At 71.0% G+C, this 53,468-nt stretch carries 61 protein-coding genes and 3 pseudogenes (1 of these 64 running past the window's edge); 30 read left to right on the forward strand and 34 right to left on the reverse strand.

Going from position 1 to position 53,468, the window contains the following annotated elements:
* Positions 1-299 (reverse strand): annotated as a pseudogene (locus ACZ4Z1_RS36245) (type IV secretory system conjugative DNA transfer family protein); the annotation flags it as partial.
* Complete coding sequence (locus ACZ4Z1_RS36250; RefSeq protein ID WP_468490929.1) at positions 296-754, reverse strand: hypothetical protein; 459 nt, start codon at positions 752-754, stop codon at positions 296-298. The pseudogene ACZ4Z1_RS36245 and the gene ACZ4Z1_RS36250, both read right to left, overlap by 4 nt.
* 788 nt (positions 755-1,542) lie before the next feature.
* On the opposite strand from ACZ4Z1_RS36250, the gene ACZ4Z1_RS36255 reads away from it, so the two are divergent.
* The 21 genes from ACZ4Z1_RS36255 (at position 1,543) to ACZ4Z1_RS36355 (ending at position 23,141) form a co-directional block, all read left to right on the forward strand.
* Positions 1,543-2,427 carry a hypothetical protein gene (locus ACZ4Z1_RS36255; protein WP_468490930.1) on the forward strand — a complete coding sequence of 295 codons (885 nt, stop codon included), beginning with the start codon at positions 1,543-1,545 and terminating at the stop codon, positions 2,425-2,427.
* Positions 2,428-2,450: 23 nt separating this feature from the next.
* Positions 2,451-2,744: a hypothetical protein gene (locus ACZ4Z1_RS36260; protein WP_468490931.1), complete on the forward strand. Its 294-nt coding sequence runs from the start codon at positions 2,451-2,453 to the stop codon at positions 2,742-2,744.
* Positions 2,744-3,817: a conjugal transfer protein gene (locus ACZ4Z1_RS36265; RefSeq protein WP_468490932.1), complete on the forward strand. Its 1,074-nt coding sequence runs from the start codon at positions 2,744-2,746 to the stop codon at positions 3,815-3,817. Before ACZ4Z1_RS36260 ends, ACZ4Z1_RS36265 begins: the two co-directional genes overlap by 1 nt.
* Positions 3,814-4,131 carry a hypothetical protein gene (locus tag ACZ4Z1_RS36270; protein ID WP_468490933.1) on the forward strand — a complete coding sequence of 106 codons (318 nt, stop codon included), beginning with the start codon at positions 3,814-3,816 and terminating at the stop codon, positions 4,129-4,131. The genes ACZ4Z1_RS36265 and ACZ4Z1_RS36270 overlap by 4 nt, the downstream gene beginning before the upstream one ends.
* Positions 4,128-4,751 (forward strand): hypothetical protein, encoded by a 624-nt coding sequence (locus ACZ4Z1_RS36275; protein WP_468490934.1) that lies wholly within the window; start codon positions 4,128-4,130, stop codon positions 4,749-4,751. Before ACZ4Z1_RS36270 ends, ACZ4Z1_RS36275 begins: the two co-directional genes overlap by 4 nt.
* Positions 4,751-7,285 (forward strand): ATP-binding protein, encoded by a 2,535-nt coding sequence (locus ACZ4Z1_RS36280; RefSeq protein WP_468490935.1) that lies wholly within the window; start codon positions 4,751-4,753, stop codon positions 7,283-7,285. Before ACZ4Z1_RS36275 ends, ACZ4Z1_RS36280 begins: the two co-directional genes overlap by 1 nt.
* Positions 7,282-9,741 carry a hypothetical protein gene (locus ACZ4Z1_RS36285; RefSeq protein ID WP_468490936.1) on the forward strand — a complete coding sequence of 820 codons (2,460 nt, stop codon included), beginning with the start codon at positions 7,282-7,284 and terminating at the stop codon, positions 9,739-9,741. Before ACZ4Z1_RS36280 ends, ACZ4Z1_RS36285 begins: the two co-directional genes overlap by 4 nt.
* The gene (locus ACZ4Z1_RS36290) at positions 9,738-10,715 is read left to right on the forward strand and encodes a C40 family peptidase (RefSeq protein ID WP_468490937.1); all 978 of its coding nucleotides are present in this window, start codon (positions 9,738-9,740) and stop codon (positions 10,713-10,715) included. Before ACZ4Z1_RS36285 ends, ACZ4Z1_RS36290 begins: the two co-directional genes overlap by 4 nt.
* 454 nt (positions 10,716-11,169) lie before the next feature.
* A complete protein-coding gene (locus ACZ4Z1_RS36295) occupies positions 11,170-11,763 on the forward strand; it encodes a hypothetical protein (protein ID WP_468490938.1) in 594 nt (197 codons plus the stop codon).
* The gene (locus ACZ4Z1_RS36300) at positions 11,757-12,740 is read left to right on the forward strand and encodes an ATP/GTP-binding protein (protein ID WP_468490939.1); all 984 of its coding nucleotides are present in this window, start codon (positions 11,757-11,759) and stop codon (positions 12,738-12,740) included. Before ACZ4Z1_RS36295 ends, ACZ4Z1_RS36300 begins: the two co-directional genes overlap by 7 nt.
* Positions 12,741-12,782: 42 nt before the next feature.
* Complete coding sequence (locus ACZ4Z1_RS36305) at positions 12,783-13,478, forward strand: SAF domain-containing protein (RefSeq protein WP_468490940.1); 696 nt, start codon at positions 12,783-12,785, stop codon at positions 13,476-13,478.
* A 1-nt stretch (position 13,479) separates the two neighbouring features.
* Positions 13,480-14,349 (forward strand): MinD/ParA family ATP-binding protein, encoded by an 870-nt coding sequence (locus ACZ4Z1_RS36310; protein WP_468490941.1) that lies wholly within the window; start codon positions 13,480-13,482, stop codon positions 14,347-14,349.
* A 1-nt stretch (position 14,350) separates the two neighbouring features.
* Positions 14,351-15,931: a CpaF family protein gene (locus tag ACZ4Z1_RS36315; protein WP_468490942.1), complete on the forward strand. Its 1,581-nt coding sequence runs from the start codon at positions 14,351-14,353 to the stop codon at positions 15,929-15,931.
* Positions 15,928-16,845 (forward strand): type II secretion system F family protein, encoded by a 918-nt coding sequence (locus tag ACZ4Z1_RS36320; RefSeq protein WP_468490943.1) that lies wholly within the window; start codon positions 15,928-15,930, stop codon positions 16,843-16,845. Before ACZ4Z1_RS36315 ends, ACZ4Z1_RS36320 begins: the two co-directional genes overlap by 4 nt.
* A complete protein-coding gene (locus ACZ4Z1_RS36325; protein ID WP_468490944.1) occupies positions 16,842-17,738 on the forward strand; it encodes a type II secretion system F family protein in 897 nt (298 codons plus the stop codon). Before ACZ4Z1_RS36320 ends, ACZ4Z1_RS36325 begins: the two co-directional genes overlap by 4 nt.
* Before the next feature lie 41 nt (positions 17,739-17,779).
* The gene (locus ACZ4Z1_RS36330; protein WP_468490945.1) at positions 17,780-17,974 is read left to right on the forward strand and encodes a hypothetical protein; all 195 of its coding nucleotides are present in this window, start codon (positions 17,780-17,782) and stop codon (positions 17,972-17,974) included.
* A 56-nt stretch (positions 17,975-18,030) separates the two neighbouring features.
* A complete protein-coding gene (locus tag ACZ4Z1_RS36335; protein WP_468490946.1) occupies positions 18,031-18,444 on the forward strand; it encodes a TadE/TadG family type IV pilus assembly protein in 414 nt (137 codons plus the stop codon).
* A complete protein-coding gene (locus tag ACZ4Z1_RS36340; RefSeq protein WP_468490947.1) occupies positions 18,441-18,914 on the forward strand; it encodes a TadE family protein in 474 nt (157 codons plus the stop codon). Before ACZ4Z1_RS36335 ends, ACZ4Z1_RS36340 begins: the two co-directional genes overlap by 4 nt.
* On the forward strand, positions 18,911-19,387 hold the full coding sequence (locus ACZ4Z1_RS36345) for a TadE/TadG family type IV pilus assembly protein (protein WP_468490948.1): 477 nt from the start codon (positions 18,911-18,913) through the stop codon (positions 19,385-19,387). The genes ACZ4Z1_RS36340 and ACZ4Z1_RS36345 overlap by 4 nt, the downstream gene beginning before the upstream one ends.
* Positions 19,388-19,390: 3 nt before the next feature.
* Positions 19,391-22,777: a LysM peptidoglycan-binding domain-containing protein gene (locus ACZ4Z1_RS36350; protein WP_468490949.1), complete on the forward strand. Its 3,387-nt coding sequence runs from the start codon at positions 19,391-19,393 to the stop codon at positions 22,775-22,777.
* 13 nt (positions 22,778-22,790) lie between these two features.
* Positions 22,791-23,141, forward strand: a complete 351-nt coding sequence (locus ACZ4Z1_RS36355) for a DUF192 domain-containing protein (protein WP_468490950.1) — start codon at positions 22,791-22,793, stop codon at positions 23,139-23,141.
* 6 nt (positions 23,142-23,147) lie between these two features.
* Here ACZ4Z1_RS36355 and ACZ4Z1_RS36360 read toward each other — a convergent pair whose 3' ends face one another.
* Entirely contained in the window at positions 23,148-23,285 is a 138-nt protein-coding gene (locus ACZ4Z1_RS36360; RefSeq protein WP_468490951.1) for a hypothetical protein, read from the reverse strand.
* A 135-nt stretch (positions 23,286-23,420) separates the two neighbouring features.
* Between ACZ4Z1_RS36360 and ACZ4Z1_RS36365 the strand changes: the two genes are divergently transcribed.
* A complete protein-coding gene (locus ACZ4Z1_RS36365; protein WP_468490952.1) occupies positions 23,421-23,921 on the forward strand; it encodes a prepilin peptidase in 501 nt (166 codons plus the stop codon).
* Between the two features lie 225 nt (positions 23,922-24,146).
* On the opposite strand, the gene ACZ4Z1_RS36370 is transcribed toward ACZ4Z1_RS36365, so the two are convergent.
* A complete protein-coding gene (locus ACZ4Z1_RS36370) occupies positions 24,147-25,610 on the reverse strand; it encodes a hypothetical protein (RefSeq protein ID WP_468490953.1) in 1,464 nt (487 codons plus the stop codon).
* Positions 25,611-25,928: 318 nt separating this feature from the next.
* Between ACZ4Z1_RS36370 and ACZ4Z1_RS36375 the strand changes: the two genes are divergently transcribed.
* The 4 genes from ACZ4Z1_RS36375 (at position 25,929) to ACZ4Z1_RS36390 (ending at position 29,213) form a co-directional block, all read left to right on the forward strand.
* The gene (locus ACZ4Z1_RS36375; protein ID WP_468490954.1) at positions 25,929-26,126 is read left to right on the forward strand and encodes a hypothetical protein; all 198 of its coding nucleotides are present in this window, start codon (positions 25,929-25,931) and stop codon (positions 26,124-26,126) included.
* A 220-nt stretch (positions 26,127-26,346) separates the two neighbouring features.
* Positions 26,347-26,649 carry a hypothetical protein gene (locus ACZ4Z1_RS36380; RefSeq protein ID WP_468490955.1) on the forward strand — a complete coding sequence of 101 codons (303 nt, stop codon included), beginning with the start codon at positions 26,347-26,349 and terminating at the stop codon, positions 26,647-26,649.
* 423 nt (positions 26,650-27,072) lie between these two features.
* Positions 27,073-28,221, forward strand: a complete 1,149-nt coding sequence (locus ACZ4Z1_RS36385; RefSeq protein WP_468490956.1) for a ParA family protein — start codon at positions 27,073-27,075, stop codon at positions 28,219-28,221.
* Positions 28,218-29,213 carry a ParB/RepB/Spo0J family partition protein gene (locus ACZ4Z1_RS36390; RefSeq protein WP_468490957.1) on the forward strand — a complete coding sequence of 332 codons (996 nt, stop codon included), beginning with the start codon at positions 28,218-28,220 and terminating at the stop codon, positions 29,211-29,213. Before ACZ4Z1_RS36385 ends, ACZ4Z1_RS36390 begins: the two co-directional genes overlap by 4 nt.
* Before the next feature lie 214 nt (positions 29,214-29,427).
* On the opposite strand, the gene ACZ4Z1_RS36395 is transcribed toward ACZ4Z1_RS36390, so the two are convergent.
* Both ACZ4Z1_RS36395 and ACZ4Z1_RS36400 read right to left on the reverse strand, forming a co-directional pair.
* Entirely contained in the window at positions 29,428-29,889 is a 462-nt protein-coding gene (locus ACZ4Z1_RS36395; protein ID WP_468490958.1) for a GIY-YIG nuclease family protein, read from the reverse strand.
* 348 nt (positions 29,890-30,237) lie between these two features.
* Positions 30,238-30,420, reverse strand: a complete 183-nt coding sequence (locus ACZ4Z1_RS36400; protein ID WP_468490959.1) for a hypothetical protein — start codon at positions 30,418-30,420, stop codon at positions 30,238-30,240.
* Between the two features lie 238 nt (positions 30,421-30,658).
* Between ACZ4Z1_RS36400 and ACZ4Z1_RS36405 the strand changes: the two genes are divergently transcribed.
* Entirely contained in the window at positions 30,659-31,849 is a 1,191-nt protein-coding gene (locus ACZ4Z1_RS36405; protein ID WP_468490960.1) for an IS110 family RNA-guided transposase, read from the forward strand.
* Between the two features lie 58 nt (positions 31,850-31,907).
* Here the strand turns inward: ACZ4Z1_RS36405 and ACZ4Z1_RS36410 are convergent, their stop codons facing one another.
* The 3 genes and pseudogenes from ACZ4Z1_RS36410 to ACZ4Z1_RS36420 all read right to left on the reverse strand — a co-directional run bounded on the left by ACZ4Z1_RS36410 (position 31,908) and on the right by ACZ4Z1_RS36420 (position 33,360).
* The gene (locus tag ACZ4Z1_RS36410; protein ID WP_468490961.1) at positions 31,908-32,201 is read right to left on the reverse strand and encodes a hypothetical protein; all 294 of its coding nucleotides are present in this window, start codon (positions 32,199-32,201) and stop codon (positions 31,908-31,910) included.
* A 441-nt stretch (positions 32,202-32,642) separates the two neighbouring features.
* Positions 32,643-33,083 (reverse strand): annotated as a pseudogene (locus ACZ4Z1_RS36415) (ASCH domain-containing protein).
* 10 nt (positions 33,084-33,093) lie between these two features.
* Positions 33,094-33,360 carry a diguanylate cyclase domain-containing protein gene (locus ACZ4Z1_RS36420; RefSeq protein ID WP_468491023.1) on the reverse strand — a complete coding sequence of 89 codons (267 nt, stop codon included), beginning with the start codon at positions 33,358-33,360 and terminating at the stop codon, positions 33,094-33,096.
* A 189-nt stretch (positions 33,361-33,549) separates the two neighbouring features.
* On the opposite strand from ACZ4Z1_RS36420, the gene ACZ4Z1_RS36425 reads away from it, so the two are divergent.
* Positions 33,550-34,101, forward strand: coding sequence for a S1 RNA-binding domain-containing protein (locus ACZ4Z1_RS36425; protein WP_468490962.1), 552 nt, complete (start codon positions 33,550-33,552; stop codon positions 34,099-34,101).
* 834 nt (positions 34,102-34,935) lie between these two features.
* Positions 34,936-35,505: a YrhB domain-containing protein gene (locus tag ACZ4Z1_RS36430; RefSeq protein ID WP_468490963.1), complete on the forward strand. Its 570-nt coding sequence runs from the start codon at positions 34,936-34,938 to the stop codon at positions 35,503-35,505.
* A 91-nt stretch (positions 35,506-35,596) separates the two neighbouring features.
* Here the strand turns inward: ACZ4Z1_RS36430 and ACZ4Z1_RS36435 are convergent.
* The 15 genes and pseudogenes from ACZ4Z1_RS36435 to ACZ4Z1_RS36505 all read right to left on the reverse strand — a co-directional run bounded on the left by ACZ4Z1_RS36435 (position 35,597) and on the right by ACZ4Z1_RS36505 (position 47,078).
* Positions 35,597-36,466: pseudogene (locus tag ACZ4Z1_RS36435) on the reverse strand (IS5 family transposase).
* Positions 36,467-37,186: 720 nt separating this feature from the next.
* Positions 37,187-37,687, reverse strand: coding sequence for a flavin reductase (locus tag ACZ4Z1_RS36440; protein ID WP_468490964.1), 501 nt, complete (start codon positions 37,685-37,687; stop codon positions 37,187-37,189).
* A 133-nt stretch (positions 37,688-37,820) separates the two neighbouring features.
* Positions 37,821-38,765, reverse strand: coding sequence for an acyl-CoA dehydrogenase family protein (locus ACZ4Z1_RS36445; protein WP_468490965.1), 945 nt, complete (start codon positions 38,763-38,765; stop codon positions 37,821-37,823).
* Positions 38,766-39,158: 393 nt separating this feature from the next.
* Entirely contained in the window at positions 39,159-40,511 is a 1,353-nt protein-coding gene (locus tag ACZ4Z1_RS36450; RefSeq protein WP_468490966.1) for a PucR family transcriptional regulator, read from the reverse strand.
* A 266-nt stretch (positions 40,512-40,777) separates the two neighbouring features.
* Complete coding sequence (locus tag ACZ4Z1_RS36455) at positions 40,778-40,951, reverse strand: hypothetical protein (RefSeq protein WP_468490967.1); 174 nt, start codon at positions 40,949-40,951, stop codon at positions 40,778-40,780.
* Positions 40,952-41,456: 505 nt separating this feature from the next.
* Positions 41,457-42,143, reverse strand: a complete 687-nt coding sequence (locus ACZ4Z1_RS36460) for a hypothetical protein (RefSeq protein WP_468490968.1) — start codon at positions 42,141-42,143, stop codon at positions 41,457-41,459.
* Entirely contained in the window at positions 42,140-42,943 is an 804-nt protein-coding gene (locus tag ACZ4Z1_RS36465) for an HIT family protein (RefSeq protein WP_468490969.1), read from the reverse strand. The genes ACZ4Z1_RS36460 and ACZ4Z1_RS36465 overlap by 4 nt, the downstream gene beginning before the upstream one ends.
* A gap of 143 nt (positions 42,944-43,086) precedes the next feature.
* Positions 43,087-43,326, reverse strand: coding sequence for a hypothetical protein (locus ACZ4Z1_RS36470; protein WP_468490970.1), 240 nt, complete (start codon positions 43,324-43,326; stop codon positions 43,087-43,089).
* 65 nt (positions 43,327-43,391) lie between these two features.
* Complete coding sequence (locus ACZ4Z1_RS36475) at positions 43,392-43,580, reverse strand: hypothetical protein (protein ID WP_468490971.1); 189 nt, start codon at positions 43,578-43,580, stop codon at positions 43,392-43,394.
* A complete protein-coding gene (locus ACZ4Z1_RS36480) occupies positions 43,580-44,041 on the reverse strand; it encodes a hypothetical protein (protein ID WP_468490972.1) in 462 nt (153 codons plus the stop codon). The genes ACZ4Z1_RS36475 and ACZ4Z1_RS36480 overlap by 1 nt, the downstream gene beginning before the upstream one ends.
* 11 nt (positions 44,042-44,052) lie before the next feature.
* Complete coding sequence (locus tag ACZ4Z1_RS36485; protein ID WP_468490973.1) at positions 44,053-44,538, reverse strand: hypothetical protein; 486 nt, start codon at positions 44,536-44,538, stop codon at positions 44,053-44,055.
* Entirely contained in the window at positions 44,535-45,404 is an 870-nt protein-coding gene (locus ACZ4Z1_RS36490; protein ID WP_468490974.1) for an Lsr2 family DNA-binding protein, read from the reverse strand. Before ACZ4Z1_RS36490 ends, ACZ4Z1_RS36485 begins: the two co-directional genes overlap by 4 nt.
* A complete protein-coding gene (locus ACZ4Z1_RS36495; protein ID WP_468490975.1) occupies positions 45,404-45,952 on the reverse strand; it encodes a WhiB family transcriptional regulator in 549 nt (182 codons plus the stop codon). The genes ACZ4Z1_RS36490 and ACZ4Z1_RS36495 overlap by 1 nt, the downstream gene beginning before the upstream one ends.
* Positions 45,949-46,404: an ASCH domain-containing protein gene (locus ACZ4Z1_RS36500; protein ID WP_468490976.1), complete on the reverse strand. Its 456-nt coding sequence runs from the start codon at positions 46,402-46,404 to the stop codon at positions 45,949-45,951. Before ACZ4Z1_RS36500 ends, ACZ4Z1_RS36495 begins: the two co-directional genes overlap by 4 nt.
* Entirely contained in the window at positions 46,401-47,078 is a 678-nt protein-coding gene (locus ACZ4Z1_RS36505; protein ID WP_468490977.1) for a GGDEF domain-containing protein, read from the reverse strand. Before ACZ4Z1_RS36505 ends, ACZ4Z1_RS36500 begins: the two co-directional genes overlap by 4 nt.
* 170 nt (positions 47,079-47,248) lie before the next feature.
* Between ACZ4Z1_RS36505 and ACZ4Z1_RS36510 the strand changes: the two genes are divergently transcribed.
* On the forward strand, positions 47,249-47,644 hold the full coding sequence (locus tag ACZ4Z1_RS36510; protein ID WP_468490978.1) for a DUF6193 family natural product biosynthesis protein: 396 nt from the start codon (positions 47,249-47,251) through the stop codon (positions 47,642-47,644).
* 217 nt (positions 47,645-47,861) lie between these two features.
* Here the strand turns inward: ACZ4Z1_RS36510 and ACZ4Z1_RS36515 are convergent, their stop codons facing one another.
* The 10 genes from ACZ4Z1_RS36515 to ACZ4Z1_RS36560 all read right to left on the reverse strand — a co-directional run.
* Complete coding sequence (locus tag ACZ4Z1_RS36515; protein WP_468490979.1) at positions 47,862-48,593, reverse strand: NUDIX domain-containing protein; 732 nt, start codon at positions 48,591-48,593, stop codon at positions 47,862-47,864.
* Positions 48,594-48,736: 143 nt separating this feature from the next.
* Positions 48,737-49,765, reverse strand: coding sequence for a hypothetical protein (locus ACZ4Z1_RS36520; RefSeq protein WP_468490980.1), 1,029 nt, complete (start codon positions 49,763-49,765; stop codon positions 48,737-48,739).
* Positions 49,766-49,835: 70 nt separating this feature from the next.
* A complete protein-coding gene (locus ACZ4Z1_RS36525; protein ID WP_468490981.1) occupies positions 49,836-50,222 on the reverse strand; it encodes a hypothetical protein in 387 nt (128 codons plus the stop codon).
* 109 nt (positions 50,223-50,331) lie between these two features.
* Positions 50,332-50,472, reverse strand: coding sequence for a hypothetical protein (locus ACZ4Z1_RS36530; RefSeq protein WP_468490982.1), 141 nt, complete (start codon positions 50,470-50,472; stop codon positions 50,332-50,334).
* Entirely contained in the window at positions 50,469-50,744 is a 276-nt protein-coding gene (locus tag ACZ4Z1_RS36535) for a hypothetical protein (protein WP_468490983.1), read from the reverse strand. Before ACZ4Z1_RS36535 ends, ACZ4Z1_RS36530 begins: the two co-directional genes overlap by 4 nt.
* The gene (locus tag ACZ4Z1_RS36540; protein ID WP_468490984.1) at positions 50,741-51,691 is read right to left on the reverse strand and encodes an AAA family ATPase; all 951 of its coding nucleotides are present in this window, start codon (positions 51,689-51,691) and stop codon (positions 50,741-50,743) included. Before ACZ4Z1_RS36540 ends, ACZ4Z1_RS36535 begins: the two co-directional genes overlap by 4 nt.
* Complete coding sequence (locus tag ACZ4Z1_RS36545) at positions 51,688-52,026, reverse strand: hypothetical protein (protein ID WP_468490985.1); 339 nt, start codon at positions 52,024-52,026, stop codon at positions 51,688-51,690. The genes ACZ4Z1_RS36540 and ACZ4Z1_RS36545 overlap by 4 nt, the downstream gene beginning before the upstream one ends.
* The gene (locus ACZ4Z1_RS36550; protein ID WP_468490986.1) at positions 52,023-52,538 is read right to left on the reverse strand and encodes a hypothetical protein; all 516 of its coding nucleotides are present in this window, start codon (positions 52,536-52,538) and stop codon (positions 52,023-52,025) included. Before ACZ4Z1_RS36550 ends, ACZ4Z1_RS36545 begins: the two co-directional genes overlap by 4 nt.
* A gap of 96 nt (positions 52,539-52,634) precedes the next feature.
* Positions 52,635-53,240 carry a DUF6919 domain-containing protein gene (locus tag ACZ4Z1_RS36555; protein ID WP_468490987.1) on the reverse strand — a complete coding sequence of 202 codons (606 nt, stop codon included), beginning with the start codon at positions 53,238-53,240 and terminating at the stop codon, positions 52,635-52,637.
* A gap of 112 nt (positions 53,241-53,352) precedes the next feature.
* A protein-coding gene (locus tag ACZ4Z1_RS36560) for a DUF4097 family beta strand repeat-containing protein (RefSeq protein WP_468490988.1) crosses the window boundary here: on the reverse strand, positions 53,353-53,468 show its final stretch. It continues 823 nt past the right edge of the window; only the last 116 of its 939 coding nucleotides appear in the window; its start codon lies beyond the right edge, outside the window — the gene reads right to left on this strand; it ends in the stop codon at positions 53,353-53,355.

Consider the following 53,468-nt stretch of genomic DNA (forward strand, 5'->3'; position numbering starts at 1 on the left):
TAGGCGGAGGGACCGCGGCGGCGGGCGGCGGCGAGCAGGATGCGGCGGCGGCGGGCGAGGCGGCGTTCGCTGACCGGGACCAGGTCCAGGCACAGTTCGGCCTGTTCGCCGTCCGCACTGCGCACGCCGGCCAGGGCGGCGGCCAGATGCTGCAGCGGGTCCGGGGACAGCCCCAACGAGGCCAGGGGCTTGGCATCGGGGAGCGCCAGGACCAGCTCGGCGCGCTCGAAGTACTGCGGCGCCGCCGGGGCGGGGGCGGGCGCGGTCTGGCGGGGCTTGGTCAGATCGATAGAGGTCATCGCCGGGCCTCCTTGGCCACCGCGAAGTGCACGGGGTGGATGTCGGGGCGGGCCTGGGGAGTGCGGACTTCGACCTCGGCGTAGGCGGGCATGCGCATCACCGCGGCCGCATCCGCTGGGCCTTCGAGGTAGCAGCGCACCTGGCCGTCGGTGACGGTGTAGCGCAGGCGGGCGGCGGAACCGCGGGCCGGTGCGCCGGCCGCGTGATGGATCCGGGCGAACTGGTGGGCTGCCCGGCCGACCTCTTCCATGCCGGGGTTGAACGTGGTGGTCGGCACCAGCTCGACACAGGTCCGGTGGGCCAGGGCGGCCTCTGCCTTCCGGCGGCGGCGCAGGCCGAGGATCCCGGCGGCGACGGCTGCGACGAGGACGAGGGCTGCGAGATAGGGGGAACTCGCGGCGATGACATGCGCGGCATCGAGGACGGCTGCCGCACCGGGCAGCTCGGCGCTCATGCCCGGCTCCGGCCGGGGCGGGTGTACTGCATGGGTCCTCCAGCGGTTGCGGTCCTTTCACCAGGACCAAGTGCGGCTGGAAGACCGATTCGGACAGCACCCCGTCGACTTTTCTTACTCTTTACCTCCGGGGCGCCTCGCACGCTGACGGGGCGTCCGCTGCGGGCGGCAGACCGTACGCCACCCCGTACGTCTGCTCGCCACGGCTTTGGTGGTTGCCCGGTGGGCGAGGGTGGCCGGCTGTGTGGCCGATCGGCCACGGCCCTCGACCGGCCATCGGCCATGACCGGTCAGGCGCTATCGGCCATCGGCCATGACTGGCCCACGCCCGGACCGGTCTGGGCCGGGCGGCGGGGGCTGCTTCGTCCGGATCGGCCATCTCCTCGCCATCTGCGGGGCCGGCCTACGGACCCGCCCGGCCGGCGGTGGCGGCGCGTTGTCCGGTGGCCCGTCCTGCAGCCCCGGCATGCGGTTGCCCCTCACCAGAAAAGGCGTCGCGTTCGCCGACACCCCTGCCCACGGGCAGGCCGCTGGATCGTTCGCATGTGATCGCTTAGGCATGCCCCGGCCGCGGTGGGGGGCGGGAGCAGGCATGCCCGTGGCGCCCTCATCGCTCAAGAGGCATGCCCAGGGCTGGCGCTAGGCCCAGGGCGGGGCTGCCCCGAGATGGAAGAAGGCTTGCCCATTCAATGGGCAAGCCTTCCACCTGCTGTTTTGGGGCTGCGGGCAAGCCTTTGGGCATGCCCCGGTGAGGAGAGTTCACGGCACGAGCTGAAAGGAGCGGTGCCGTGAACACGACCCCGAACACCAGCCCCGGGATCTTCCGTCGTCTGGATGCGGAATGGGCTGAGCTGTGCGCAGACCGTGGCGTGCGAGGCGCCGTCTACGGGTGGCTGATGGCCGACTGCCTGGCCTTCGAGGTCGCGGCCGTGACCGATTCCTGGGTGCGCGCCCTCGGCCCCGATCAGCTCCTGGCAGCGCTGCGTCCGACCGGATCGGCCACGGGTGATGCCCTGACCGATGCGGTGCTGCGCGCCCTCCTCGACCGGGCGGCCGGCCATGGCCGATCGGCCACCCTGGCCGCGCGCATCGTGGTCCAGGCGATGGTCCCAGCCGCGGTGCGTATCACTCGCGGACAGCTCCGGCCCTTCGGTGGCCGCACGCTCGACGACGTCGGCCACATGGTCATCGCTGCCCTCTTCGAGATCGCGCGCGGCGGCCAGGTGCACCGCCGCCCCGGTCGGCCGGCCGCGAACCTCGCGCTCGATGCCTTGTGTCGTGTGTTGAAGGACCTGGCCGCCGACCGCGAACCCCGTGGGGCGGACCTGAACGCCGCGGAGAACCTCGCCGACCCCTTCGACTCCGCCTGCGCCTGCATGGTGCGGTGCGCCGCAGCCGCCGCCGGTCTCGATGAGACGCCGGCCGAGGAAGAACTCACCGCTGCGCGCCTGCAACTGCTGGAGCTGGTCCTGGACGCGATGGACGACGGCGCTCTCAGCGAGGCCGACGCCCGCGCCATCGCCGGGCACTACCGCAGTGCCCCGGCTCCCCTGCCCGACCGCGACGCTGCCCGCGCCGCCGGCACCAGCGTCGGCACCTGGCAGCGCCGCCGCAGCCGCGCCGTCGAGCGCCTGAAGACCGCCACCCGACCCGCCGCTCAACCCGCTGTCTGACTACCCGGCCGAAGGAGCCCGATATGTCCACCACTCGACCGTCCGTCCTGTCGAAGGCGGCCTCGCCTCTGGATGAGGACGAGGTGCGCGTCACCACTGCCCAGCGTCGGCTGATCGCCCTGGGCGCCGCTTTGGTCACCACCCCCTTCGACACCTCCGTTCACCAGCGATTGCTGCGTTTCCTGAGCCAGGACATCGGTGCGGTGCTGGTGTCCCTGCGCGCCCTGCAGCAGCGGCCCGAAGCGCAACTGCGGGCCCGCATCGCCGAGCTGGCCCCTCTGCCGGCGAACGTGAGCGTTGCCGGGCGGCACCGGTGATGCGGCTGCGCCGGACCAAACCGGCACCCGACATCTCCCCTGAGCACTCCCCTGCCGACTTTGTCCCCGGTGAGGCGGTGGACACCGGCTGGGCCACCACGCCGATGTCCACCGGAGCCATGGCCAACTGGACAGCGATGGCGCGCTGGAGCGCCTGGTGCCTGCTGCTGGCCGGTCCGCTGCTCGGCGGCTGGGCGCTGGCCTGCACCACGCAGCCGGTGGCCGGGCCCCCACGGGCGGAGGCACCGAAGGCGCAGCCCGCGTCTTCGGACGCGGTGGCGCCGTCCGGGTTTGCCGAGGTGTATGTCGCCGCCTACGTGAAGGCGGGTGGCAGTGACGCGGACGCGGCGGAGCTCACGGCGTTCTACCCGGCGGCGCGGTCCCTGTCGTGGCCGGCGCAGGGCAAGTCGCAAGAGCGCGTGGAGTCGACGTCGGCGGTGCAGGTGCGGCAGGTCTCGGCCGGCTACTGGTCGGTGACGGTGGCCGCGCGGATCACCGGCTCGGCGAAGGACTCCGAGAACGGCCGCGTCCACTACTTCCAGGTGCCGGTGCGGGCCACGGCCGGCTCCGGTGGCGCGGCCTCGGGGTGGACCGCGGCGGCGCTGCCTGCCGAGGTTGCAGCCCCGGCCGGATCCCAAGGCACCGCTTTGAAGCTGGCGTACGGGGCCGCGCACGCACCGCTGGCGTCCGATCCGGCGGTGCAGACGGTCCGCGGCTTCCTGTCGGCGTACCTGACAGGCGGGGGCGAGCTGGACCGCTACCTGCGCCCCGGTACGACGCTGCACGCGGTGCGGCCGGCTCCGTACACGGCGGTGACGGTCACGCAGATCGCCGACCACGGCCAGGGGCCGGCCGAGGGCGCCGAAGCCCAGAGCCCGCCCGACGGTGTCCGGCGCCGGCTCCTGGTCGACGTCGAAGGCGAAGGCGAGCACACCGGGAGCCGGCCGATGACGTACGCGATCGAGCTGCGTGCCCGGGACGGCCGGTGGGAGGTCGCCGCGCTCGAAGCCGCGCCCGCTCTGGCGGCGCCGTCCGACAACTCTTCAGGTTCTCAGAAAGGACAGGGATCATGAACGGGCTCATGCAGATGGCCGGGGCCATCTCCGACGCCAGCAGCCTCGCCACCCAGCTCAAGAACTTCTTCCTCGTGGGTGTGCTGGGACTGATGTACGTCGTGTTCATCGCCTTGGTGTGGGGACAGACCAAGTCCGTGCTCAAGGCCGCACTCGCGGCCGTCGGGGGCGCGGTGGTCCTGGCCCTCGTCGCCAACATGACCGTGCTGCGGGACAAGATCGGCGAAGACATCAAGAACCCCGGCGGGACGGCGGCCCCGGCCGCGGTGAGCGTCGTCGGCCGCATCGGCCCGCAAGACGGTGACCGCCGATGAGCACCGTCACTGCCGCGCCGGAGCCGCTGATCGGCCGCTGCTACACCAAGGCCCGCCGGCACCAGTCCGTCGTGGGCACCTGGCCCGGCGGCGGCCGGATCTGGGGCGGCCCCTACACCTGGCCGCAGATCGTTGTGGCGGCAGCCGCCCTGGCGGTGCTGCTGCTCACTGCCGGGCTGTGGGCGCACCACGGTCTGCTCGATGCCGTGGTGTTGCTCGGTGTGCCCTACGCCCTGGCGCTGGTGGTCGGCCGGGTGCACGTCGATGGCCGCAGCCCGTTCGCCGTGGCGGCCAGTGCTTTTGGCCTGGCCACCAGCGGATCGTCCGGCCGGATGGACGGCCGCCCGGTGCGCCGGCCCCGGCGTGGTGCCGCGGTCGGTGTGTGCACGCTGACCTGGCAGCCGGCCCACACCAACGCGGCGGCGCGGGCGGAGCCCGACGCCCCGTGCGCCCAGATGGTGCCCGCCGTAGCCGCATCGCGCGCTCCGGAAATCACCGCAGTCACCGGCCAGCCGGTGGCCGAGACGCCTGTGGTGCGGGTGGCGTCGGGCGTGGGTGCGCTGCTCGCCGCCCGCGCTGCCGGTCAGGCCCATACGAACACGAACGAGCGGGGGCAGTGATGCGGATTCCCGTCCGGCATGTCGCCGGAAATGTCATCTGGACCCGGCACGGCACCTGCTGGGCATTGTGGCGGGTGGAGGGAAGCGGGCATGCCCAGTCCTCCCGCACCGTCAAGGAACGGCGGCTGCGTGCCCTGGAGTCGTTGGTCAAGCAGCTGCACGGCGAGTCGATGCTGCTGAGCCTGTGCCCGCAGGTCGACCCGGCCGCGGTGGTGCGCAAGATGACCGACGGCGTCGACCTGGCCGCAAGCGAGCGCTACGCGCAGCTGGCGGCGCGGGTGTGGGACCAGCTGGAGCGCATGGAGCTGACCAGCCGCGTGGACTGGCTGGCCGTACCCTTGCCCGCCGGCAGCAAGAAGCAGGCGGCCAAGATGGCGTTCGAGGCGGCCCGCGCGGACGTGGCCCTGCAGCTGGGCCTGCTGCCGGCTCCGATCGGCGCCCGCGAAGAGGAGCGCCGGCTCAAGCAGGCGAGCGCGCTTGCCGGGACGTGGCCCTCGACGATTGCGCTGCGGCCGGCGACCGAGGCGGAAATCCTGTGGATCTACGGACACAGCGCCCGGCGGGGGGTGCTGGAGCCTTTGCTGCCCGAACCGGACCAGAGCACCACACGCAGCCGCGGGCGCGCAGCTGCGGCTCTGGGCGAGGTCATCCTCGCCCAGAGCGGCACCCCCGCCGAGGCCGGACGGGACGACGACGGCCCGGACAAGAGCCGGTTCGGCCGGCGCTGGCTGCAGGTCGCCACGGAGTGGGGCGAGTCCTACCAGACGTTTTTGTCGCTGGCCGAGATGCCCGAGCAGTTCGTCTTCCCCGGCAGCGAGTACCTCGCTTCGTTGGATGACTTCGGGTTTCCGGTGGACTGGGTGATGCGTCTGAAGGTCACCCCGGGCTCGGTCGCCGATGCCAAGGCGCGCCGGCAGGCCAATGAGCTGGCGAACCAGCCCGACGAGTACGAGGGGGAGGTCTCCGGCGTGCCGGCCCACGTGCATGACGCCGCCGACGGTGTGAAGGACTTCCGCAGTGCGGTGACCCGGACGAAGTCCGAGGTCGAGGTCCAGGCGATGGGCACGCTGTGCGTCTGGGGCACCACACCGGCCGAAGCCGAGGCTCGCGCCGCAGACCTCAAGACCCATTTCGGGGAGAACGACTACACCTTCATCCGCCCCGTGGGCGAGCAGGAGCGGCTGTTCTACGGGATGTTGCCCGGCGCCCGCACGCCGAAGGTGATGCTGTCCTACGCGCAGGTGCTCCTGGCGCGGGACTTCGCGATGGCCGGTGCCTTCGGCGGATCGGCGCTGGGCGACGCCAAGGGCCCGCTGTACGGCCTGCAGCTGGCCGGGGGCGGTACCCGGCCGGTGCTCACGGACTGGTCGCTGGGCCCGCAGAAGTCGGCATCGGCGTCCGCGGCGTTCATCGGTGAGCTCGGTGGCGGCAAGAGCGTCGCGATGAAGACGGCCGTCTACAACATCCTCGCCGCCGGCCGGAAGGCCGGGCGGCCGGGGAGCCGGGGCCGGGCGGTCATCGTCGATCGCACGCCGCAGCAGGAGTGGGTCCGCTTCGCCACGGCGTGCCCCGGCACCACCCAGGTCATCACGGTCGACGACCAGGCGCAGTTCTCCCTCGATCCTCTGCGCACGATCCGTGACGCCGGCCAGGCGCAGCGCCGTACGGAGTCGTTTTTGACGCTGCTGCTGGGCATCGGTCCCATGAGCGACCAGGGCATCGCGCTGTCGGAGGCGATCGAGACGACCCTGGCCGGGTCGGCGCCGTCCATGGCCGAGCTGGTCAACGAACTGCAGGCACGGGGCAAGCGCGATGTGACCTCGAACGCGGTGGCGCGCAAGCTGTCCGCGGTGGCGCGCAAGGACCTGGCTCGCACGATCTTCGATCCGGCCTTGCCGGTGGTGGACGCCTCGCAGGCCGACGCGGTCGTCTTCGCCACCGCCAACCTGGTGCTGCCCAAGGAGCACGAGTTGGCGGGCGACCGGCTGGCGACGCTGGAGTTCGAGAAGACCTTCGGCCGGGCGGCGCTGTATCTCATCGCGGCGCTGTGCCGGGAGGTTTGTTTCGCCGATCTCCGCGAGTTCTGCGTGGCGGTGTGGGACGAGTGCTGGTGGCTGACCTCGTCCCCCGAGGGGATGGCCCTGCTCCTGGAGCTGGTGCGCGACGGCCGCAAGCACGACGCCGGCTGCCTGGTCGGCAGCCACGACGGCGAGGACATCGGTCCGGAGGCGTCGGCCACCGGGCAGGTCATCCGCGGGCTCTTTCCCAGGAAGTACTTGTTCCGGCAGACCGATGTCGCCCTCGCCAAGCGTGGCCTGGCCTTCCTCGACCTCGATCCTGACGATGCGGACCTGGTGGAGCTGGTCACCACCGGTCTGTCCCCGATGGACGTGGACGAGGAGGTCCGGGCGCAGCGGGCCGGTGAGTGCCTGCACCGCGACCTGTACGGCCGGATCGGTGGGATGCAGGTCGTCATCCCGGCCGATCCCGAGGCGGAGGCCGTCATTCACTCCGACCCGGCGCTCACGGCATGAGGTGGCTGCGCCTGGCCGGGCAGACGGCGTGCACAGGACGGCGGGGGGCCTGGCGGCTGGTGCTGGTGCTGTGCGCCGCGGCCGTCCTCACCACGGCCATGGCAGCGCATGCGGCCGCGGCCCCCGAGCCCGGGCCCTCCGCTTCGGCCAGCGCGCAGCCGTCACCCTCCGGCTTGCCGACAGCCGGACCGCCCGAGCAGAAGCCGGCGCCGGACGGGCGTGGGGGTGTGGCCTACGAGGACACCGCGCAGGGCAAGGCGGCCGCACAGCAGGCGCAGCGGGAAGCCAAGGAGTCCCTGCGCAAACTGCTGCACCGGATGGGCGTCGGCCAGGACGACCTGCTGGACAGCTTCCACGTCACCGATGAGAACGGCATCCCCGTCAGCGCGTTCAAGGTGGACTCCGAGAGCGGCGGGTGGTCCGACTGGGACCTGAAAGTCGAGGAGTGGCTGACCAGCCTGCTGTTCATGTGCACCAAGTGGCTGGTGGCCTTCGCCTGCTGGCTGCTCACCTGGGCGCTGGGCTTCAAGCTGGCCTCGCTGCTCCTCAAGCCGGCCCTCGCGGTCTCGGACTCCCTTTACAACAGTGTTCTGCTCCAGCTCGGCTTGCCCGGCCTGTTCCTCGCGTTCAGTGGCACCGTCGCGGTGTGGCACTTCTTCTTCGGTGACCGCTCCCGCGGCTGGGGCGAGCTCACGGCGTCCCTGCTGATCTCCGCGCTGGCGGTCACCAGCCTCGCCTCGCCGCCCCAGACGCTGCTCGGCTCCGACGGAGCGGTGGGCAAGGCGCGTGACTTGGGGGTTGCCGTGGCTGCCATCGTCATGGGCGGCGAGGACCCCACCGGACGGTCGACCGACGCCGTGGCCGGCATCGTCACACCGATCACCGACGAACTCGTCAACGCGTTCGTGGTGCAGCCGAGCATGGTGCTCACCTACGGCCAGACGTTCACCGACGACACCAAGGACAAGTGCGCGTCCCAGTTCACGAACTCCCGCATCATGACGGCGTTCGTCAACCAGAAGGTCGCCGAGCAGACCAAAAAGATCAGCGACATGCCGGGGGCCGGGGACATCCTCCTGCCCGGGGTCGGCGGCAAGATCGAGGACTTCGTCCGGGAGAAGGCGACGCAGTGGGGCGTCGACACCTTCGGGACCAAGCCCGACGCCAAATTCGAAAAGGCGTGCGTCAGCGGCAACGCGAAGGAGGCGAAGAAGGCCTCCGTGGACAAGCTCGCCGGAGCCTTCTTCATGCTCCTGGCAGCGCTGCTGGTCTGCGTGCTCATCATCGGGCTCGCCGGCGGCTACCTGGCCGCTCAGGCATGGCTCGCCGCCGAGGCGATGCTCCTGCGCTGCGCACTGGTCACCGGCACCCTGCCGGGGCCCGGCCGGGCCTGGCTGTGGTCGCGCGGGGCCGCGATCGCCCGCGGCCTGGCTCTGCTCGTCGGCCTCGTGGTGGGGCTCGGGGTGTTCGTGGTCGCGGTCACCGCCGTGGTCTCCGCTGCGCCAGGCGACATACCCGGCGGCATCGTCGTCCGCTTCGTCGTCATCGACATCCTGTGCGTGGGCGCGCTCATCTTCCGCAAGCGCCTGATCCGCCGCTCGCACCAGGTGGCCGCCCGGCTCAAGACCCGTGTCGGCGCCTCCAGGCTCGGCGGCGCGGCCGCCCCCTCCGCCCCCTCCGACCTCGGCGCCAGCGGTCGTCGGCGCGGCACCCTGGGCAAGGTCGGCAGCGCCGCGCTGATGCTCGGCATGATGGCGGCCACCGGCGGCACCGCCGGTGCGGTCAGCGGCGGCCTGGGCCGCGTGGGCAGCGTCCGCACCCTCGGGCACCTGGCCAAGGGGGCCGGGCGTCTCGCCCGCGGCGCCGAGAAGACGGTACGTGCGGGCGCCCGGACGGGGATGCGCATGGGCCGCGTCGGGCTCAAGTACAGCGCCGGACTGCCGGTATACGGGCCACGGGCCGCACACCGTGCGGTGGCCGCGGCGCAGGCCGTGCCCGGTCAGGTCACCACAGCGGCCACCCAGCTCAAAGACCGCCTCGAGGCCGCGCGCGCGACGTATGTACCACAGGTGCGGGACTTCGCCGACGCGTACTGGCGCGGCATCGGCGGACGCTGGGCCGGCAACCGCGTCCGTGCGCACCGCGGCCTGCCGCCGCTGCCCTCCCGCCCCGCGGGCCGCCCGGCCCGCCGAGCCCCCGGCCCCCTGGCCCCAACGGCGCGACGCGCGCCGGGCCAGCCGTCCAACCCGTCGCCCGCTGCTGCGCCGCGGCGCAGCCGTCGCCCGCAAATGGTGCCGCAGCGGCCGCTGACGCCGCCGGCGTCCAGCCAGCAGGCGAGTCTGCAGCAGCGGTTGCACCGCATCCGTGCCCGTGGTGGCGCGGCCAGCCGGCCGGTCCCGCCGCCCGCGCCGCCTCGCCGTCCCGTGCCGCCCCGGCAGCCACGGAGGCGGTCATGAAGCGGCCGGCCCTCGCTGCGGGGGCAGGTGTCGGCGCAGGGGCAGCCGCGCTGATCGGGGTGCTGGTGCTGTTCGTTGCCGCTGTGGCCAATGGCGCCGCCGGCCACCAGCAGGAGCAGGACGCCGCCGGATCGCAGGTCTGGGCGCAGGGCGGAGCGGTGGGTGACATCCCGCCGGCCATGCTGGCTCTGTACCGAAAGGCGGCGCCGGCTGCCTGCACGGGGCTGGACTGGTCGGTGCTCGCTGCGATCGGCAAGGTCGAGACCGACCATGCCCGCCACCCCACGATGCGCTCTTCCGCAGGAGCGGTCGGGCCGATGCAGTTTCTGCCGTCCACCTTCAAGGGGTACGCGTACCCGGTACCGCCCGGTGGCGCCAATCCGCCCAGCCCCTGGGATCCGACCGACGCTGTTTTCGCCGCAGCGCGGATGCTGTGCGCGAACGGCGCCAAGGACGGTACCCAGAAAGGGCTTTACCGGGCGATCTACTCCTACAATCACGCGGACTGGTACGTGCGCAAGGTGCTTGGCCAGGCGAAGACCTATGCGGCGTCCCCCGAAGCGGGCAGCGGGAGCGGCACGGGGGCCGCGGACTCGTCCAGCGCAATCGTGCGGGCCGCGGTGAAGCAGACCGGTGTCCCCTATATATGGGGCGGCGGCAATATCCATGGCCCCACCGGCGGCGGGTTCGACTGCTCGGGGTTGACCTCCTACGCCGTCTACCAGGGAACCGGCGGGCGCGTCACGCTCCCGCGCACCTCGCAGCAACAGCGCTTCGCGGGCATCGCGGTCTCCCGCGAGGAGATGCAGCCCGGCGACCTCATCATCTTCAACAAGAACGGCTGGGGGCACGTGGGAATTTTCGTCGGCGGAAACGCCATGATCAACGCACCGCGTCCAGGAAAGGGGGTCGAAACCACCACTCTTGCCGGGTACTGGTCCCGTTACGACTGGTCGGTGCGGCGGGTCACCTGATGCCGGCGCTCATCATAGAAGTCGTTGTCCCAGGGTGCCGTAGATGAGACGCCGGCTCCCGGGAGTCATCGCAGGCCAGCGTCTCACCGGCCCGTCATCTGACGCAAGAGGCCCGATGGCGCTGAGGAATACACCGGTGAGAGACGGGGACGGGATTTCCGGTCGGACGGCTGCCGGCCGACAGGTCAAACGAGCACGGTCTGCCGCCGGCGCCGAACTGCGGTGCCGCGAAGCTGTGCGGCCGGCGGGCGGCGGATACCACTGGGGCGGTATGCCGGAGTTGCGTCAACTGCCCGTGAAAAACATTCCCCGTGGTCTAAAGAACGGGCGGTAAGGTGCAAGCCCAGACTCAAATGGCTCATTGCCGACCGTGCGGTGAGCGAGCAAGAAAATCGCCCGTAGCGCAACGAACCAAGAGAACTGCCTGGAGAACACACCCTCGGGGGGAGCACGGATGCGCATCGCACGACGTCGGGACCGCAGCCACAGCAATCTGCTCAAGAACAGCGCGACTGCGCTGTTTGCCACCGGTTTTGCGGCGCTGACGGTCGTCTCATGCAGTAGCAGTCCCGGCGGCGCGAAGGCCACGCCCACACCCGCGAAGTCCGCCTCCACGAGCCCGGCACCACCCGACGCGGACGCCCGCAAGGATGTCTTGGCGGCCTACTCCGGTATGCGCACCGAACAGGTCGAGGCGTTCGCAAAGGGGGCGGCCTCGGGGACCAAGTTGGCAAAGTACGCCTCGGACAAGGCGCTCGCCACGATCGAAGGCTCGCTGTTCCGCTACCGCCAGGCGGGCATCGTCTTCCAGGGAAAGCCGACGAGCACGACGAAGGTCACCGCTCTCAGCCTCGACAAGAAGCCCAAGACCGCGACCGTCACGGAGTGCTGGGACACCACGCACTGGACTCCGGTGGTGAAAGCCACCGGCAAGGACGCCGCCAGCGGAAACCAGCCACGCCGCTACACCGTGACCGGCACCGTGCGCACCATCGGTGACACCTGGATGGTCGTCGGCCTGACCGTCGACAAGGGCCACCCGTGCTGAGGGCACGAACCGCTGCCGCCACCATCGCGGCATCTGCTCTTGTGGCCGCAGCATCCGTCATGGCCCACGCCGAGGTCGCTCCGCCCGAAGACTGCGGATCCCTGGATGTCTGTGTCGGCGCCCTCGACCCGGCCAGCCCCCAGCACGAGGCGCCCAAGCAGCAGCACGCCTCCCCCGGCAAGGGCACCGGCAAGAAGCCGGTCTGCAAGGCGTGGGGCGACGGCCAAAACGGCGACCTGTCCGGTGACGGCCGCACCGATGCCCAGGGCCCGGCCAGTGTCGAGGTGCCCTGCCAGGACTCCGAACTCGGTGCGTTTTCCGGCGGCTGCTACTACAAGCCCGCCCCCGCCCCGCCCGCGGATGACCCCGTCTGGAAGGGCCACAAGCCGGGCGACGGCGCGATCTACCAGAGGACCTGCCCGCTGGGCTCCAACAACGATCCGTTCGCCACCAACGGCAGCGGCCTGGTGTGGATGGCCACGCCGCCCGGCGGCGCTGGTGTCGATCCTGCCGAGCTCGCCCGCCAGGCCGTCGACAAGATGACGCTGCGCGGCGCGGACATCGGCATCGTGCCCAAGCCGGGCGGCAAGGGCGTGGTCGGCATGCCCGTCTACATGTGGACCGGGAAGAGCGCCGAGACCTACGGGCCCAATACGGCCACGGCCAGCGCCGGCGCCGTGACGGTCTCGGCCACGGCGAAGGTGGCGCGCATCGACTGGACGATGGGCGACGGGCACACCGTGACCTGCACATCGGCCGGAACCCCCTACCGGGCGCAGTACGGCAAGAACCCCTCCCCCGACTGCGGGCACCGCTACGAGCAGCCGTCCACGAACCAGCCGGGTGGCACCTACCACGTCACCGCGAAGTCCACCTGGACCATCGACTGGACCGGCGGCGGCCAGAGCGGACAGCTGACCGAGGTACGCACCAGCAGCGTGGACATCAACGTCGCCGAGGTCCAGGTCCTCAACTAGCCACCCCGCCCCACAGCACACAGCACGATCTGAGAGGCCGCCATGGAATCCCCCGCCTCGGCACCGTCGCTGCCCCGCCCCAGCACCGGCCGACCCGACACACCCATCACCACTGCCCCGCCCGCCCGGCGGGAACGCCGCTGGTCGGTGGTGGCTTTGTGCATCGTCCTGGCAGTCCTCGCGGGCCTGGGCGCGGCCGCGGCCGTCTCGTCGGCCAGCGACCGCACCAAGGTGCTCGCCGTCGCCCGCGACATCCCGGCCGGCCAGGCGCTGACGGAGGCGGACCTGGCCGTCGCCGAAGTCTCGGCCGACGCTGCCCTCTCCCCCGTCCCCAGCAGCCACAAGAGCCGGATCCTGGGCAAGCGCACGGCCGTTGACCTCCGCAAAGGCGGCCTGCTGACCACCTCGCAGCTCACCGCCGGCTCCGGCCTGGGCGACGACCGCCAGCAGGTCGGCGTCCAGGTCAAGCGCGGCCAGGCCCCGGCCGGCACCCTGATGGCGGGCGACAAGGTCCTCGCGGTCCTCACCCCCGCCTCCGGCGACAGCGACAGCGCTGCTTCCTCCAAGAGCGGCGGCCCGCCGCCCACCATCGCCGCCTCCGTGGTGTCCGTCTCCCGGCCCGACGCCACCGGCACCGTCGTCGTCAACCTCGCCGTCGACCCCACCGACGGCCCCACCCTGGCCACGCGCTCCGCCGCCGGGCGCATCGCCCTGGTCCGTGAGCCGCGGAGCCACTGACATGACCGTCACCGCTCTCGCCTCCGCCAAGTCCTGCGGCGTCACCGCCGCCGCACTGGCGCTCACGCTTGCTTCCCGCCGCCCCTCGCTGCTCGCCGAGTGCGACCCGGCCGGCGGCACCGTGCGCGCCGGTCTGCTGCGCTCGACCCCCACCGGCGGGTACGGCCTCTACCACCTGGCGGCAGCCGAACGCACCGGCCCCGAGGCGTTCGCCCAGGCCGTGCCCTCCCACCTGGTGGGCCTCGACGAGGCCGGCCACCGCAAACTGCTGCCCGGCCTGACCGACCCCACCCAGGCAGCGGCCCTGACCCGTACGTGGCCTGCCCTGTCCCAGGTGCTGCACATCCTCGCCGCGGAGGCCGGCTACAACATCTACATCGACGCCGGCCGCCTGGCCCTGGACGCCGGACGGCTGCACCCCACCCTGTCCTGCGCCCCGCTGCTCCACGAAGCGGACGTGGTGCTGCTGACGGTCCGGGGCACCGAGCAGTCCCTGGCCCTGGCCCGCCACCTGATCCGGCCGCTGCGCGCCGAACTCGACGCCCACGGCTCCGGGGCGGACGCGCTGGGCCTGCTGCTGATCGAAGGCGGCCCCTACCGCGCCCACCAGGTCTCCGACGCGCTCGATGTGCCGGTCCTGGCAGCCCTGCCCTGGGACCCGGCGACGGCCGGCTATCTCAGCGAAGGCGGCAACGCACCGCGCGGGTACGGCGCCCGCAGCCCGCTGCTGCGCCATGCCCGCAGCGCGACCGAGCAGATCGAGGCGGTCGCGCAGCGCCGCCGCGTGCAGCGCCAGTGGCCGCGTCCCGACCATCCGCAGATGGCGGGCGTCCTGCACCGCCTGACCCAGGCCGCCCAGGAAGGAGCCTGATGTGACCGGCCCTCAGTACCGCCCCGGCAGCGCGAACGGCCACCCCGCCGTCGGCGACCGCGAGGCCCTGGCGCATCTGCTCACCCGCCGCTTCCACCAGACCGCCCCCGAGACACCACCGGGTCCGGCCTCCGCTTCACCGGCCGCCTCCCCCGTGCCGCCCCCGGGCGCGCACGGCGCGGGTTCCGCGGATGCGGGGGCGGTGCCGCGCCTGGCCGGCCTGCCCGGCCAGCTGCCGGTGGCGTGGGAGGTGATCGAAGGCCTGCAGGAGCAGGTCTCCACCGCCTTGAGCCAGCGCGATGCGCAGCGGCTGCTGGGCAACGAGGACCGGCAGATGCTGGCCCGTTCGCTGACCACCGCAGCCGTCGCGACGTGGGCCGCCGACTACGCCCAGGACAACGCCCCGCTCAGCGCCGCGCAGGAAGCCGCCATCGGCGACGCGGTGTTCAACTCCATGTTCCGCGGCGGCCGGCTGCAGTCGCTGCTGGACGAGGACGGCGTCGAGGACGTGATGGTCGACGGCACCACCGCGTCGGTGGAGTACTACGACCGCCCCCGGCGCACGATCGAGCAGGTCGCCGACAGCCACGACGAGCTGATCACCTGGGTCAACCGCATGGCGCGGCTGTCCGGTCACGGGGAACGGGCTCTGACGCAGGCCACCCCCAGCGTCGGGTTCCGCATGCCGGACGGCTCCCGTGTCACCGCCTCGTTGCTGACCAGCCGCCCCTCCGCCGTCATCCGTAAGCACCGGATCCAACAGCACGGCCTGGCGCAGCTGCAGCAATGGGGCTCGCTGAACCCCACCATCGCCGCATTCCTGCGGTCCTGTGTGCTGGCCCGCATGAACCTGCTGGTGGTCGGGGACATGGGCGCCGGGAAGACCTCGTTGCTGCGCGCGCTGGGCCGGGAAATCCCGGCCGCCGAGCGGCTGGTGACCCTGGAATCGGACCGGGAGCTGTATCTGGACGAACCCGGACCCGGCCCGCTGACGTTCGCCTTCGAGGCGCGGCAGTCCAACGGTGAGCGCACCGGCGACAACCGGGCGGCCGGTGAGGTCACCATCTCCGACATGTTCGCCACCGCCCTGCGCTACAACGCGACCCGCGTCATCGTCGGTGAGGTCCGCTCGACCGAGGTGGTGCCGATGCTGCAGGCGATGTCCGCGGGGGGCTCGGGCTCGATGTGCACGATGCACGTCCGCCGCCCGCACGCGATCATCAGCCGCCTGGTGCAGCTGTGCACCGAGGCCGGGATGACCGATACGGCTGCGCATCACCTCATCGCCTCCGGCATCGACCTCGTGGTCTACCTGACCTACCTCGACGAGACGCCGGTCGGCGGCCGCAAGCACCGCTTCGTCTCCCACATCTACGAGGTGCACGACGTGGTCGGCGAGGGCGGCCGGCCCACCACCACCGAACTGTTCGCCCCCAGCGCCGGTGAGCGGCGTGCGGTCTACCAGAACATGCCCAGCTTCATCGAGGAGCTGGAGCTGCACGGCTTTCACCGGGGCTGGCTCACCGACGCGCCGCACGCCCACTGGCCCACGGCGCTGCCCACCGTCAGGAATACGCGATGACCACTCAGCAACTCGCCCTCGCCGCGGCCTGCTGCGCCGTCCTCGTGCTGCTCGCCGTCGCCGCGCTCGTACGTGAGCTGCGCGGCCGCGTCCCCGATCCGCTCAAGCCGCCCTCGCGTCTGGCCGCCCGGCTGCGGCAGGCCCGCGGCCAGCTGCCGGAGAAGTGGCAGCGCCGCTGGCGCCACCTGGTGGCCGCCGCCGTGATGGTCACCCTGGCCGTGTGGGCCTATACCGGCTGGCCGGTGCAGGGCCTGCTCGCCGGGGCGGCCGTCCTCGCCCTGCCCTACCTGCTCCACCCCGGGGATGCGGCTGCCCAGCGCATCGAGCGTCTCGAAGCGGTCGCACAGTGGCTCAACCATCTGGCGGGCGTGCACACGGCCGGTATCTCGCTGGCCCAGACGATCCGTACGTCGGCGAAGTCCGCGCCCGCGGCGATCGCCGCGAACGTCCGGCGGTTGTCGGACCGGCTGCGGGCCGGGATGGATGCGCAGCAGGCGTATGCGCTGTTCGCCGACGAGCTCGCCGACGGGGTCACCGACCATGTGGTGCTGCTGTTCCAGACGCATTCCGTCTACACCGGGCCGGGCCTGGCCACGGCGCTGGAGGCGCTGGCGGTCACCATCCACCAGCAGGCCGCCGACGCCCGCGACATCGAGGCCGACCGCCGCAAGGTCCGCAAGGCCGCACGGCAGGTGTCGGTCATCGTGTGTGCCGTGGTCACGGGCTGCATGCTCAACCGCACCTGGTCCGCCTGGTACGCCACGCCCGTCGGGCAGGTCGCGCTGGTGGTGCTGGGGGCGGCGGCCGCATGGACGCTGGCGTGGCTGCGGCGGATCGCGCGCACGAAGCCCGATCCGCGTCTGCTCAATGCCCTGCCCGCTCGCCCCGGGCCGGTCTCCGGAGGTGCCCGATGATCGAGATGCAGGCCGTGCTGCCCGCGGCGGCCGCCGGCGCCCTGGTCGGCCTGGCGGTGCGTGCCGCCTGGCCCGCGCGCCCGGACCTGACCAGTGCCCTGGACCGCCTGGAGGGGCCGCCCCGCAGCTCCGAGGTGGGATCCGCGGACGGGCCGGCTGCTACCGGATCCCTTCCGGAACGGATCGGCTCGCGGATGCTGGCCGAATTCGGTCAGCGCCTCACGCTGCCGTACACGGACCTCAATCTGCTGCGCAAATCACCGGCCGAACACCTCGGGCGCCGGGTGCTGTTCACGCTGTACGGGCTGCTGCTGCCGCAGCTGCTGCAGACCGTGCTGCTGCTGGCCGGCGCGCCGATGCCGTTCGCGGTGCCCGCTGTGGCCTCGGCCGGCCTGGCCGCGCTGTTCTGGCTCAACCCCGGGCGGGAGGTGAAGAAGGAAGCGGCGGCCGCCCGGCTGGTCGTGCGGCACGCGGCCGCCTCGTACCTGGAGCGGGTGGCGCTGGCACGGGTCGCCAACAGTGGTGCGGCGCAGGCCCTGACCAGGACCGCGGAGGTCGGCGATGGGTTCATTTTCGAGCGGATGCGCCAGGCCTTCGACCATGCCGAGCTGTCCGGCCTGACCCCGTGGGAGGCGCTCAAGCGGCTCGGCGAGGAGCTCGACATCCCCGAGCTGTCGCGTCCGGCCGACACCCTGGCGCTCGCCGGTGACGGCGGCGCCGTCTACACGACGCTGCAGGCGCAGGCCCGGCAGCTGCGCGTCGCGCTGCTGGCCGACGCCAAGGGCGCTGCCAACGAGGCATCGACCGCGATGATCCTGCCGGTCACCGCAGGCGTCATCCTCATGATCATTTTCGTGATGGTGCCCATGGTCAACGGCATCCTCGCCAGCTGACCGGCCACCTGACCACCCGACAGACCACCCAGGAGGAACGAATGGACATCCGCACCCTCACCGCCATGATCCAGGGCCGCTGGCAGCAGCTGCAGAGCGCTTGGCGGCGCGATGACGGGCAGTCCAGCACCGAGCTCGCCGTCATCACCGGCGCCCTGCTGGTCGGCGCCGCCCTGCTGGTCGTCGCCATCAAGAGCAAGCTCCTGGAGAAGATCGGCATCATCAACGGTGGCTGACGCCGTCGGCACTGCACCACCCCACCCGGACCTGCGGACACGAGGAGAGGCACGGCGTGAGAGCACGCATGCGCGCGCTGCGGGACGCTTCGGCCCGGCTGCGTGACGACCGCGGCCAGGCCAGCACCGAGCTGGCCGTACTCGCCCTGGTCGTCCTCCTGCTGGTGTTCGCCGCGATCCAGGCCGGCCTGTTCTTCCATGCCCGCAAGGTCGCCCAGTCCGCCGCCCGCCAGGGCGTTGAGGCAGGGCGCCGGACCGGCGCCTCCGCCGCCGACGGCGTCGCCCAGGCCCAGGAGTTCGTCGGACGCTACGGCAACTCGGTCCGCGGCGCCCAGGTCTCCTCAGCAGGCAGCACTGCCGGACGGATCCGCATCACCGTGACCGGCACCGTCGCCACCCTGGTCCCCGGCCTGGACCTGGACGTCAGCCAGTACGCCGAGGCCCCCAACGAGCGGTGGACCAACCCGTGAAGCCCTGCCCCCTTTCCGACTCCGGCCGCCTGCGCCGCCTGCTCACCACGCGCCTGGCCACAGACCGCGGCAGCTACGCCGTGGAAACGGCGATCCTCGCCCCCGTCCTGATCATGATGCTGGGGCTGATGGTCGCCCTGGGCCGCGTCATCGACGCCGAAGGCGCCGTGGACATCGCCGCCCGCGCCGCAGCGCGCGCCGCTTCCCTGGAGCGTGACCCGGGCAGCGCCCAGAGCCAGGCCCAAAACGCCGCCGCCCAGAGCCTGTCCGGTGAAGGCGTCACCTGCCGCTCGACCGGCGTGAGCGTGGACACCGGCGGCTATGCCACCGCCGTGGGCCAGGACGCCGAGGTCACCGCCGACGTCACCTGCACCGCCGATCTCTCCGACATCGCCCTGCCGGGCCTGCCAGGGGTCAAGGAGCTCCACGCCTCATGGACAAGTCCGCTCGATACGTTCCGCGCCCGGTGAACCACTCCCCCCGGCTGCGCAGCAGCATCCACAGGCTCGCCCGGCACTGCCGCACGCGCCCGGGGCGGGAGGCGGACCGTGGGTCGATGTCGGTGTTCTTCGCCGTGACCACGGTCGCCGTGCTGCTGGTGATGGGGCTGCTCGTCGACGGCGGCAAGGCCCTCAACGCCGCCAACCACGCCACCTCCCTCGCGCAGGAAGCCGCGCGCAGCGGCGGCCAGCAGCTCGACGCTGCCGCCGCCGTCCAGGGCACCGCGATCACAGTCGATCCGGACGCCGCCCAGGCAGCCGCCCAGGACTACCTCGCCCACAACGGCGTCCAGGGAGACGTGGAGATCACGGGCGGCGGGCAAACTCTCCGCGTCACCGTGCACAGCACCTACCGCACCCTTTTCGGGTCGCTCATCGGCAAGAGCAGCATCGCCGTGACCGGTACCGCACAAGCGCATCTGCAGACCCACGCTGGAGGCTGAGCGATGGCCCACCCGACACCCGGACCCCTGCGTGCCACCGGCAGACTGCTGCGGGCACTGCTCGGCCTCGTCGTGCTCCTGGCACTCATCGGCGGTACCCCCTGCCTGCTGCTCACTCTCGGCCACCAGCCCACCGAGCTCACCGGCGGTCTTGACGCCCTGCTCCGCCCCGACGACGGCACCCTCTTCCTCGTCGTACTGACCCTCATCGGCTGGGCGGGATGGGCTGCCTTCACCCTCTCCGCCGTCATCGAACTCGTGGCGGTGCTCCGCCACCGCTCCGCCCCGCGCCTGAAAGGCCTCGGCGGCCTCCAGTCGTTCGCGGGATTCCTGATCGGCGGCCTGGTGCTCCTGGCGCCCACCGCGGCCTCTGCGGCCACCCCGCAGACGGCCACCGCGGCCGTCACCGCGCCCCACACCACGGCCGAAGGCCCCCAGGCCCACCGCGCCGACCTGCCCGCCGCGCCGACGGCCGCGGGCACCAGCACCACGACCGGTCCCCAGCACACCGTCACCGCGCCGCGTGAGGAACTGTGGGACCTGGCCGAGCAGTTTCTCGGCCGCGGGGAGCGCTGGCGCGACATCGTCGCCCTCAACCCGCACCACCCCGACCTGGCCACCAGCGGCGCACGCCACGGCATGGTCCTCAGCCTGCCCGCCGACGCCCACGTTCCCCCGTCGGCGCCGCCCCCCACGACGGCTTCCCCGGCCTCGGCCAAGGCTCCTCAATCGCCCGCCGAATCCCACGCGACGGCCTACACCGTCAAGCCCGGCGACTCCCTGTCCGGCATCGCCGACGAGCAGCTCGGTGATGCCGACCGCTGGCACGACATCTATGTCAGCAACCAGGACACGATCAGTGATCCCGACCTGATCTACCCGGGTCAGCACGTCGCCCTGCCCGGCCACCAGGCCCGGCCCCCACACACGGACCCCGACAAGGCCCCGCAGCCCGCCCCGGACAAGCCGGCCCCGCACCAGGATCACAGCACGAAGCCGACCGCCCCGCACCAGGATCCTTCCGCCGGCGCACCGGGCAGCCAGGCACCAGAGCACCACGACGGCCCCAGCGGGCACCGCCCCGGCGCCCGGCCGGACCACTCCGCCCCCGCCGCGCCTGCCCCCTCGTCTCCCTCTCCGTCAACGCCCGATACTCCAACGCCACATGGCTCCCCGAAGACGGCACAACCGGCCGTGCAGAGCGCTGACGACGAGATGCCGGCGCCCGCCACGGTGTGGGCCGGCGCCGGCGTGCTGGCCGCGGCCCTGGTCGGCACGCTCGCCACCCGCCGTGTACTGCAGCAGCGCCGCCGCAAGCCCGGCCAGCGCATCCCTTTGCCCCAGGGACGCGCCGTCGAGACCGAACGCAAGTTGCGCAGCGTCCAGCACACCGGGTTCGACCTTCTCAATGTCGCGCTGCGAGCCCTGGCCTCCCACCTCGCCGACGCAGGGCGCGACCTGCCCGATCTCGACGCGGTCGTCCTGCACGACGCCCGCCTCGATCTGCACCTGGCCCAACAAAGCCCACCGTGCGCACCGTTCACGGCCATGCCCGGCCAGCCACATGTGTGGACCTGCACCGCCGCCCACCCCTCGCTGTCCGAGGACCACAGCGACATGGACGCCCCCTACCCGGCCCTGGTCTCTCTCGGCTGGGACGACGGCGGCCGCCTGGTCCTGGTCGACCTGGAGCGCATCGGCCTCCTCAACCTCACCGGCGATCCCCGACTCGCCCACAACGTCCTGCAGGGCATCGCAGTCGAGCTGGCCACCGCCAGCGTCCACGGGCCGCTGGACGTCACCGTGGTCGACGGCACCGCACCCGGCCTGAACGACGTCGTGCCCGAGCGCGTCGCCCGCAGCGAAAGCCTCGCCCAGGTCACCACTCAGCTCGCCGCCCACGCCCACGACCAGCGGCGCACGCTCACCGGCCTCGGCGCACGCGGTCTGGGCGAAGCGCGCCTGCACGAGGACTCCGGCGGCGCATGGACGCCCCACGTCGTCCTCGCCCAGGACCTCACCGGCGACACAGCCGCACTGTTCGACGCCCTCGAAGCCGCGCCGCGCACCGCCAGCGCCGTCATCGTCGCCGCTCCCGCCAACGTACCGCTGCCCGACACCGCCTGGTCCCTGGACTGTAAAGGCCCCGAGCAGAGCATCATCCTCCCCGGCTCCGGCCTCGCCATCCACGTCCAGGGCCTGGAGGACGACGTCTACGCGGACGCCGTCGAGCTGCTGCGCGTCGCCGCCAGCTCCAGCCCCGGGCCCGGCCCCGCCCCGGCCGCCGGTCCCGTCACCACCCAGGCCGACGCACCGGCCGCGAGTGCCTCGACGGACACGCAGCCGGCGGACACTTCGGGGGCCGACGGGGCCGGACTGCCCGCCGAATACGCCGACGCCGAAGACGAGGGCGCCGACGAGCCGGACGCTCCCGGGGGGCACACCGCAGCCGATCCCGCCGCCCAGCCGGCCGCGGAGCCCATGATCAGCACCGCCGGTGCGGACCCGGCCGAACCCGCACCGGTCCGTGGAGCGCAGCCGTGCACCGCCACCCCCGTACGCCTCACCGTCCCCCTCCCGCCCGAGGCCGCCCTCGCAGTGCCCGACGGCCAAGCGGCAGCCCCGGCAGCCCCGGACATCCTGCTGCTCGGTCCCGTCTCCCTGACCGGTGCGACCGGCCGCTACGACTCAGCCCGGGAAGCCCCCAGCACGGAGCTCGCGGCATTCCTCTACCTGCACCCCGACGTCGACCACCACGCCATCGACGCCGCCTTGTGCCCCGCCGGCATCGTGTCCAAGTCCCAGCGCACCTCCGTCGTCTCCCGGCTGCGCAGCTGGCTCGGCCAGGACGCCGAGGGCAGGCACTACTTCCCGCGCCTGCAGGACACCGCAGGCCACCGCTACCGGCTCAGCCCCAGCGTCACCTGCGACTGGACACGCTTCCAGCAGTTCGCAGCCGCAGGACTCAACGACCCGGGCGAGGACGGCGACCTGGCGTTGCGCCGCGCCCTTTCCCTGGTGCGCGGCCGCCCGTTCTCCGCCGTCGACCGACAGCGCTACTCATGGGCCGAACCCCTCATGCAGGAGATGACGGAGGCCATCGTGGATGTCGCACTCGAGCTGTCCGACCGTCTGCGGGAGGCCGGTGACACCACCGGCGCTCTGTGGGCGGCAAGCCGGGGGCTGCTGGCCGCTGAGGAGAGCGAAATCCTGCACCGTGCCGTCTTCCGGGCCCATCACAAGGCCGGCGACATCCCCGCTCTGCGCGCGGCTGCCGACAAATTGGTCGACATCAACGACCGGATCGGTGGTGAAGGCGTTGACATGGACGCTGAGACCGCGCAGCTGCTACGTGATCTTCTTCCCCGTACCCGCCAGAGCACCCGGTGAACGAGGCCATCTGATGCACCAGTTGCAGGACGGCTTCGCCCGGCTGCGAACCCCCGCCGGCGGCGACGTCCCCCTGGAGATCGCCGCCTCCCGCCGAGCCCGCACCCGCGGCCTGCTCGGTCGCGACGAACTCGACGGCGCACTTGTGCTCAGCCCCTGCAGCAGCGTGCACACCCTGCGCATGCGCTTCCCCATCGACGTCGCCTACCTCACCCAGGATCTGCGCGTCCTCGGCATGCACACCCTGGCGCCCAACCGCCTCGCGCGGCCCCGGTTCCGTGCCCGCCACGTCCTGGAAGCCGGCGCCGGTGCCATGACCACCTGGGGCATCACGCCCGGCACCCGGCTGCAGATCACATGCTGACAGCGATCAGCCCCACGCGTCCGACGCACACAGGAAGAAGGGAAAGAGCACGTGCTTCATCAGCTCCTGGCGCCGCTGCTGGGTCTCCTGGCCGGCTCCGCCCTGCGCCCGGTCGTCGTCGCCCTCGCCGTTCCCGCCGGGCATCCACCGTCCGTCACCTGCCCCGCCTGCTCCCCCCTGCCCGCACCGACCAGGGGCCTGCCAGCCGTGCGGTTGCTGCCGCCGGACGGCCGGTGCCCGGCCTGCCGGGCACCTCTGAGCGCCGCATGGCTTCCGGAGGTGACCACTGCGGCGGCCTTCGCGGCAGTCGCCGGCGGCGGATCGGTCGGCTGGTATGCCGCAGCCCAGTACTGGCTGGCGCTTCTCGGCTCCGCCCTGCTGCTGATTGACAGCGCCGTCCAGCGCCTGCCGGATGCCCTGACCTTGCCCGCCGCGGTCGGCACCTTCACACTGCTCGCCGTCACCGCAGCACACCACGAACCCGGCAGTCTCCTGCGCGCCCTGGCCGCCGCAGCAGCAGTCGGCGCCCTGTTCATTGTGCTCACCTTCGTCAGCATGGGCATGGGTGACGCGAAGCTGGCCGTATCCCTCAGCGCGCTGCTGGGATGGCACAGCTGGCAGGCCGTGTTCTTGGGGCTGGTGCTGAGTTTCGCGCTGGCGGCAGCCGTCTCGACCGCCTTGCTCGTCGCTCGGCGCGGAACGACCCTCAAAAGCCGATTCGCTTTCGGACCTCTTCTCATCGTGGGCACCCTGGCGGCCACTGTCATCACGAGCCCCTGATGCACCTGTGACGCACGCTCGAAGTGAGCAGATACCGAAGCCTCCCGTGCCTGGTCTCGGCACCGGCTCGGTCAGCGGGGTCGTGATCGGCCATCTCCAGGAGGTGACGGCCGATCGCTGGAAGCGTCATGGCCGGTGCCAGCTGCCAGATCGGCCACAGCCCATCGGCCACCGCTGCGAGCACCGTGGCCGATGGGCTGTGGCCGATCTGGCAGCCGTGACCGGTCAGCGGCCGCGCAGACGCTCCCACCAGTCCCGTACGCGCGAGCGTGACCGGCGTGCAGCGGTGGGCGGGTAGGGCGGAGGCGGCGGGACGGCCGCAGGGGGCACTGCGCTTCCGGCCGGAGGCGTCTCGGGCGCAGCGGGCACCTCTGGCATCGGGAGGTCCTCAGCCGACTGCGCTGGTGTCCCGTTCTCCGGAGGGGCCGCGGCGGGCAGCGGGGCGTCTGGCTGCTCCGTCTCGTTCGCAACCGGATGCACCGGTACTGCGGGGCAGGGGGCGGGCGCTGCTCCTGAAACGCTCGTGTCCGATCCTGCGGCCGAGGCCGACGTGATGGCGGGCTGCCCGGAGTCGTCGGCGCGTACCGCCGTGCCCTCCCTGGGCCCAGCGGGGAGGGGCGGCTTTGCCGGTGCCGGGATGCGAGCGGGAGGGGGCACGGGCGCCGGGGCGAGCCGGAGTCCAGACGGAACCGGCTCCGCCCGGGGGCCGGGGCCGCCTTGCGTGTCCCACCGTTCCACCTGCCACGGTTCTTTAACCCACAGCTGCAGCTCGATCCAGCCGCGCTCGGCAGCCTTGCGTGCCCAGTCCGCGTCCTGCGGGAAGAGCTCCCAGTAGCCGTAGCCGAGGAACTCCCCCGAGGACGTGTCCGCGCCGATCCACTCCCCCGTCTTACAGCGGACCGCGACTTTGACCTTCACCGGCCGGCCCTCGATGTGGACGGGGTGCCGGGCTACGTACATCACCACATGGCTGTCGCCCCGCTCTCCGGCCGGCCCCGCCGTGCTCGCCGGCCCCCACACGGCATGCGGTATCTGCCCGGCCGTACCGTCGATGAGCTTCTGCGCCAGCTGGTGCGCGGTGGCCGGGCCCACACAGAACTCGTCCCACGCGATGTTGCGCCGGCCGCTCGGGGCGACAGCGGCAAACTGGGCAACGGTCTCGGGATCGTGCTTGCAGGCGGTCAAAAGCTGGACGATGCGCTTGGCGGAGGCAATGGCCGGCCCCCGCAGCCTGCTGACGGTGGGCCTGCCGCCCCCGGTGGCACGCGGCGGCCGCGCTGTGGTGCTGCCGCCCTTGGCCCCGCCTCGGGTACCGGGACGAGCCAGGGGCGGGCACACCAGCCTCCACTGCCCCTCACGCCGGACGACAGTGCCCTGCGACGCATCCACCAGCTCCTTGCCGCGCCGCGGAAGGTCGAAGCGGCAGGTGGGCTCGTGCTTGCGGCCCGGCATCGTAAAGAAGTGGGACGAGCGGGAGTCCGGATCGTCGGCGTTCCCCGGCCGCACCGAGACCGAGACCCCGCAGCCGCCGCAGCGCAGCGGGGTGACGTAAGGAGGGTGCGGCTTGATGTCGATGGCCGACCGGTCGTAATCGTCACCCCGGTCGTCCCACACCCACGGGATCCGCACCCCACGCTTCTTCTGCGGCTTCCCCACCCGCTCCCCCACTCTTTGACGGCTGCTGCTCATCCGATCTTGCCTCCTCCGGTCCACGCGCGCCGGTCAATTTGGGGTTCTTATGGCCGGTACACGACCGAAGGATGCGGGCAGTGGCCGTCGCCGACCGCCACTGCGCGGAAGAGATAGCGCCACCCGTCCCCTGGGCGAACCGCCGCCTTGATATTCCTCGGCCCATGACGCCACAGCGTTGACTTAAGAACAGGCGCGACCCGAGGTCTGTCCCGCCGGACGGGAGCGCCTCACCAAGTCGTTATCGCGGTGGCCCGCCAGGCGCACCGCCGCAGCAGCCCGGGACGGTAAGCCGCCAGCGTGTGCACCCTCCGCTACATGAATAGCGAACTGCTGTACGGAGACCTCTGCCCGCTGTGCCGCCTCCCGCTCACGCTGCGCACAACCGCTGTCGTCCGCTCGAACATGCCGTACCCCGCCCGGATCGACACGGTGCCCCACTGCGCTGGCTGCGCCGGCGAGATGACCCGCGCGCAGGAGTGGGCCGACCTGATGCGCGCCCGCTACGAGAACTGACCCTGGCCGTGCAAATGCTGCGGGCCGACCACACCAGCACCAGCCGCCCCGAATTTCGACCCAACCGGCTTTAACGCGATCCAACGAGCACCAACGCCACCACTCCCCCAACCACCCGCCACCACTGAGCCCACCGCATCGCAGACGCCCTTCAACACGACCAGCCACCACCGCCCCCGGCCGACGGCCGGGGGCTTCGTGCGTCCTGGAGGAGTTCGCCGTGCCCACCTACGAGGTTCTGCCCCGCTTCACCGCCGACCTGGACCGCCTCACCCCCGAACAGCGCCGCCGATTCCGACGCACCGTCGCGGCCTTCGTCGAGGACCTGCGCACCGGCAGCTTCCGCGCTGGCCTCCGCGTCAAGCGCGTCCAGCGAGCCTCGGGCGTCTACGAACTCACCTGGTCCATGGGCACCGGCCCCGCAGGACGCGCAACCTGGGAGTACGGGTCCGCGCGCCAGCCCGGCACACCGCACGTCATCTGGCGCCGGATCGGCACCCACGACATCTTGACCGGCCCCTAACGCCGCCCTCGGCTGTGACCTGGCCGAACGTCTTCAGGATCAGGTCGGCGAGCCGATACGTAGTCGTCCACCGTCCGGTTCCGGGCCGCATTGGCGTCCCAGGCCGCGATGAGCGTCGTCAGCGACTCCGCGTCCGGATGGAGTGCGAGGCTGACGGTGGCAGGCATAGGGCGCCCTTTGCGCTTCGGAGTCCAGGCTTCTACCTTCGCAGTCGAGGGGCGCGCTTATGTCGCAGGACGACAGGCCCCACTCCTGTGCGGTTCATTTCGCGAGTGGAGGAGGCGCAGCTGGCAACGCCCGTGTAGGAGGCGGCCGTTCGCGGTTTTACAGTCAGCCGCGAGAGACAGGGTGCCCGGAGAAGGCGTCACTCAAAGCGGAGTGGTCATGCATACACTGACCGTCAACCTAGTAATGTTCGGTCGCATGAGCATTCCCAGCCCCCGAGGGGAGCGAGAGAAGCTAATTACCGCTCTCACTCCCGAGTTGCGCAGGCACCTGAAAATCCGCGCTTTCGAGCACGGAATGGACATCCAGGACGCCACCGAGCACGCAATCAACGCCTGGTACACCACCGATGGCCTCCCCGAGGTAGACACCGACGGCGCCAAGACATGGGGGACGTTCCTCCCGGCAGGCGGCCCGGACCAGTTCAAGGCAGCCTGTACCGAACGCGGTGTCACCTACGTCCAGGGCCTCGCGCAAGCGATCACCCTGTGGTTGGAGAACCACCCTTCCCCCACCAAGCCTTTGACCGCCCAGCCAGCGGTGCGGGTCATAGTGGCCAACCAGAAGGGCGGTGTCGGCAAGACGTTCATCAGCAGCGGTATCGCCCAGGCCCTGGCGGAGGCCGGCAACCGCGTCCTGATCGTGGACTATGACCCGCAAGGGCATCTCACCGCCGAGCTCGGCTTCGAAGACCTCATGTATGAGGACGACGTCGAAACCCTGCTCATGCACATGGACGGCACGGCCAAGGGCGACATCCACGACCTGCTGGTGGCCCTGGACCAGGAGCGCTTCGGCGAGCGGCTGCACCTGCTGCCCGCGTCCGACGACGCCTTCCTCCGCGATGTAGCCCTGTCCAAGGTCAGCTTCAGCGAAGCCGCCCTGGAGCGCGCCCTGGAACCGCTGGAAGCCGACTACGACGTCATCATCATCGACGGCCCGCCCAGCCTCGGCCTCAACATGGACACCGCCCTGTACTACGTGCGCCGCCGGGAAGGTGAACTCGCGGACCGCTCGGGCGTCATCACACCGGTGTGGGCCAACAAGGCCTCGCACCGGGCCTTCCGCTTGCTGAAGAGGCAGATGGACGACCTGTGCACCAAGGGCCGGATCGAGGTCGACTACCTCGGCCTGGTCATCAACGCCTACGACAGCCGCCGCGGCAAGCTCGTCAAGGAGAACAAGGACCAGTGGGAAAAGAGCTCTTCCCCTGCGGTCCTCGCGGTGATCGGTGACCTGAAGGAAGGGCGCGAGGCCTCGGACGGCGAGATCCCGCTGCTTGAATACGCGCCGGACAGCGACCACGCGCAGGCGATGCGCGACCTGGCGAAGGAGCTTGCCGTATGACTCCGCCTCAGCAGCGGGTGACCCGCGGCTTCAGCATGGACGAAGAGGACGGCCCGCAGGCGAAGCCCGCGCCCCGCCGCATCCGCACCCGCGAGCAGATCATGAAGGGGGAGGGAAAGCGGCCCCCAGCATCGGTGGAACTGAAGCTGCTGGCGCACAACCCCTTCAACCCGCGTGACGAGATCACCGACATCGAAGAGACCGCCGATTCGCTGAAGGAGCGCGGTCAGATCCAGCCGGTCGCCGTCGTACGGCGCACGGCGTTTCTGAAGGCGCACCCCGGCCAGGAGGAGGCACTCGGCGACGCCGAGTACGTCGTCTTGGACGGCAACCGCCGCCTGGCCGCTGCCCGCAAGGCCGGGCTGGCGGAGTTGCGGATCGACGTGAACGACGCCCTGGCCGCCAGCGCGGAAGACCTTCTAGAGTCCGCGCTGATCGCCAACATCCACCGAGTGGACGTCCCGCCTATAGACCAGGCCAAGGCGATCCAGTCGCTCCTGGACGTGCATGGTTCACAGGAGAAGGTAGCCAAGCGCCTCGGCAAATCCGGTGCCTGGGTGTCCCAGCGGCTCGCTCTGCTGGGGCTGTCCTCCGACCTTCAGGAAAAGGTCGAGTCGGGGGAGCTGAAGGTCAAGGACGGCCGCCGTATCGGGCGCCTGCCCAGTGAGCAGCAGAAGGAAGAGGCCGACAAAGCCCTTAACCGGGTTAAGACCCCCCGTAAGCCCCGTGCCACCAAGTCTGCCGTGGCAGAGAAGTCCGCCTCGGAGGGGCAAGCCGGCGAAGCTGACTCCTCGGGTCTTAACCCGGTTAAGGCCTCGGCATCGGTTCCCGAGCAAGCTGGCCCTCTGGCGAATGATCCCGTAGCAGTCGCTGTAGAGAAGCTCGTTCATCTGACCGACACTGCCGACGGCCTCGCTGATGCCCTTGCTTCGCATCTTCCGGCTCCGATGCTCAGCACGGTCGCAGAGCGGCTCCTCAGTCGGCTCCCTTAAGGGCGCCGCCGGTTTAACCGGGTTAAGGCCCGGCCGTACACGCGTGAGGGTCTCGCCTCGGCAACCGCCGAGATGAGACCCTCACGCATTGCGGGGGCGCCCTACGAAGGTCTTCAGCCGAGAGGCAACCAGACAAGATGTTCTCCGGCTGCGGTTGCTGGTGACGTTCGGCCGCCTCATGAACAGGATCGAGCAGCGGGTAGGGGTGGTCTTGTCACTGCCCGAACTTCCGACTCCACAGTTCCCGAGCCCACTGTTCCCCAGCTTGCCGCGCACTCCCGGCTTTCGCCTCCCAGCCAACGACCAGAGGGGCCATACCTGTGCAGGCACGATGCCACTCGATCAGGCGCCGCTCCAGCAGTACAGCGTCCGCGTGATTCGGTGTCGGGATCCATTGCACCGTCGCGTTGTAGACCTTCAGCATATGAACGACAGACACCTGCCACATCTCATCGGGCTCGTGGCCGGCTATCCACCCCAACTCATCGCCAACTCGCTTGGCCAGCGAACTGGCCGACCCGATGTATAGAACCTTGTGGCCAGCCGACCAAACATAGACGCCGGGACGGGCTGGGGGTGGCCCCGCTGTGAACGTGCGCTCCGCGCCAAAATGCTCCGCTACTGCGGATAGCAACCCGTCGACCGTCAAAACCTGCACGCTGATCGTCTCCAACATGGCCGACACACTAAGGTCGGCTACCGACAGCGACGTTCAGTCTGTGACCCTGCTCTGCTGGCCCTGGACCGGGTGAGCAGGTCCGGGACCGGATTCCGCAGTTCGGCGAGCAGGGCAACTATCGCGGAGAACACGCTCGCCGAGACGTCAAGAGCCAGCAGCGGGAGCACCGCGAGGGGGAGCTAGATACGGTCCGCATCTTCCTCACCGTCGCCGTCGATGCGGTCATCGTTCACCGGCGCTCGCTTCACGGTCGGCTGTGGCCTGGCGCAGCGTAGCGTCGGCTCGTGTCCCGACCGCAGTGCTGGACTCGATGTCCGTACGGACGTCGTCCGGCAGGGGATCGGCCTACAGGCGGGCCCGTAGCCACCAGCAGCGCAGCACGCCGAGCGGTTCGGACTCGTCGGCTTCGCCCATCTCGCGGTAGAACTCCATACGGTCGGCTGGCGGCAGGGCCGCGGCGACCACGTTCTGGGTACGGGGCAGCGGCGGCGGGTCGCCGTCGCCGTGGTGTACGGGCTGCGCGCTCATGAACCCGGTCCTACCTTTCAAGGGTGGTTGCTCTGGTCATTCGTAAGATCGGAGAGCCCGGGGGCTCTGGGTATGGCTTATGAGCGGGCGCCGTTGGTAAGGCTCAAAGGACTTGGCCACCCGGAGCCCCGCGACGACTCGACCGCCAATTGGGAGACGCGACTCCGATCGCTGCTGTAGGACAACGTCGGCGAGGTCGTCTGCGGGATCGATGTGACGGCGAGCTGACGGAGGGAACGTGCCTGAGATCTGGGCTGGGGTGGACATCGGCAAGGAACACCACCACTGCGTGGTGATTAACGCGGACGGTCAGCGGCTGCTGTCCCGCCGGGTCCTGAACGACGAGACCGAGCTGCTCCAGCTCGTCGGCGACGTCCTGGAGATATCCACCGACGTGCTGTGGGCTGTTGACCTCAACCACGGCGGCGCCGTCCTGCTGATCGGTCTGCTGCTCAGCCACGACCAGCCGATGGCCTACCTCACCGGCCTGGCGGTCCACCGCGCCTCGGCCACCTACAAAGGCGAGGGCAAGACCGACGCCAAGGATGCCTTCGTCATCGCCGACCAGGCCCGCGTCCGCCGCGATCTCGGCCTGCTGCGGCCCGGTGACGAGATCGCCGTCGACCTGCGCACGCTGACCACCAGGCGCCTGGACGTGGTCTTCGACCGCACCCGGCAGATCAACCGGCTGCGGGCCCAACTGCTGGAAATCTTCCCTGCGTTGGAGCGTTCGCTGGACCTGGTCAACAAGGGGCCGGTCATGCTGCTGACCGGCTACCAGACCCCGGCCGCCATCCGCCGCGCCGGCGCCAAGCGGATCGAGACCTGGCTGAAGAACCGCAAGGTCCGCGGCGCCGCCGCACTGGCGAAAACGGTCGTGGAAGCCGCCCAGTCCCAGCAGACCGCCCTGCCCGGCGAGAAGCTGGCCGCCACCATGGTGGTCCGCCTCGCGAAGGGGGTGATGGCCCTCGATGAGGAGATCACCGAACTCGACGACCTGATCGAGGCCCGGTTTCGCGAGCATCCGCACGCCGAGGTGATCCGCAGCCTGCCGGGGATGGGGCCGAAGCTCGGCGCCGAGTTCATCGCCGCGACTGGCGGTGACATGGACGCCTTCGGCAGTGCCGACCGCCTGGCCGGCTTCGCTGGCCTGGCTCCCAGGCCCCGCGACTCCGGCCGCGTCAGCGGCAACCTGCGCAGACCGAGGCGCTATCACCGAGGGCTGCTGCGGACGATGTATCTGTCGGCCATGGCCAGCCTCAAGAGCTGTCCGGCCTCGAGGACGTACTACCAGCGGAAGAGAAGCGAGGGGAAGGGTCACAAGCAGGCCCTGCTCGCGCTCGCCCGCCGCAGGCTCAACGTGCTGTGGGCAATGATCCGTGACGGACAGTGCTACCAAGGTTCACCTCCCGTCACACTCGCGGCTTGACATCACGATTGGGAAGTCCTTTCGACGGTGCCGAGTCTGCCGCCACGGACCGGCTTTGTCAGGATGAGAGCGCCTCGCGGAGGGTTTCGAGCGCGTCGACCAGGAGCTGCACGGCGCCGTGGGGTCGTACCGGAAGGATCAACATTCCGGTGACGCGCAGGTAGTCGCGGGGCCGCAGCTCGTTGAGGGCCAGGTGGACGATGCGTGGGTCTCCGGTGACGCAGGCCAGCGCGGTTTCGCCGATGAGGTCCCGGACGGGGGAGTGGGTCAGGCGAAAGCGTGCGGTGCCGCGCAGGTCTGGGACGGGTGTGGTGTCCAGGTAGCCATCGACGACGAGCGGGATGGTGTCCATCAGAGGGTCTCCGCCAGGATCTCGGTGGGATGGGGAGACCGGGTACGGATAGCGCACTGCTGCGCCAGGACCTAGTGATCGCGCCGCGGCTGCTCGGACGTCAACGGCCGGGATTTGGAGCCGTGCCGGTGCCAGGCTGGGGAAGCGGGCGGCTAGGGATAAGCAAGGGCATGGTCGGCGTCGCATTGCGATGTGCTGCTCATACAGGCCTCCATGTGGAGGAGAGGTCAGACGTGGGCGTCGGTCCGCTGGCCTTTGGCCGGTCGGGCAGGAACCGCCGCTTCCGGGAGCGCGGGAGCGCAGCGGTGTGGCCGCGCCGTATAGCGCGCAGGGGCGGGCGGCCAAGGGAAGTGCGCCCCGTCGCGCCAGTCCAGAGGGGCTGGCGCGACGGACGGCACGCACGGCTCGGGCAGGCGGGCGCGGGGTGTCGGCGGAAGGTGTTTACGGCCGCAGGACGGGCAGCTGCTGGAGTAGCCGGGTGATCAGGCTCTCAGCGGGCTTCCAGGGCCCGAGCCGCCCGCTCGTGGGGGTGGGCAGGGCGAGCTCCTGGACGTCGGCGAAGACCAGGTGGTGCGCGTCGCGCTGTGCCCAGGGGCTGGTGCACTGTTCGGGCCCCTGGTCGAGGTGGCAGTCGACGAGGCGGGCGACGCCGATGACCGCGCCGAGGTGAAGTTCGCGGCCGCGGATCGCGGTGGCGATCAGCGGGTCGCGCAACGCGGGTCGTTCCAGCTACCTTCCGGCGTGGATCAGGAGCCAGCCGCGCCAGGACCAGGCCCTGGGCCGGTTTTCGGGGTTCTTTCCGGCGAGGATGCAGGCGGCGTACGGCTGCCGGATGCTGATGCTGCGGATCCAGTCGCCTTGGGGTACGGCGGCGGGGCTCATGCGGCACGCTTCAGTAGGGCGGTGCCGCGGCGGCCCGCGCGGCGGTCTCGGCGTAGGCGTCGGCCCGCTTCGCGCAGTACGGGAACGGCTCCTTGTCGTTCTTGACCTTGTACATGGCCGTGTCCGCGCCGCGCAGGAGACGGCTGCAGGTCTCGCCCGGCAGGCCCGCGGCGCGGGCGATGCCGACGGAGACGTCCAGTTTCAGGGTGAGGTGCTCGTGCCGCAGGGACTGGGCGCGCAGCGCGGCCAGTTCCTCCAGGGCTGAGGCGGGCGGCAGGGCCGCAGCGAGTGCGAATTCTTCTCTGAACTAACGAGAGCGTCCCGTGATCAGGTGACGGGACGATCAGTCCTGAGGGAACCGGTGTGGGGCCGGAGAACGGCGCGGGCGTTGGGAGCTGTCCGGCCGATCATGACTGGCGCCTCGCGACACGTTCAGGAGGCAGCTCTTGCGTGCCATGATCAGCGCATGAGCGAGTACTCCTGGCCTTCCGAGAACGGCAGATGCCAAGCAGCCGGTGCTGCCGCGGCCTGGCCTGAGACGGTTCGCTCTCTGCCTGTCGGTACCTCGATCACCGGTGAGGTCATCGGTAGACAGCCCTTCGGCGTCTTCCTCTCCGTTGACGGCCAGCCTGAAGCCGTTGGCCTGGCCAGAGTCGACAGGATGCCCAAGTGCATGGAACTGCCGCCCGTAGGACAGCTCGTCACCGGCGAGGTGGTCTGGCATGCCGAGCACAATCAACAGGTGGGCATAGTGCTCCGTGAGTGGGCGGAGCACGAGGACTTGCTCCCTCGGTTCGTGGAGCGTGTCGGTCAGACTGTCACCGGACGTGTCACGAAGATCGCGCTGATCGGCTTCTTCGTGCGCATCGCCGACTGCGTCGAAGGGCTCGTTCCGCTCACCGAGCCGGTCGCGGACATGGCGAAGAGTGTCCGCGAGGGCCAGGCAATATCGGTGCGGGTAGTCGCCGTCGATCTGGAACGGACCCGTGTTGTCCTGGCAGCCGAAAGCGTCGCCTAGAACTTCCCCAGACCCATCAGGTGCGGAGCCAGATGGTCAGGGCCGCGACGGTGGCGGTGCCGAGGTAGACGTAGCGAGGTATGTCATAGCGAGTGGGTGCGCCACGAGGCGCCATGGAGTCGAGTGAGGTGAGAGACCTTACCGCCGGGTTGTCGCAGCAATCCGGTTGAAGCAGGGGGCAGTTCGCTTCGGGGGATGCTGAGGCGGGCGGTAAGCAGCCCCGACAACGTCGGGACGGGCTGGTACTGCCAGACGGCTCGGGTCCGGCTAGCGAGACGGAAAGGTGTACGCGAGGAACCAGTGCCTGACGCCCCGTAATTATGACATCGGCCCCAACCTGGCGGATGCGGGCCGGGCGCAGTGCGCGACCACTGGTGTGTTCGGTGGTCGACTCCGAAGCCGACTCTACTCATCGGCGGGGAGGCCGCGCCGAAGGTCTACGGCGTAAGTGTGGCGATGCTGGCGGGGTAGAGCTGGGCACCTCACCGTCGATCGATTCCATGGTGAACGTGGGAACTGCCCGCGGTCGCTCTCAAGCCGGGCCGCCAGTCCGGACGGGGCAGGCCCATCGCCGGCTGATGGCCGTAAGGCAGGACGGAGGCCCTGTAGTACTCGGAGGCCGGGAGAGCCGGTCACAGGGGGAAGGGGGCCAGCAAGTCGGCAGTAAGGATGCACTCCAGGCAGCTGCCGAGGGTCTTGAGGGGGACTGGCGCAGAGCGCTTGTTCCGTGGCTGTCGTACTCCTGAGAAAGAAGATCCGTCAGGGCCCTCGTACGTGGTGTGGGCCGTGCGAATTCGCTGGTCGACAGAGGGGCCCGAACGGGACACTGAACGCGTGATCGAGCGAGAAGCCGCAGTTCAGGCGGTCGAAGAACAGCTGGAGCGCGAGTACCAGGAGTGGCGAGCTTTGGGTGTGGACGCGCTGCGCATGGTGGTGACGGACGTCGAAGAGCACGAGTTGGTGTGGATCGTCTGCTGGACGTCCGAGGAGTTCGCGCGCACCCGAAACCTGGAGTTGGCGCTGGCAGGCAACGGGCCGTACCTGGTCGACCGTATCGACGGAGGCCTGCACCAGATCGGCGTCGTCTCCGCATTGGGCGGAGAGTGGGAGGCTGACTACCGCGCCCGGATACGTGGACTGCCGGTCCGCACCGCGGTAGACGATCTGCATGATGCGCTGCGCGAAGTCGCCGCGGCCCGCGGCCGTATGCCTGCGGTACGGGCCCTGCGCCAGAAGTTGCCAGTACTGTCGCCTGCCGAGGCCATCGAGTACGTGAACGCGCTGCTGAACGGAGACGCCCCAGCACGCCTTGTGGAAGTCGCCACCCAGGAGCTCGTGGAGCCTCTCAACCCGGTTCTCACGGTAAAAACCATCCGCCGCGGTGCGCCCCACCAGGCTCAATGATGCGGAGCAAGCCGGCGGGTAGCGCGTTCGCTGCAGTACCCGTCGGCGTTGTACGGGGCGCCGCCCTCAGAGGTCGTTTTCTTCCGTTGTTTCATCCTGTGATGCGTATTTGATCCGGTGATGTCGGGTCGCGCCAGGAGATGGTGTTCTCGCCGGTGAGGCGGCGGGCCATGAGGTCGGTCATGGCCAGGTGGATCAGGGCTTCGGAGCGGGCCGGGAGGGTTTCGTAGTCGCGGACCAGGCGGCGGTGCAGCATCAGCCAGCCGTAGGTGCGCTCGACCGTCCACCGCTTCGGGATCGGGGTGAACCCCCTGGTCCCGGGGGTGCGTTCGACGATTTCCATATCGATGCCGAGGGCGGCGGCGTGCTCGACGAGGTGCTTGCGGTAGCCGCCGTCGACCCAGACCTTGCGCAGGCGCGGGTGGTCGGTGGCGACCTGGTCGAGCAGCTGAGTGCCGGCGGTGGAGTCCTGGACGCTGGCCGCGGTGACCAGCACCGCAAACAGGAGGCCGAGCGTGTCGGTGATGATGCTGCGCTTGCGGCCCACGATCTTCTTGCCCGCGTCCGTGCCCTGGCTCCTGGTGGGGACGCTGGTGGCGGTCTTGACGCTCTGCGCGTCGATCACGCCGGCCGATGGTTCCGCGTTCCGGCCCTGCTGCTGGCGTACCAGGTCCCGCAGCAGGCCGTTGAGCTGGGCGAAGACGCCGTCCTTCTGCCACTTGGCGAAGTAGCCGTAGATCGTTTCCCAAGGCGGGAAGTCGTGCGGCAGGTAGCGCCACTGCACGCCGGTGCGGTCGACGTACAGGATCGCGTTCATGATCTCGCGCAGGTCGTGTTCGGGCGGTCGCCCGATGTCCAGGGCCCGGCCACGGCGCTCGAAGCGTCAGGCCGTCAGGACAGGCTCGATCAGCTCCCAGCAGGCATCGGACAGATCGCTCGGGTAGGGGCGTCGTGCGCTCATGACTGGGGCGTACCGTCGGTGCGGGCGAGCGCCCAGGCGTGCGTCCGTACCTGTGGCAGCGCGGCCGCGGAACGGGCGTCCTGGGATGAGACAGGCGCAAGCCGCCTCGCCCCCCAGGCGTCACCCCCTCCGGCTCCCAGGAACCAACCGCGCCTCAGGCCCCATCAGCACCACGTTCTCGCAGTTCACAAAAACGTGTCTATTGCAATAAAACAGGAGAAAACGACCTCTCAGACCGCGTTTCCAATGGAAACGCCGACGACCTTCCGTTGCTCTCTTCCCACGCCGCCCGCTGCTGTTCGTGGACAGCGGAGTCAGTCGAAGGCGGTCCTGTGGCCTGCGGCGGCTGACTTGATTGTCCAAGCGGTTGGGCCTTGTTGGATGGCGATGTCGATGGGTGCGGTTCCTCGCTTCCGAGGTCGCGGCACGCTCCTGCGGACGGGCGGCCAGTTGGTGCGCGCGAGCAGCTCGGTCAGCTCGTGGCGTCCTGGTCGTTGTCGGCTCCGGCGACCCCGGTTTCGCACAGAAGGACGTCGTCATGCCGCCCAGACGCGCGTGGACGACGGCGGAACCGTACGGGTGAGGCTTCCCCGGGGCGGGGTGAGGGGGGAAGGGAACTGAGCGGGGATCAGAGCCACGCCCCCGCCATCGGGGGCGTTCGTGCGCGGGAGGCCGGGATCAGCTGACCATCCGCGCACGACGCGCCAGGCGCCTACACGTCTACGCGCCCAACCGGTGGAAGTCGCGGTTGTGGTAGACGAGCCCGTCATTGCCGCCGTCGCCTCGTACGTGGATGTCTTCGACACCGATGAACAGGACGCTGTGGGAACCCATCGGCGTTTGCTGACGCAGTACGCCGGTCATCGTCACCGGCGCGTCGCGCAGCACGGGTACCTGTGCGGTCGGCGCCCAGATGTCCCAGGTGAAGCGTTCCTCCATCGCTACCTTCGTGGCTCCGGAGAAGTGCCGCGCCAGCTCCGTCTGGTCGCCGCCGAGGACGTTCAGCGCGACCCGACCGTTGCGTACGAAAACATCGTGCATGGCGCTGTTCCGGTTGACGCACGCCAGGACCGTCGGCGGGGTGTCCGTGACCGAGCAGACGGCGCTCAGTGTGATCCCGCAGCGGCCGACCGGCCCGTCGGTCGTGAGGATGCTGACCGCCGCCGCCACACGCGCCATGGCGTCCCGGAATTCGGCTCGGCCCGCTGTGCTCGTCGTCATCTTCGATTTCCGCTCCTGTCCTGCCCGTTCGTGTTCGGCGCGTCGGGTTTCGCGACCGGTTGGTGTGCCGCTTGTTCGACGCGCGGCGTCGTCTGGGGCATCGGCGCCAGATGCGTCAGGCGGATCGGACGTGTCAGATGTTCGTGGCGATGGGCTCGTCGATTCCGATCAGCGCACGTCCGTACGCCTCGCGGGCCAGTTGCGTGTTGAGGAAGCCGTGTCGGCTCGCCGTCTCCAGGTCGCGCCAGGCGCGCTGCAGCGGATTGGCCTGAGCGAAACCGCTCGCGCCGTGGATGTCGAGCAGCCGGGCCATCGCCTGGCGGCAGTTCTCCACCGCCGTGGTGACGTCCATACGGGCGCGGGCCCGCTCCACCAGGCTCATCGCGGTGCCCGACGCGACCGCGGCGTCGATCGCGTCGGTCGCACGCCGTGTGTGCAGCCGGGCCGTGTCCAGGTGCTGGGTCGCCTCGGCCAGCCAGAGCTGCGTCACCACTGCCTCCGGGGCGGACGGGTACCGGCTGTAGACGACCTTCTTCTTCGCCGCCAGCGTCTCGTGGACCAGGTCCAGCGCCCCGTGCGCGGCACCGAGCAGCGGGCCCGCCATCATGACCGATCCGCCGATCCCGCTCAGAATCGTCTGCTGCGCGGTCCTTTCGCCGGTGGGGGTCAGGACCCGGTCGGCCGGGATGAAGACGTCCGAGGCCACGATGGTGTGGCTGCCGCTGCCCCCCATGCCGGCGACCCACCAGTCCTCGTCGATGGTCAGGTCACTCATCGGAACGGTGAGGCCATGAACGGTCCGGCCGCCGTCCGGGGCGGTGCCCGTGGCCAGCACCATCGCCCATCGGCTGTGTGCGCAGCCCGAGGCGTACCCCCACCGGCCGGTCAGCCGGACCCCGCCGTCGACCGGCTCCACCTGGCCGGCGGTGGGATTCAGCGAACCGCACAGCCATGCGTCCGGGCCCGCGCCGTACAGGGCGGAGTTGATGGCGGGGCTCTTCGGGGAGACCGCGATCTGTCCGCTGACTCCCACCACCCAGGCGGAGGAAGCGCATCCGCGGCCCAGTTCGGCCGCCACCGCGGTGAGGGTCCCGATGCCGTGTGGCCGTAGCCGCCGTACTCGACCGGCACGCACAGCCGCGCGAGCCCCGCCTCGGTGATCGCGGCGAGGCTCGCCTCGCTCAGGCTCCGCCGTTCCTCGGTCTCGGCGGCGTGCTTCCTGAGCAGCGTTACGAGCTCGGCGGCGCGTTCCACCAGTTCCTCGCGTGTGGGGACTGTGCCGTACTCGTGGTGGGTAGCAGTCGTCATCGTCCTGTTCGCTTCCCTCGGTGTCCGGGTCCGGGGCACGCCCCGATGGAAGCGAGTCAAGCCGAGCGGCGCGGTGCCTTGCTTGTGACGGCGACCAGAGATCAGTGCGGTCTTTGTGATGGCGCTCAGAGCTCAGCCCGGCCTTGGTGACGGCGAGCAGAAATCAGTCCGGTCTCTGTGCCGGCGGTCCGAACACCTCGACGAAGGTGAGGGCCGCGTGCACGGCCAGCCGGTCCTCCTTCACCGAGCGCCGGCGCAGCTGCTCGGCCTTCTTGACCCGGTACAGCACGGTGTTCTTGGCGATGTGCAGCCGCTCGGCGACAGCGGAGACGGCACGGTCCTCATCGAGATAGACCCTCAGTGTGGTCCGTAGCTCCGCCATCGCCGGGTCGTCGGCGGCGAGCGGTCCCAGCACCCGGGTGACGAACTCTCCGGCCGCGTCCGGACGAGCGTTCAGGAGTATCGGCAGCTCCAGTCGCTCGTAGGCGTATAGGGGTCCAGGGGACTGCCCGGCTCTTCCGGCCCGTTCGGCCGCCAGCGCCTGTTGGTGGGAGCGGCGAAAGCCCGCGAGAGCTGTCCCCGGGCGGCCCAGCGCGATCCGCAGATGAGGCGGGAGGCGCCAGTTCCGGGATGAGGAATCCCTGTCGGAGTCCGGCTCGGGCAGCCCGCCGACCCGGCCGCCCCATGCCCACAGCTTGGCCGTGCCGGTCGGTACCAGCAGGATGGAGGAGCATCCGGCTGACTTCAGCAGCCGTGTCGCGGCGTCGGCGAGATCGTCGGCTCCGTCGGCCGGATTGGCGTCGTCGGTCGAATCGGCGTCGGACCAGGCGATGAGCGCCAGGTGGTGCACGGTCAGGTCGTAGGACAACCGGGACATGGCGCGGTCCCGGCCCACGTCTTTGCCCGCGAGGATGTCCCGCACCATTTCCTGCCGGGCCGCCGCGGCGCCGGCGAGCCAGCGGTCCCGAACGGCCGTGAACTCCTGCGCCATCAGGGCGCTGAGCGCGGCCATCCCCTCGAACAGGTCCGCGGACATCTGCCGCATGCCCTCGGCCTGGCTCTCCGCGGGCAGTTCGGCTCGGCACCAGTCGAAGAGCCTCCCGAGGAAGTCCGCGTGGAAGAGTTGGACGCCCTGCAGTCCCACGTCCACCGACACCCCCCTCGGCACGGCCTCCTTGACCAGAACGGAGATCTCACCGCGCAGGGCGGTGGGCAGGGTGTGGTCGCCCGTCAGGGAGACGACGGCCGACAGCGCCAGGGCCTCGTAGAAGCGTTGCGGGCGGAAGTGGATGTAACGGACGTCGGAGAGGCCGGCGTTGTTCCGTCGGGAGGTCATGGCCCGGCCTGCCTCTACGGCCCAGCCCGCCGCGGCCCGGCCGACCCGGGCGATCGCCTCGGCGACCAGCATGGGATCGGAGACGGCCGAGCCGATCACCGTCTCGTCCTCGGGTCGCAGCCTCCCCAGCCACGAGCCCTCCGGCCCCGGGCTCCCCGTCGGGCTCCCCGCCGTGCTCATGAGGCACCACGTCGGCGCCCGAAACGCCCGTCGCCCACTTGCTCCCCGCTCTTCGTATCCACGTAAGCCGTCCCCCCCTGAGGCGCTTTCACGGTACTTCGGCCCGAGGGCTTGTCCGCACACAGCTCAAAGCAGTCGGCCGACGACAAACGGGCCGCAGGCCGACTCTTCACTGACAAGGCTGACGGCCACCTCGCCGCCGACAGTAGGCCGACAACGAGCAAGCCGCCGACAAGCGGGCCGCGCCCCACCCAACCCTTCCCGGACTATGCGGAGAGGGCGGCCTTGAGGACCTCCAGGCCGTCGACGGTGAAGTGGGCCGGGGCCTCGGGGTCGTCGGGCTGGACAAGGGGGACGGTGTCGGCTCTGCCTGGGCCGATCAGCGCGGTTATCGGCGTCGTCCGGCTGGTCCTGCAGCCGACATCGCCCGGCAGGGCCACCGTGAAACTGACCTGTGCGACAGCGGTGTGGAGGTGACCTGTGGCAGATGACCGCGGGCAGCACTTCCCAAAGCTGCAGATGGCGCCAGGGTTAGCTCTCGTAAGACGAGAACTGCTGTGAAGCTCAGCCACAGAACGGATGTTGCGACGGGGGAGAGCCGTGCTGTGACGTGCGGAGGTAGCGGAGCTCCGCGGCCCGGGGCCGTGGAGCGGAACCGGCCACCGGTACGGGCGACGCCTGTCGAAGGCTGTCCGTCACGGCCTGCACCACCCGGGACTCCGCACCGCTGGTGCTGTCCACTACCTGCACGGTATCCCCGAACCCGCACGCGAAGCGGCCTCAGCCACGTCCGTGCCCCAGCTGCAGGACTGCACGTACATCAGATAGGAGAGAGATCACGTTTTTGCTGGTCACAGCGTTACCGGTGGGTCTGTTCTGTCTCCGCAGAGGAGACATTGGCCTGGAAACTCTCACTGGTCTCGATCTCGTACAGGGCCGTGGTGGTCACGCGCTCACCCCCGCGATGACGGCGTCCAGGAGCGCCACGGCGTCGGCCTCGTACGGGTCGGCGAACAGATGGTGGTCGCTGACGTCGAACGGCGCGTACCGCACGGAGACGCGGTGACCGGGCACGAGGGTGGTCTCCCGCCCGTCCAGCGCGGCGGTGATCCGGTCGTGGTCCTGCTGAGCGTGCCGGGTCTGGGTGTACGGGCCGAGGCGCAGCAGGGTGTAGCCGTCGCGGCTGTCGTCGCGCCGGCGGGCCTCGATGTAGAGGGCGTAGTGCGCGGGGTCCATGCCGACGTCGTCGGGCAGGGGCAGGCCCGCAGCGGCGTGGGTGAGCGTCGCGTAGGCCGGCTGCCAGGTGCCGATGATGGCGGTCGTCTCGCAGCGCAGCCAGCCGCGCTCGGTGTAGCCGAGCTGGCGGCCGTGGAGGTACGCCGCGGCGTGCGGGGTGTCGGGGTGGACCAGGGACACGGCGATGATGTCGGGGCCGTGGTCATCGCCCGGCCGGGGTTGGGCTCGCTCGATGAACGGGCCGATCCGTACGGCGGCGTCCTGGCCGCTACCGGGCGTCCAAGGCCGGGGATTCTTGCGGGCGGCGAGCAGAGCGCGGAAGGCGTCCACGACGGCCTGGTCTTCGGGGGTGAGGGCGCCGGGGGCGTGGCCGCAGCGGCGGAAGAGTCGCTTCATCGAGTGGGCTCCTGGTCGCGAGCAGGGTGGGTCCAGGGCAGGGCGAGGCCGTCGTCGGCGGTGCGGGGGAGCAGATGCTGGTGGTGGTGGAAGATCGTCTGCGTAGCGGCACTCCCAGCGTTGCAGATCGTGTTGCAGCCACGGCTTCCGTCGCCATCCGGCGTGATGCCGAGGTCGTGGGCGAGTTCGGCGGTGCGCTGCATGGTGGTGCCGGCCACGACCGGGTCGGTGGTGAAGTCGCTGACATGACCGCGGGGGATGACGAGGATGTGGCCAGTGGTGCAGCCGCCCTTGTGCGGCACGATCGCGACGGTGTCGGGCCAGGCGCGTACGAGGGTGGCGTCGGCTCCGTGGTGGATGATCGCGCAGAACGGGCATCCTCGCCGCGGGTACTTGCGTGGCATCGTTGGCTTGTCGATGTGATGGTGGGTGACCGCAGCCCGTACGCCGTGGAGGTGCAGGCGCCGGCCGATGGCGTCAGCGATGGCCGGGGCACGGTGGCGGCCGTACCAGCAGTTGACCAGGAGTTGAACCGGCCGGTCGTCGGCGGTGAGCAGTGCGGTCAGTTGGTGTACGGCGTCGTCGACGATGCGGTCGGCGCCGGGCGTGGCCAGGACATAGACGCTCATCTCGGCGTCCAGGCCGGTCTGGCGGGCGACAGCATCAGCGATGTTGGGGTCGTCGGGCGGGTTGAGCAGTTGGTCGGTGAGGTTGATGGACAGGACGGCGGCGCGGTGGCGCGGCGGGGGTGGGTCTTGCCAGCGGGCGCCGAAGGAGTCGATGAACACGTCGTACGTCACGGGTGCCTCCGAATCGGGGCTGCGGTGGAAGAGAACCGAGCCGGGGCAGCCATGGCTTGGCCGGCGGCGGCGCGGATGCAGCCGGGCCCGTACGACGCTGCATCGGCCGGGCCCGGAGGAGGTGTTCGGGTGGATGCTGCTGCTCAGTGGCAGCGGCTGTTCGATCCGTGGTGCTGCCGGAAGTTGGGGTGCGGGTTCGGTTTGCCGACGCTGCCGTGGCCGTGGCCGCCGGGGCCGGGGCGCTGCACCGCCGACAGCGCGGCGGCCGGGGTGAGCGCCCTGTCGTCGCAGTGCCGGTCGCGGCGGTCCGTACAGGCAGCCGCCGCGGGGACGAGGAGTGCCAGGGTGACCAGCACGGGCATGGCGCGGGCCGGGAACATCATGGTCGGAGACCTTTCCTGAGCAGGGGTGCCGTGCCCCTACGGCGGCGGGCACGGCACTGGGCGGGTCAGTGCGGAGCGGGACTGTCGGCGATGACGAGGAAGTCGTCGGCGTGCAGGTCCATGACGACCCGGGCGGGCTGTCCCTGGGCCTGCTTCTGTGCGGCGTACTCGTCCGCGGGCCATGAGCCGTAGGGGCCGGCCGCAGGGAATCGCTTGAGGACAGTGCGCACAGTGCGCGTGACCTGGTCGGACATCAGGAAGCCTCCTGATCAGTGAAGGAGAGCTGCAGCACGGGAGATGCTGTGCGGGGTGCCGGTGGCCGCGGTGGGGTCGGCGGCTCGATGCGTTCCAGGTCGGCGTCGGTGAGGAAGCCGAGCTGCCCGGCGGCGGCTGCGCGGGCGGCCAGGGTTATCGAGCGGGTGATCCGGTGGTGGCCGTGGTCGATACGCAGGTGGCACCGCTGGCAGGCGGCGAGGAGATTCTCTTCTCGCACGTCCTCCGGCTGGTGGTTGAGGTGGGCGGTGGTCAGGACCACTGCGGAGCCGGTGTCCGGGTGGTCCTGGCCGTGGACTGCGGCGCAGCGGCCGCCGGGGTGCGCCAGGCCACAGTGGCCTGTGCACTCGCAGCGGCCGCCGGCTCGCTCGAAACGGATCCGCGCGCTGATCTGGGGCCAGTCGCGCGGGTAGCGGTGGATGTTCTCGGGCCGGATCGGCACGGTGTCTTTGACTATTCGCCGTCGGCGGCCTGGCGCTGCTCGAATACCTCGAGCAGGCCACCGACGTCGGCGGGGGTGTCCGCGCAGCCGATCCAGACGCCAGCCTCGGTCCACACTGGGACCTGGTCGGTGTCGGCGTCGATGTAGCAGACGTACGGGCCGTAGCGCTCCAGCACCGTGGTGAAGGCCCCGGCAGCGTCGGTGAGGACGGGCGCGGTCGCGAGGACCTCGAGGGCGGTGACGGCCATCCACAGCGGCTCGTCCGAGGTGCGGGGCAGCCGCAGATGACCGGTGACGCGCAGCTTGTCGCCGGGGACCAGGTCGTGCAGGACGGCGCCCGCCATCACCGGGTCGGTGATGCTGCATGGCAGGGTCGCCTCGTCCGTCCGCTCGTCCGTGGGGGAGACGGTCAGCCGGAAGCGAGCCGTCGATCCGTGCGGGTCGCCGGGCACGGTCTCGTCCTCCAGGAAGCCGTCCAGGACTATGGCCTCGTTCATGCCTCAGCCCGCCTTCCGGGCTGGAGCCTGGTGGGCGGCGTCGTACGCCGCCAGTACCGCCTTGGCACCATGCCCTTGTCGGCGACCTGGTAGCCGGCGGCGCGCGCCCAGTCCCGGATGGCGGCGAGCTCCTGCGGGGTTCGCCCGCTGCCGAGCCGGGACCGGATCGGAGTGGGCGCGGCCGCCGGGGCGGCGCTGGACGGGCGGGGACCGGCTTTCACCGCACGCAGCTGCTCCTGGGCCCGCTCCAGCTCGGCCTTGAGGCGGGCGACACGCTCTTCAGCTTTGCGTTGGGCGGTGTCGGCGGCGCGCCGGGCGGTCAGCTCGGCGAGGTCGCTGCGGATTCGGGCGGCCTTGTTGCGGATGCCGGCCACCGGGTGGGCCTCAGCCCAGGCGAGCAGCTGCTCCACCAGATCGTTAGCCTCGGCCGTCTCGGGCGGCGGGGTGGTGCCGGTGCGGGCCTGCTCGTCGGTGTCGAGCGTCGCCTCGTTCCTGGCTTCCTGCGCGTTGACGAGGGTGGTGACCTCGTCTTCGGACAGGCCGGTCGCCGCGGTGATCTCGGCGGCGCTGGCGTCGGCGTAGTACATGGACAGCGCCATCGCCTCGAACGTGGTGGGGGACGGCTTCGGTGCTGGTGTCGGCTGCGGCATGTCGGTATCTCCTTCGCAGCGGGGGAGGAGGGGGAACAGAGTGGTGAGGGTGGTGTCGTCGCCGGGCAGGCCGAGGGCGTCCAGGAGGAGAACCAGGTCTTCCTTGCTGTGCGCGTGGCGGCCGGTGACACGGGCGGCGGCGGCCTGCTGCTCGGTGCTGGTGGGGTTGAGGGGCAGGCCCTCGGCTTCGAGGGCCTGCTGCCAGTCGGTGAACATCAGGCGACCGCCCTGGCCGACAACGCAGCTTCGAGGATCGCCACGTTCTGCTTCTGCCGGGCCGGGGTCATCGGTTCCTTCCACGGTTCGTACGGCGCGGGCCGGGTGGGGATGAGCTCCCGCTCCAGGCGGGCCAGCGCGGTCTCGCGGACGGTCAGCGGGGCGAGGCGGGCCGCGCGACGCCGGTCCTGGCGGCGGCGGTCCCGCTCCGCGACGACGCCGATCCAGTCGGGGCCGAGGCGCCGTTCGAGGCGCTGGCGCAGCGTGTTCCGCTGCCGAGCGGTGGTCGCCGCCCATACGCCGGTCGGCGTCAGTTCCTTGTGGGCCAGGGCCCACTTGAGGCAGTCGGTGACGACCGGGCAGCCGGAGCAGGCGAGCTTGGCCTTGGCGAGGGCCCTTTTCCGCGCGGTACGGTCGGTGACCTCCTCAATGGCGAACAGCTTTGGGTCGCCCTGACAGCGCAGCGGAGCGTCGGTGTGGGGAAAGGGGAACCGGTCATCGGCGAGCACCACACTGGTGTTGGGGGTGCCGGTACGCAGACCGCTCATGACGAAGCCTCCGTGAGCCGTGGGGCGAGGGCGGGGAGCTGGACGAGGACCTGCTCGAAGACCGGGAGCGGGACGCGCCAGGGTCCGAGCCGGCCGTCGCGGGGCACCGGCAGCGGCAGCACGTGGACGTCGTCCAGCTCCAGGTGGATGCAGCCGGGCTGGGCCCAGGGGCTGCACGGCTCGCCGGGGTCGGTGTGGCAGCCGGTGATGCGGACGACGCCGAGGACCGCGCGGGTGGGCAGCTGATGCCCACGGATCGTGCGGGCCACGAGCGGGTCGCGCAGCGCGGCCCGGTCCATCTGGGCTGCGGCGTGCAGCAGGCGCCAGCCCGGCGACCAGGGGCGGGGCCGGTTCTCCACGCGCTTGTCACCGCGCAGGATGCATGTCGTCCAGGGCTGCCTGATGGTGATGCCACGGATATGGTCCGGGGCGTAGAGCGTCGGCGGCTTCACGCGGCGGCCCCGAGAGAGCCCGTGCCCGGCCGTCCGGCGCGCCGGCCGTTGATGGACGGCACGGTGGCGTGGGAACGGTCGGCGAGCACGGCCCGGCCGGTGTGCTTGCCCGCGTACATCGCGGCGTCGGCGGCCCGCTGGAGGGCGGACAGGTCTGTCGTGCCGATGACGTCCGGGCACGCGGCGCCGATCGACGCGGAGACGTCGACCCAGGCACCGTCGTCGGCCTGGACGGGCTGCGCGAGCAGAGTGGCGAGCTGCGCGAGACGCAGGTCGCGCCGTCCGGCCCCGATCCGTACGGCGACGGCGAGCTCGTCGCCGCCGAGCCGGCCGACCGCCCCGTGGCTGCCCGCCCAGGTGGTCAGACGCTGCGCGGTGACGGCCAGGACCCGGTCGCCGACGGCATGGCCGTGGTCGTCGTTGATCTGCTTGAAGTGGTCCAGATCGACCATGGCCACCAGGGCGTGCTTGCCGTACCGGCCGGTGATCTGGCAGGCCTTGGCGGTGTAGCCGTCGCGGGTGAGCAGCCCGGTCAGCGGGTCGCGGCGGGCGGCGGCGAGCTTGCGGTGAAGGCTGACGGCGTGGACGGCCCAGCCGGTCAGCGGCACCGCGAGACTGGTGAGAATCAGAACGCGTTGCCCGCAGGGGCCGTGCACGCGCACGGTGGAGGCCATACTGGTCTCTCCCTCTCATCTCGTACGGGTTGGGTGGGCCCGGGACAGGCGAGCTGGTTTGGACGCCTTGAGCGTCTGTCCCGGGAGTAGCCGCCGTCCAAAAGAGCTGATGAACGGCTCGAAGTGCGGGGTGCGGCCGCACGTGGGCAAGCAGCCCGGAGAATGCCGTCATGACGACGGACAACCCGGGTGCAGACATAGTGGAAGCGGCATGGCAGGAGCTGCTCGGTTGCGACCGAGTCAGCACTGAACTGGTCGCGGCGGCCTACGCCGAGCCGCGGTTGCGGCAGCTCTTTCCCTGGACCGGGATGTGGGAGCTGCACTTCAGCCGCTGTACGCAGCTGCGTTGGACCTGGGACGTGCCGTACATCGGCCCGGCAGCGGCCGGCCCGGACCACACCGGCCCGTACTACGTCGCGGGGCCCTCACGGACACAGAAGATCGGTAAGGCCGATACCGCGCAGGAGGCGGTGGCGATGGTGATCGCGCGGCTGCCGTCCAACTGCGGCCCCGCGTTCGTCGGCACCTCCGAGGACCTCGCCGAGCATGAGCGTCGGCACCGATAGACCCTGGACCATGTGCTGGCCGACGGCCGCCTCGGGCGCAATCTGTACAGCGGGACTGCAGCTTTCGGCGGGGCGGCGTTCCGTATGGGGACGTCGTCCTTGAAGTAGGGCAGGGGCATGACGTCCATCTCCCTTCGCTTCGCTGTTGAGGGGCCACCGCGGCCGCCCCGGCCCGGCGGTGCGGGACGGGGCGGCACGGAACGCGCTCAACACACGGTCAGCAGAGCGCCTCGAGGGCGTCGCGCAAGCGGATGCGCGCCCGCGCCAAAAGCGCACGCTGCTCGCCTCCGGAGCTGGTCAGCGCGTCCGTGAGGCAGCCGACAGCGGCGTCCAGGTCCTCGGCGGCCTCCTGCAGATAGTCGACGCTCGCGGGGGCCAGGACATCGCGGACCCGGGCGACCAGATCAATGAAGCCGTTCGGAGTGAGGTTCTGCGGTGCTTCCTCCGAGACGTGCGCGGCCAGGTCGGCCCCGAAGCAACCGCTGAGCGCGGTGAAGGTGTCGGTCCTGCCCGTGGCAGACCACTGGGACACGGCATCCGCAACGATCTCGGCGTGATCGAAGGCCAAGTCGGGGAGCGCGTCCAGGGACCACCAGCGGGCATCCACGGCGTCGTCTGCCGCTGTCGGCGGGACAGGCGAGGGCAGGATGGCTGTGTAGGCGACCGTGACGTACTGGCCGCGAGGATCACGGTCGGGAGCGTCGTAGACGCCCACCTGCCACAGATCGGCAGCCGGGACCGGGACACCGCTCTCCTCCTCCAGCTCGCGGACAGCGGCCTCCAAGCTGGTCTCTGCCTTGGCCACGTCCACATGGCCGCCCGGGAGCGCCCAGCAGCCGGCGTACGGATCCCAGCGCCGCTTGATCAGCAGGATGTTCCCGGCGGCGCGCAGAACAACGTCGGCGGTGTAGTGCAGCGTCCCGGTGACGCTGCTGGCTTGGGTGTTCAAAGTGCCTCCTGGTTTCGACGGGATGGGGAAAGGGGTGAGGCTCCGGGGCGTCCGGGTGCGAAGGCCGGCGGCCGCCCCGGGCGTTTGCCAGGGCCAGATGTGTGACGGCGCGCCAGTTCGGGTGATCTGCGTGAGCCGCTCGGTCAGCTAGTGGCGCCCTGGTCGTCGTCGGCTCCGGCGAATCCGGTCTCGCACAGGAAGGCGTCGTCGTGCCGCACGCCCCGGGGCCAAAGGCCGGCGCAGGGGCGGTTGTCGAGGATGACGTGGCCGCTGTCGGCGAGCAGGTAGCGGAACCAGGCGAGGGGCCGGTCCTCGAGCGGCATCGATCCGTTGCCGAGCCCGAAGGCCTGCGGGCCGTTCTCCCCGATGGGGCTGTGGGTGCTGGCCGCGCGCGCCGCGGGGATGGTGTGGCCGTGCTCGTCGGTGGTCTGGCCGAGGGTGCCGATGGTCACCGGTCCGTAGCACCGGAAGCAGTAGCAGTGCACCTTGCTCTGGCTGCCGGGGCGGTGGGTGCCCCAGCGTGGCCAGTGCCCCGTGCGCGGGATCCACCCGTGGCGGCGAGCGCGGCGTACAGCCTTTTGGCAGGAGAGGCAGTACTTCGCCGGTGCTGCACCACCATGCTTGGCGATCATGCGGTGGTAGATGCTGCGGGTCGGCGGCATCCGCCAGGAGATCCAGTCCGCGCCGAAGCCCCAGCCGGGCCGGCCGTCTCCATCGGTGCGCGGCAGCATCTCCGGACCGGTGGAGGCGTCGAAGGCCAGCTCGTACAGGCCGCCTTCATCGGCCGCTTCCCGGGGCCAGGTGCCCTGCGGCAGAGCGGCGGCGATGGCGGCCGCGGCTTCCTCGGCCCGGTCGCGGGTGAAGTAGGCGAACGCGGCCACCTCCCGGCCATCGGGGGTGGAGATGCACCAGGACTGCGCCCCCTCGACGGCACGGCCCTGGCAGTACGGGCGGGTGCGGTCCGGATACGGGGCGTGCCAGGTGGTGTGGACGACCAGGCCCGTGGGCTGGAGCCAGCCCACACCGGGCTCTTTCTCGTTCTCGTGCGGTTCTGTGGGGACGAAGGCGACTTCGACCGGTTGCGTCGGCAGTGTGCTGCCGGCGTCGACGGAGGCGGTGCCCGTCCCGTCGGGCAGGCGAGGACGCTGCCGGACGGCAGGTCGTGCAGACATGGTGAAGCAACTCCTTGGAAGGGGGCTCCGGGGCGGCCGGGTGTGATGGCCGGCGGCCGCCCCGGGCATCTCAGGTACCGCTGGCCGTGTGGACGGCGGCGGTGGTACGGACGGTGTCGGCGAGCAGCGCGGTCAGCTCGTGGCCGAGTCCGACGGCGTCCTCCAGGCGCGCGAGGAGCTCGGCCGGCAGGCTGCGGTTGCGGGCGCCGGCCAGGACGCCCTCCAGGTACAGCACGTCGGCCAGGATGCGGCCGCGGACGTCCAGGACGCCCGGCTGCACCGCCAACGCGCTGGTGTTCTTGGCGGTGGCCAGGGCCGCGTGGCCAGCGGCCTGGGCGTAGGCGGTCTCGGTCTGCTCGGTGAGCAACCCATCGGCCGCGGTGGTTTCGCCGTATGCGCGCCGCCAGCCGAGGCGATCGGCGGCGGCTTCCATCAAAGTGCGGCGGGCGAGGGACACGGTGACCTCCAGCAGGTCCCGTCGTCCGGTCCGGTTGACCGGGCGTACACCGTACGGCCCCGCCCCGGCCGGACAGCCGGCGGAGCGGGGCCGTACGGGAGGCGTCCGGTCAGGCCGCGGGTGAGCGCCGGGGGCGCTGCTTGGGGCCCGGCCCGTGCCGGTGGGTGATCTGGCAGGCGGCGACGGGCGCGGCCAGGCCGGTGCTCCGGGCCGGGGTGAACGGGTGCGGGCCGTCGGCTGCGCGGCTCACCGGCTCTCACCTCCCGCCAGGCGCTGCCGGTCGGCGAGGGCCAGCAACTCCACGGCGAGATCCGGCGCGGACAAGATGGTCCGCAGGATCGAGGTGAAACCGTCGCGCTCGATGGTGTTGAGCCCGTCCCACACGGCGTGTGCGTCGCCGTGCACACCGACGGCCTTGAGGTACTCGTCCTCGGTGGCGGCGGTGTGCTCGGCACCGCACCAGCCGCACCGGAAGCCGGCGCGTTCCCAGCCACTCGCGGTGGTGTCTGACGTGGTGCTCACGCGTCGGCCGCCTCCAGCTCGCGTGCCGCGCACCCGGCGCCGTCCCGGTCGTCACCGGCGCCGGGGCTGCCGTGGACGGTGCAGACGGTGTCACTGGTGTGCGTGTCCAGAAGGTCGTTGACCGAGTAGACCGGCTCCCACGCGGGGGCATCGCAGTCGTCGTCGACCGGGCAGGCCACCAGCAGGTCGAAGCCGAGGTCCCCCGCACCGTCGATGTCGGTGCGCAGAGCGAAAGTCAGGCGGTCGGGGCCGAGGCGGATCTCGCCGACGCGGTCACCGCCGGCGAGCTGCGACCCGTCGCGCCAGCGCCACAGCGGCAGCACCTCCGAGCCGAAGAAGCGGCGCACCGTCAGCAGGCTTCCCAGGCCGTCGCCGCCGTCCCAGCCGAGGTCAGCGCGACGGGCGTCGCCGGCACGGCGCAGCAGCAGCTCCAGACGGTGCACGCGGTCGGCGAGGACGACGTGCGCGAAGCCTTCGTTACGGAGGTGCGGGAACGCGGCGATGGTTTCGGCGTGCTGACGGCGTACGACGTCCTCGGGCACGGCGCGGGCCGGGCTGCGGCCGGCCTGGCGGGCGACGCACACGTCGGCCGGGGTGGAGACCAGGAACGCGACGGCCGGCACGCTGTAGGAGCGGGCGACGTCCAAAAGGCCGGCCCGCACATGCGCCTCGGTATTCGTCGCGTCGATGACGGTCGTCTTCTTCCGGGCGAGGCGGGCCTCCAGGACCGCCTGGAGCGCGAACACGGCGTCCTCGGTCGCCTCCTGGCAGCCCGCATCGTCACTGACCAGGGCACGGAACCGGTCGAGTTCGAGGACCTGGGTGTCGGGCCAGGTGCTGGCCCACGTCGACTTGCCCGAACCTGCCGCGCCGATCAGGCAGACCAGCGACGGGTCGGGGATGGTCGTGTTGACGGGCAGCGCGTTGTCCAGGCGGAAGGTCTTCATTCGGTTTCTCCCCGCAGGTCAAGAGCACGGATGGTGGAGGAGGTCTGGAGGCCGGCGTGCTCGGTGATGAGCGCGGCGGCTTCGTACAGTGGGGACGACAGCTCGCCGTCGCGGTCCAGCTCGATCCGTTCGGCGGCCTGCGCGGCGCCGGTGAGCAGCTGCGCGAGGGAGCCGAAGACGCCGTCTTGGCGGTGGTCTTCGTGGTGCAGTTCGCGCAGGATCTCCGCGAGGTCGTGGGCGTTGGTCTCGCCGCGCAGGTCGTCCTCGATCTGCTGCAGGGCGAGCTTCACGGTGCCGGCGGAGGCCCGGACGCGGTCGAGGGTTGTGCGGGTCACCGGCTGGCGGCCTTGGTGGTGGCGATGAGGGCGGCCAGGGTTTCCCAGCCGTGGTGCCAGGCACCGTCGAGGTGAAAGGTGCCGTTGATGCCGTGGTCGGCGAGGTCCCAGAACGCGCCCTTGCCGGTCTTGCGGGCGAGGGTCTCCAGGAGGCCGCCGGGGACGCGGCGGTCGGCGAGGTAGTGCGTGCCAAAGCTGACCGTCACGGCGGTCATGGCGGCCGCGGGGCGCAGCCGGATGCCCAGGGCCCGGGTGCCGACGGTGACGGCCACGGCCTGGGTGGCGGTGTAGGTCAGGCAGTGCCAGGCGCAGGCCCGGCGCCCGGCCGCGGTGCCGTACGTACGCTTGAGGCCGGTGGTGGGGTGGGTGTAGGTCACCGGGTGCGCGTCGGTGGCGCCCTTGACCTGCGCACAGAAGTCGGACTGGGACCAGGTGTCCCCGATCTTGCTGGCGGCGCGGGTCAGGGCGAGCAGGGCGGCGAAGACGGCGGCGTTGCGGTACGCGTGCGACACGCGACAGCTCCTTGTCTGACGGTGGCGGGGCAGGGCCGGGCTGTCCGGCCCTCCGCACCGCCCCGGCCTTCGGGGCCGGGACAGCACAGAGGGCCGTCAGCCATGAAGCCGCGCCTCGTTCAGACCGCGCACCGCATCCGCGAGCGCGCCCCACACCAGGTCGCTGGGCCCGAACACCGTGTCGGCCAGGGTGATCTGCAGGGCGGGCACGACGGCATCCATGGCGTCGGGCAGCCGTGGCCACAGAGCTTTGATGTCCTGCACCGCCAGGGCCTGGCCGAAGACGACGGTGCCGTGCACGGTGCGCGTGACGATGACGCCACCGGTGTGCTCGGCGTAGAAGGCGTCGTGCCAGTCATGCAGCACCACATCGAGGCCGGCCTTCTCAGCGGCGCCGACCAGGTAATGGATAAGGACCGGGTCCGCGGTGAACCCTTGCACCGCCGCCTTCTGCCGCACCCGGGCAGTGGCGAGACCAACCTGGGCAGCCGCGGCAAGGAACCCGGCGCGGTTGGCGGCGGCGAGCACCGGCACATGCGCGGCGAGGGCGGGGTCGGGGCGGTAGCCCGCCCGGCGGCCGGGGAGGCTGCGTACGGAGCCCTCCCACCAGCCGGCGGTGAGTTGGCCGAGGTCGGCCAGGGTACGGGCGGAGCGCCAGCGGGCGCGGTCGGCGCGGCTCATCCATGGCAGTCGGATCGTCATCGAAACTCCCTCGGTCGGACCGGTGATCGAGGACAGGGGAAGGGGCTGGCCGGTCCGCCACCGCCGCTCCCGGCACGCGGTCGGCGCGCCGGGGACGGCAGAAGCTGGCGGGTCAGTTGCGGCGGCGCCGCGGGCCGCCGGCATGGGGCTGGCGGCGGCGGGGGAGGCGCACGTCACCGGTCATGCTGGTGGCGCGCACGTCCAGGTCGTCGTCGACGGCGCTGTCGG

The organism is Streptomyces sp. NPDC030165 (assembly GCF_055573595.1).

What these genes read in the sequence shown, in the direction of transcription:
- ACZ4Z1_RS36250 (WP_468490929.1), bottom strand. Translation starts at nt 754, where the DNA reads ATGAGCGCCGAGCTGCCCGGTGCGGCAGCCGTCCTCGATGCCGCGCAT.
- ACZ4Z1_RS36260 (WP_468490931.1), top strand. Translation starts at nt 2,451, where the DNA reads ATGTCCACCACTCGACCGTCCGTCCTGTCGAAGGCGGCCTCGCCTCTG.
- ACZ4Z1_RS36265 (WP_468490932.1), top strand. Translation starts at nt 2,744, where the DNA reads ATGCGGCTGCGCCGGACCAAACCGGCACCCGACATCTCCCCTGAGCAC.
- ACZ4Z1_RS36270 (WP_468490933.1), top strand. Translation starts at nt 3,814, where the DNA reads ATGAACGGGCTCATGCAGATGGCCGGGGCCATCTCCGACGCCAGCAGC.
- ACZ4Z1_RS36275 (WP_468490934.1), top strand. Translation starts at nt 4,128, where the DNA reads ATGAGCACCGTCACTGCCGCGCCGGAGCCGCTGATCGGCCGCTGCTAC.
- ACZ4Z1_RS36280 (WP_468490935.1), top strand. Translation starts at nt 4,751, where the DNA reads ATGCGGATTCCCGTCCGGCATGTCGCCGGAAATGTCATCTGGACCCGG.
- ACZ4Z1_RS36285 (WP_468490936.1), top strand. Translation starts at nt 7,282, where the DNA reads ATGAGGTGGCTGCGCCTGGCCGGGCAGACGGCGTGCACAGGACGGCGG.
- ACZ4Z1_RS36290 (WP_468490937.1), top strand. Translation starts at nt 9,738, where the DNA reads ATGAAGCGGCCGGCCCTCGCTGCGGGGGCAGGTGTCGGCGCAGGGGCA.
- ACZ4Z1_RS36295 (WP_468490938.1), top strand. Translation starts at nt 11,170, where the DNA reads ATGCGCATCGCACGACGTCGGGACCGCAGCCACAGCAATCTGCTCAAG.
- ACZ4Z1_RS36305 (WP_468490940.1), top strand. Translation starts at nt 12,783, where the DNA reads ATGGAATCCCCCGCCTCGGCACCGTCGCTGCCCCGCCCCAGCACCGGC.
- ACZ4Z1_RS36310 (WP_468490941.1), top strand. Translation starts at nt 13,480, where the DNA reads ATGACCGTCACCGCTCTCGCCTCCGCCAAGTCCTGCGGCGTCACCGCC.
- ACZ4Z1_RS36320 (WP_468490943.1), top strand. Translation starts at nt 15,928, where the DNA reads ATGACCACTCAGCAACTCGCCCTCGCCGCGGCCTGCTGCGCCGTCCTC.
- ACZ4Z1_RS36325 (WP_468490944.1), top strand. Translation starts at nt 16,842, where the DNA reads ATGATCGAGATGCAGGCCGTGCTGCCCGCGGCGGCCGCCGGCGCCCTG.
- ACZ4Z1_RS36330 (WP_468490945.1), top strand. Translation starts at nt 17,780, where the DNA reads ATGGACATCCGCACCCTCACCGCCATGATCCAGGGCCGCTGGCAGCAG.
- ACZ4Z1_RS36350 (WP_468490949.1), top strand. Translation starts at nt 19,391, where the DNA reads ATGGCCCACCCGACACCCGGACCCCTGCGTGCCACCGGCAGACTGCTG.
- ACZ4Z1_RS36355 (WP_468490950.1), top strand. Translation starts at nt 22,791, where the DNA reads ATGCACCAGTTGCAGGACGGCTTCGCCCGGCTGCGAACCCCCGCCGGC.
- ACZ4Z1_RS36360 (WP_468490951.1), bottom strand. Translation starts at nt 23,285, where the DNA reads ATGCCCGGCGGGAACGGCGAGGGCGACGACGACCGGGCGCAGGGCGGA.
- ACZ4Z1_RS36370 (WP_468490953.1), bottom strand. Translation starts at nt 25,610, where the DNA reads ATGAGCAGCAGCCGTCAAAGAGTGGGGGAGCGGGTGGGGAAGCCGCAG.
- ACZ4Z1_RS36375 (WP_468490954.1), top strand. Translation starts at nt 25,929, where the DNA reads ATGAATAGCGAACTGCTGTACGGAGACCTCTGCCCGCTGTGCCGCCTC.
- ACZ4Z1_RS36385 (WP_468490956.1), top strand. Translation starts at nt 27,073, where the DNA reads ATGAGCATTCCCAGCCCCCGAGGGGAGCGAGAGAAGCTAATTACCGCT.
- ACZ4Z1_RS36390 (WP_468490957.1), top strand. Translation starts at nt 28,218, where the DNA reads ATGACTCCGCCTCAGCAGCGGGTGACCCGCGGCTTCAGCATGGACGAA.
- ACZ4Z1_RS36395 (WP_468490958.1), bottom strand. Translation starts at nt 29,889, where the DNA reads ATGTTGGAGACGATCAGCGTGCAGGTTTTGACGGTCGACGGGTTGCTA.
- ACZ4Z1_RS36400 (WP_468490959.1), bottom strand. Translation starts at nt 30,420, where the DNA reads ATGAGCGCGCAGCCCGTACACCACGGCGACGGCGACCCGCCGCCGCTG.
- ACZ4Z1_RS36410 (WP_468490961.1), bottom strand. Translation starts at nt 32,201, where the DNA reads ATGGACACCATCCCGCTCGTCGTCGATGGCTACCTGGACACCACACCC.
- ACZ4Z1_RS36425 (WP_468490962.1), top strand. Translation starts at nt 33,550, where the DNA reads ATGAGCGAGTACTCCTGGCCTTCCGAGAACGGCAGATGCCAAGCAGCC.
- ACZ4Z1_RS36440 (WP_468490964.1), bottom strand. Translation starts at nt 37,687, where the DNA reads ATGACGACGAGCACAGCGGGCCGAGCCGAATTCCGGGACGCCATGGCG.
- ACZ4Z1_RS36450 (WP_468490966.1), bottom strand. Translation starts at nt 40,511, where the DNA reads ATGAGCACGGCGGGGAGCCCGACGGGGAGCCCGGGGCCGGAGGGCTCG.
- ACZ4Z1_RS36460 (WP_468490968.1), bottom strand. Translation starts at nt 42,143, where the DNA reads ATGAAGCGACTCTTCCGCCGCTGCGGCCACGCCCCCGGCGCCCTCACC.
- ACZ4Z1_RS36470 (WP_468490970.1), bottom strand. Translation starts at nt 43,326, where the DNA reads ATGATGTTCCCGGCCCGCGCCATGCCCGTGCTGGTCACCCTGGCACTC.
- ACZ4Z1_RS36475 (WP_468490971.1), bottom strand. Translation starts at nt 43,580, where the DNA reads ATGTCCGACCAGGTCACGCGCACTGTGCGCACTGTCCTCAAGCGATTC.
- ACZ4Z1_RS36485 (WP_468490973.1), bottom strand. Translation starts at nt 44,538, where the DNA reads ATGAACGAGGCCATAGTCCTGGACGGCTTCCTGGAGGACGAGACCGTG.
- ACZ4Z1_RS36490 (WP_468490974.1), bottom strand. Translation starts at nt 45,404, where the DNA reads ATGTTCACCGACTGGCAGCAGGCCCTCGAAGCCGAGGGCCTGCCCCTC.
- ACZ4Z1_RS36495 (WP_468490975.1), bottom strand. Translation starts at nt 45,952, where the DNA reads ATGAGCGGTCTGCGTACCGGCACCCCCAACACCAGTGTGGTGCTCGCC.
- ACZ4Z1_RS36505 (WP_468490977.1), bottom strand. Translation starts at nt 47,078, where the DNA reads ATGGCCTCCACCGTGCGCGTGCACGGCCCCTGCGGGCAACGCGTTCTG.
- ACZ4Z1_RS36510 (WP_468490978.1), top strand. Translation starts at nt 47,249, where the DNA reads ATGACGACGGACAACCCGGGTGCAGACATAGTGGAAGCGGCATGGCAG.
- ACZ4Z1_RS36520 (WP_468490980.1), bottom strand. Translation starts at nt 49,765, where the DNA reads ATGTCTGCACGACCTGCCGTCCGGCAGCGTCCTCGCCTGCCCGACGGG.
- ACZ4Z1_RS36540 (WP_468490984.1), bottom strand. Translation starts at nt 51,691, where the DNA reads ATGAAGACCTTCCGCCTGGACAACGCGCTGCCCGTCAACACGACCATC.
- ACZ4Z1_RS36555 (WP_468490987.1), bottom strand. Translation starts at nt 53,240, where the DNA reads ATGACGATCCGACTGCCATGGATGAGCCGCGCCGACCGCGCCCGCTGG.